This is a genomic window from Nocardia sp. CA-084685, from assembly GCF_050955785.1.
Classification (GTDB): Bacteria; Actinomycetota; Actinomycetes; order Mycobacteriales; family Mycobacteriaceae; genus Nocardia.
This window is the reverse complement of the sequence record NZ_CP192094.1, coordinates 5394264-5451934: the sequence shown is the minus strand read 5'-3', so window position 1 is coordinate 5451934 and position 57671 is coordinate 5394264. Positions and strand designations below refer to the sequence as shown.

General features: G+C 64.4%; 33 protein-coding genes and 2 pseudogenes (2 of these 35 cut by a window edge). 18 read left to right on the top strand and 17 right to left on the bottom strand.

Translation table 11 applies throughout. The features are described 5' to 3' along the window. The 4 genes and pseudogenes from ACQP2U_RS24415 to ACQP2U_RS24400 form a co-directional block, all read left to right on the top strand. Positions 1 to 29006 carry the 3' portion of a pyridoxal-phosphate dependent enzyme gene (locus ACQP2U_RS24415; RefSeq protein ID WP_433709615.1) on the top strand. It extends 18409 nt beyond the left edge of the window, so 29006 of the gene's 47415 nt are visible here — the last part of the coding sequence; its start codon lies off the left edge, out of view; its stop codon occupies positions 29004 to 29006. Between the two features lie 220 nt (positions 29007 to 29226). Beyond that, the gene (locus ACQP2U_RS24410) at positions 29227 to 29655 is read left to right on the top strand and encodes a hypothetical protein (protein ID WP_433709614.1); all 429 of its coding nucleotides are present in this window, start codon (positions 29227 to 29229) and stop codon (positions 29653 to 29655) included. A gap of 843 nt (positions 29656 to 30498) precedes the next feature. Beyond that, on the top strand, positions 30499 to 30735 hold the full coding sequence (locus ACQP2U_RS24405) for a hypothetical protein (protein WP_433709613.1): 237 nt from the start codon (positions 30499 to 30501) through the stop codon (positions 30733 to 30735). 891 nt (positions 30736 to 31626) lie between these two features. After that, a pseudogene (locus ACQP2U_RS24400) lies at positions 31627 to 32456 on the top strand (IS982 family transposase). Between the two features lie 38 nt (positions 32457 to 32494). On the opposite strand, the gene ACQP2U_RS24395 reads toward ACQP2U_RS24400, so the two are convergent. Together ACQP2U_RS24395 and ACQP2U_RS24390 are read right to left on the bottom strand one after the other, a co-directional pair. After that, positions 32495 to 32938 carry a hypothetical protein gene (locus ACQP2U_RS24395; protein WP_433709612.1) on the bottom strand — a complete coding sequence of 148 codons (444 nt, stop codon included), beginning with the start codon at positions 32936 to 32938 and terminating at the stop codon, positions 32495 to 32497. Beyond that, entirely contained in the window at positions 32938 to 33687 is a 750-nt protein-coding gene (locus ACQP2U_RS24390; RefSeq protein ID WP_433709611.1) for an SDR family oxidoreductase, read from the bottom strand. Before ACQP2U_RS24390 ends, ACQP2U_RS24395 begins: the two co-directional genes overlap by 1 nt. Positions 33688 to 33829: 142 nt before the next feature. Between ACQP2U_RS24390 and sigJ the strand changes: the two genes are divergently transcribed. From sigJ to ACQP2U_RS24365, 5 genes are all read left to right on the top strand, one after another. After that, positions 33830 to 34744, top strand: coding sequence for an RNA polymerase sigma factor SigJ (gene sigJ, locus ACQP2U_RS24385; protein WP_433709610.1), 915 nt, complete (start codon positions 33830 to 33832; stop codon positions 34742 to 34744). Positions 34745 to 35029: 285 nt separating this feature from the next. Then, on the top strand, positions 35030 to 35323 hold the full coding sequence (locus ACQP2U_RS24380; RefSeq protein WP_433709609.1) for an LLM class flavin-dependent oxidoreductase: 294 nt from the start codon (positions 35030 to 35032) through the stop codon (positions 35321 to 35323). Positions 35324 to 35512: 189 nt separating this feature from the next. Then, a complete protein-coding gene (locus ACQP2U_RS24375) occupies positions 35513 to 35941 on the top strand; it encodes an alpha/beta fold hydrolase (protein ID WP_433709608.1) in 429 nt (142 codons plus the stop codon). 4 nt (positions 35942 to 35945) lie between these two features. Beyond that, positions 35946 to 36212, top strand: coding sequence for a hypothetical protein (locus tag ACQP2U_RS24370; RefSeq protein WP_433709607.1), 267 nt, complete (start codon positions 35946 to 35948; stop codon positions 36210 to 36212). 9 nt (positions 36213 to 36221) lie between these two features. Then, a complete protein-coding gene (locus ACQP2U_RS24365) occupies positions 36222 to 36908 on the top strand; it encodes a winged helix-turn-helix transcriptional regulator (protein ID WP_433709606.1) in 687 nt (228 codons plus the stop codon). Positions 36909 to 37095: 187 nt separating this feature from the next. On the opposite strand, the gene ACQP2U_RS24360 is transcribed toward ACQP2U_RS24365, so the two are convergent. Continuing rightward, a complete protein-coding gene (locus ACQP2U_RS24360; protein WP_433709605.1) occupies positions 37096 to 37650 on the bottom strand; it encodes a maleylpyruvate isomerase family mycothiol-dependent enzyme in 555 nt (184 codons plus the stop codon). Positions 37651 to 37721: 71 nt separating this feature from the next. On the opposite strand from ACQP2U_RS24360, the gene ACQP2U_RS24355 reads away from it, so the two are divergent. Together ACQP2U_RS24355 and ACQP2U_RS24350 are read left to right on the top strand one after the other, a co-directional pair. Further along, positions 37722 to 38327: a TetR/AcrR family transcriptional regulator gene (locus tag ACQP2U_RS24355; RefSeq protein ID WP_433709604.1), complete on the top strand. Its 606-nt coding sequence runs from the start codon at positions 37722 to 37724 to the stop codon at positions 38325 to 38327. Between the two features lie 128 nt (positions 38328 to 38455). Next, a pseudogene (locus tag ACQP2U_RS24350) lies at positions 38456 to 38962 on the top strand (IS21 family transposase); the annotation flags it as partial. Between the two features lie 274 nt (positions 38963 to 39236). On the opposite strand, the gene ACQP2U_RS24345 reads toward ACQP2U_RS24350, so the two are convergent. Continuing rightward, positions 39237 to 39689 carry an ABA4-like family protein gene (locus ACQP2U_RS24345; RefSeq protein ID WP_433709603.1) on the bottom strand — a complete coding sequence of 151 codons (453 nt, stop codon included), beginning with the start codon at positions 39687 to 39689 and terminating at the stop codon, positions 39237 to 39239. Beyond that, on the bottom strand, positions 39686 to 40639 hold the full coding sequence (locus ACQP2U_RS24340; protein ID WP_433709602.1) for a hypothetical protein: 954 nt from the start codon (positions 40637 to 40639) through the stop codon (positions 39686 to 39688). Before ACQP2U_RS24340 ends, ACQP2U_RS24345 begins: the two co-directional genes overlap by 4 nt. Before the next feature lie 172 nt (positions 40640 to 40811). Here ACQP2U_RS24340 and ACQP2U_RS24335 point away from each other — a divergent pair, with 172 nt between their 5' ends. Then, complete coding sequence (locus ACQP2U_RS24335; RefSeq protein WP_433709601.1) at positions 40812 to 41450, top strand: MerR family transcriptional regulator; 639 nt, start codon at positions 40812 to 40814, stop codon at positions 41448 to 41450. Between the two features lie 487 nt (positions 41451 to 41937). Here ACQP2U_RS24335 and ACQP2U_RS24330 read toward each other — a convergent pair whose 3' ends face one another. The 7 genes from ACQP2U_RS24330 to ACQP2U_RS24300 form a co-directional block, all read right to left on the bottom strand. Then, on the bottom strand, positions 41938 to 42825 hold the full coding sequence (locus ACQP2U_RS24330; protein WP_433709600.1) for an NmrA family NAD(P)-binding protein: 888 nt from the start codon (positions 42823 to 42825) through the stop codon (positions 41938 to 41940). Positions 42826 to 42872: 47 nt separating this feature from the next. Beyond that, entirely contained in the window at positions 42873 to 43394 is a 522-nt protein-coding gene (locus tag ACQP2U_RS24325; RefSeq protein ID WP_433709599.1) for a tautomerase family protein, read from the bottom strand. Between the two features lie 745 nt (positions 43395 to 44139). Next, positions 44140 to 44775 (bottom strand): NAD(P)-dependent oxidoreductase, encoded by a 636-nt coding sequence (locus tag ACQP2U_RS24320; protein WP_433709598.1) that lies wholly within the window; start codon positions 44773 to 44775, stop codon positions 44140 to 44142. Positions 44776 to 44955: 180 nt separating this feature from the next. After that, entirely contained in the window at positions 44956 to 46356 is a 1401-nt protein-coding gene (locus ACQP2U_RS24315) for an MFS transporter (protein WP_433709597.1), read from the bottom strand. Positions 46357 to 46791: 435 nt separating this feature from the next. Then, positions 46792 to 47031 carry a hypothetical protein gene (locus tag ACQP2U_RS24310; protein WP_433709596.1) on the bottom strand — a complete coding sequence of 80 codons (240 nt, stop codon included), beginning with the start codon at positions 47029 to 47031 and terminating at the stop codon, positions 46792 to 46794. A gap of 75 nt (positions 47032 to 47106) precedes the next feature. Further along, the gene (locus ACQP2U_RS24305; protein WP_433709595.1) at positions 47107 to 47334 is read right to left on the bottom strand and encodes a transposase; all 228 of its coding nucleotides are present in this window, start codon (positions 47332 to 47334) and stop codon (positions 47107 to 47109) included. Between the two features lie 521 nt (positions 47335 to 47855). Then, on the bottom strand, positions 47856 to 48488 hold the full coding sequence (locus ACQP2U_RS24300; RefSeq protein ID WP_433709594.1) for a TetR/AcrR family transcriptional regulator: 633 nt from the start codon (positions 48486 to 48488) through the stop codon (positions 47856 to 47858). Positions 48489 to 48541: 53 nt separating this feature from the next. Between ACQP2U_RS24300 and ACQP2U_RS24295 the strand changes: the two genes are divergently transcribed. The 3 genes from ACQP2U_RS24295 to ACQP2U_RS24285 all read left to right on the top strand — a co-directional run bounded on the left by ACQP2U_RS24295 (position 48542) and on the right by ACQP2U_RS24285 (position 50982). After that, positions 48542 to 49729 carry an MFS transporter gene (locus ACQP2U_RS24295; protein WP_433709593.1) on the top strand — a complete coding sequence of 396 codons (1188 nt, stop codon included), beginning with the start codon at positions 48542 to 48544 and terminating at the stop codon, positions 49727 to 49729. Between the two features lie 92 nt (positions 49730 to 49821). Continuing rightward, positions 49822 to 50082, top strand: coding sequence for a hypothetical protein (locus ACQP2U_RS24290; protein ID WP_433709592.1), 261 nt, complete (start codon positions 49822 to 49824; stop codon positions 50080 to 50082). 18 nt (positions 50083 to 50100) lie between these two features. Next, complete coding sequence (locus ACQP2U_RS24285; protein ID WP_433709591.1) at positions 50101 to 50982, top strand: IS701 family transposase; 882 nt, start codon at positions 50101 to 50103, stop codon at positions 50980 to 50982. Positions 50983 to 51298: 316 nt separating this feature from the next. Here the strand turns inward: ACQP2U_RS24285 and ACQP2U_RS24280 are convergent, their stop codons facing one another. Beyond that, positions 51299 to 51811, bottom strand: coding sequence for a transposase (locus ACQP2U_RS24280; protein WP_433709590.1), 513 nt, complete (start codon positions 51809 to 51811; stop codon positions 51299 to 51301). A 134-nt stretch (positions 51812 to 51945) separates the two neighbouring features. Between ACQP2U_RS24280 and ACQP2U_RS24275 the strand changes: the two genes are divergently transcribed. Then, positions 51946 to 52548, top strand: a complete 603-nt coding sequence (locus tag ACQP2U_RS24275) for a class I SAM-dependent methyltransferase (RefSeq protein WP_433709589.1) — start codon at positions 51946 to 51948, stop codon at positions 52546 to 52548. Positions 52549 to 52833: 285 nt separating this feature from the next. Here the strand turns inward: ACQP2U_RS24275 and ACQP2U_RS24270 are convergent, their stop codons facing one another. Genes ACQP2U_RS24270 through ACQP2U_RS24255 form a run of 4 tightly spaced genes read right to left on the bottom strand, consistent with a single transcriptional unit; the run spans position 52834 to position 55789 of the window. Continuing rightward, the gene (locus ACQP2U_RS24270; RefSeq protein WP_433709588.1) at positions 52834 to 53487 is read right to left on the bottom strand and encodes a TetR/AcrR family transcriptional regulator; all 654 of its coding nucleotides are present in this window, start codon (positions 53485 to 53487) and stop codon (positions 52834 to 52836) included. A 3-nt stretch (positions 53488 to 53490) separates the two neighbouring features. Further along, positions 53491 to 54153, bottom strand: a complete 663-nt coding sequence (locus ACQP2U_RS24265; protein ID WP_433709587.1) for a maleylpyruvate isomerase family mycothiol-dependent enzyme — start codon at positions 54151 to 54153, stop codon at positions 53491 to 53493. Beyond that, positions 54150 to 55103, bottom strand: coding sequence for an LLM class flavin-dependent oxidoreductase (locus ACQP2U_RS24260; protein WP_433709586.1), 954 nt, complete (start codon positions 55101 to 55103; stop codon positions 54150 to 54152). Before ACQP2U_RS24260 ends, ACQP2U_RS24265 begins: the two co-directional genes overlap by 4 nt. Beyond that, positions 55100 to 55789 (bottom strand): alpha/beta fold hydrolase, encoded by a 690-nt coding sequence (locus tag ACQP2U_RS24255; RefSeq protein ID WP_433709585.1) that lies wholly within the window; start codon positions 55787 to 55789, stop codon positions 55100 to 55102. Before ACQP2U_RS24255 ends, ACQP2U_RS24260 begins: the two co-directional genes overlap by 4 nt. On the opposite strand from ACQP2U_RS24255, the gene ACQP2U_RS24250 reads away from it, so the two are divergent. After that, complete coding sequence (locus ACQP2U_RS24250) at positions 55703 to 57559, top strand: long-chain-fatty-acid--CoA ligase (RefSeq protein ID WP_433709584.1); 1857 nt, start codon at positions 55703 to 55705, stop codon at positions 57557 to 57559. The two genes, ACQP2U_RS24255 and ACQP2U_RS24250, sit on opposite strands and share 87 nt — an antisense overlap. Next, positions 57556 to 57671 carry the 5' end (the start) of an acyl-CoA thioesterase gene (locus tag ACQP2U_RS24245; protein WP_433709583.1) on the top strand. It continues 763 nt past the right edge of the window, so the window shows 116 of its 879 coding nt (coding positions 1-116); the start codon lies at positions 57556 to 57558; its stop codon lies beyond the right edge, outside the window. Before ACQP2U_RS24250 ends, ACQP2U_RS24245 begins: the two co-directional genes overlap by 4 nt.

Sequence of the window (57671 nt, the reverse complement as noted above, 5' to 3'; positions counted from 1 at the left end):
CAGTGCAGAAAGCGGAGCCAGGGCGGGCTGCTGAGACGACGCCGCAGTCGGCGTCTGCCCCAAATTTCGGCGCGGGTAGACATGGCCAGGCGGGTGCGGCCGCGACGCCTGCCGACTTGAGTCTGGACGCGGACGAGCTAGCTGAGCTGCATGTGCAGTTGGAACATCGGATCGCTCATGCCGCAGCAGACTTGCACACGCTGATCGGATCCGAAGAGCTTGCTCCATATGATGATGAGCCGCAGCGTGATAGGCCTGCCGACCCGAGCGAGGTATTTCGGGCCTTGGCCGAGGGCAGCTTTGTCGCTGCCGCCGGACTCGTCGCTGTGCATCCGCGTGCGGAGCAGATCCTGGAACGGCTGCGCGAGTTCGATTTGCTGAACCGTGCGGTCCGCTGGATCGACGAGTACCAACGGCCGCCGCTTCCGGATGCGGCGGCCGCGCCGCGGCACGAGCGGCTCGCGCAGCGATTGCATAGCGTTCGCCAGTGGTTGAACCCCGTGCCCGCGCAGCCGGGCACCGTGGCCGCATGGAATGACACCGTCGCCGCGCTCGGCGAGCCTGCCCGGTCGCAGAACCCTTGCCATTTCGCCGTGATGGTCCACGGTGGGCGGGAGTACCGATTCGCGGTCGTCGGCGACGGCCTGCAGCCGGGGTGGCGGCCGGGAGAGATAATCCGGGCGTTGACAGTAATTCTCAACGATTCGCTCGGCCGGGGCACTCCCGTGGAGGAGGCGGTGCGGCAGGTGGTCGATGCCGCGCGGAACAGTATCGCGGTAATTACTGGCCGTCGCGAGAATCCGTCGGTCACGTTTACGTTCGCGGTTGTCCACGGCGCGTCGGTGACAGTCGGTCGGATCGGCGACGGCGGTGCCGCGTGGCTGAACGACAGCGATGGCGGGCGATCGCAACTTCTTGCGCCGGCGCAGACCGGACTGCCGCAGGCGGTGCGGACGTATGAGCTGATGGGCGACGGCGCACTGTTGATCGCCGCCGACCGCACCTTCGGGGGCCGGTCGGCGACTGCTCTGGCGGCTACGGCCCTCACCGGGTCGCGAACGCTCCTGGAAGCCGTCCACGACCTTGCCGACTCGGCCCGACTCGGCAGCATCGTCCTGCTCCGCGTCGGCCGCGAGCAGTCCGCCCGGGCGCCGCAAGGTGACATTGCCGACCCTGGTGGATCGTCGGCCGATGAGGTCGAAAAGCGGACGATTGTCGCGGAAATCCACGATCGGCAAGACAGGAGCGTTCCAGTCGAGGAGTCGAACCTCGACAACGGTCCGACTCTGCTCGACCAGATGCAGCAAGGCGGCATAGGTGGCCAGGGCGGAACCGGCAACGGATTGAGCTTCAACAGGTTTAACCGGTGGGACCCCGAGGTTGGGTCGCAGACGCCCCGATCGGCAGATAGCTCGACTGACCAGGTCCCTGCGAAGTCGCGTGCGGAAGCAGCAATCGATGAAGTGGAGGCGGCGGTGTCGCGGCTGAAAGCGGGCGAGGCCGTCGACGTGCTGGATCTGCGTGGCCTCATCGCCCGCATGCGTGCCTTTACCGGTTCGACGACCGAGGGTGGTCAGCGGCTGCGGCATGTTGCGGAGCGCCTTGCTGCCCCCGAGGCACAAGCCCAGCAAGCCGCAGCCCGCGCCGCCGCGATCGCAGCCGTTGACGGTGCCGAAGGCGAACCCGCGCAATCGGTTCCGAGCGACGGGTCCGCCGACATGACCGACACGAACGCAGGAGCAGAGATGCCCGCCGGCGCTGTGTCCGCTGCGCGCGCCGCGGAGACCGTCCAGAGGAAAGCCGCACCTGGCGCGCCAGGAAGGACAGACAGCAATATCCCCGGTGACCACCGCGAGGCGATCGTCCGATTCTCCAAGCCCGGCAGCCAATACCAACCTCTTCCCGCCGCCGAGAGGTCGGATGCGACATCCGACGAACGGTCGTTCGATGAAATTCAGGAGGCGCGGGCAGAGCTGGAGGCATTGCTAACCGAGCCGTCGTCGTGGGGCGAGGACGGCAAGTCCAAGCGTATCGGTGCGTCGCCGGACCATGGCAAGCGGTCGGGCCGGCCGCAGGCGGTGGACGGGTTGCATGTATTGGATCCGAAATCTGGCCTCTTCGTCCCGCGCCAAGCCTTCCGAGCCGGCCAACGAGTGGCCCTCACACCCCTTGGACAGAGCACGCCCACCCCGGCCGAGCACGGACTGATCCTCCCCGGCGATCCCGCATTCGCGGAAACTGTCGTGCAGATGTCGAATTTGGCGGTATGGCGGGCGAATCCGAAGCACTCGCTTCTCGTGTCGTCGCAAGTTTTCAATCTGGCCGGAAGCGTGGCGGAGAAGGCCGCGGCGGCGGTGGTGGTCAAAGAGCTTACCGGGTCGATCACGGCGGCCGGTCTCGTGTCCGCTTCGGTGTGGGCTTCAGGGCTTGTCGCGCTTCCTGCCGGGCAAATGGCCGACACCCGTGATCGTCGCGTGATGATGCTCGCCGCACAATTGGTCGCCGGCGGCGCGGTCACGTCCGCCATTGCTTTGATTGCGTTCCACGCACCCCATTTGGGTCCGGCATTGGCTGCGCTGATGGGTTTGGAAGGCCTTGGTAGTGGGTTCTTTGCCGCAGGCTATCAACCGGCGGCAACGGCTTTCCTCGCCCCGTCGGAGCAGTCTGCCGGAAGTCGGTTCGGCGCAGTGACCACGCCGCTCGCGAGTACTCTTGGTTTCGCGGTCGGCCCGCTCTTGGCGGAGGTGGAACCGTGGCTTCCGTTCGCCGTCGACGCGGCTACGTATGGGGCGAGTATCGCGGCACTGTGGACACTGTGGAATTCCTTTCCGCCCCAGACCCGCAAACGACGAGGCAGCCTCGTCCGAGGTATTCATGACAGCGTGGGGGAACTGCGGCAAAACGGGCCGCTCCTCGAACTGTTGGTGGGTTCCTTCCTGGCCCGCATTGCTAGTGGGGCAGTGAATCTTCGCATGGTGGATGTGCTGTCCGGGAGCGGCTGGTCCGGCGGGCTCGATGTCGTAGTGCTGGGCGCAGCCGCTTGGGGTTCGCTTTCACTCTTGTTCTGGCCGAAAAAGCTCACCGACGCGATCGACAAGATAAAGGTCTCGCATCTCAATATGGGTGGGATCGCGAGTTACGCGGCGGCGTTGACTGCCAACGCGTCGTCGACCGATCCGTGGCTCATCGCGGCGAGCCAGTTCTGGCTCGGCGCGACCGCGGCCGTCCTGACTAGTCGGATGATCGCTGTGCAATGGCAGACGGTGCCCGATCAATCCAGAGGCGGGGTGGGTGGTGTGATTCTCGGGGCGACGAGCTTCGCTTCGGCACTGGGAGCTCTTGGCGGCGGTGAGGTGGCCGCCAAATTTGGCAGTCAGGCTGTCGGCGACGGTGCCGCGGCCCTCATGGCCGCGACTGGTGTCGCCTTCGCGGTGCACCTCGTCAGACGGGGGGCCAGCGTGCGGCGGGCCAACGTGCGTCGCCGTCGCGACGCTGTTGAGCTCGAGGGCACTCGGGTGGAGGTTGAGGGTCGGGCGCGCAAGAGACAGATACGCAGCCGCTTTGACGGTAACTGCGAGGTCGCACAGTTTGTTCTCGCACAGGTGGCCGATATGGTCGACGATGTCGCCGACGCGAAGTCGCAGAGGCTCGAGCCACAGATGTTGTTCCTCGACGCAAGCCTGAAATATGCGGCTGCGGCGTTTGATCGAGATTTGATCGATGAGTGTGGTCAGGCTCGCCCTGTCGACCGCGACCGGCTGCGCCGCTTGGTAGATGCCGCGCTGTGGGATTCGGAAGCGCGTGATCGGCTCACCGGGTTCTTGCACAAGGCGCGGCTGCGGGTGGCGGATACGAATTCCACGGTTGCGGTGATGGATTTCGATTCGCGTGACGACCTGTGTCGGGACCTGTCGTTGCTTTATCCGGAGACACAGTGGCTGCCGATTTCGTTGTCGCCCGGGCATTCCGATGACGAGGCGCCGGAGGCGGCGGTGCGGGCGGCGAGCGCGGTGGTGGAGACCGATCTCGGTCGCCGTGCCCTGCATGACCGTGCCGATCGCGCGGCGGCTAGGCGGGCCGCCGGGAAGGACTGGCGTAGCCGGGTGGATCGCGATAGCGAGCGATTCCTCGTCGACCTCTCTGGCTGGTTGGCGGGGCGTAAGGTGAGCCGCCAGCTCGCGAGCGTGCTGGAACCGCTGAGCGAGGTGGTCCGCGCGTCCCGTCGCGACTTCGAACCCGCGCCGAGGCCGCGCGCGGAGGAGATTGAGCGAGACCGCGCGGAACTGCCGGAGAATCGGGACCAGGCCAGCCGCACAGGCGCCGACGCCGCGCGTCTGCGGGTTGCGGCTGCCGCCGGGCTGGATCTACGTGACCGAGAGAGGAGTACCCGGTCCGGCTGGCTCTGGCCCATGGTGCGTGTCCTGGGGCTCGCTGATCAGGACGGGTTCTGGGACCTCGTGGACACGATGCTGTCGCGCCTCCGGGGCGCCGTTCTGGCGCGGCTCGCGGGCTACCGTGCCGACGCGATCGCGCGAATGCTGAACTGCAAACCGGATATTGCCGCGTCTTTGCTGCGATCGGCCAATCAGTGGCTCGCGGTGTCGCTCGTGATGCGTCAGTCGTCGGATCCGACATCGTGGCTGGACATCCGCAGGCGCGATCTTGTCGCCGCGTTGCGGCAACTTCCGGTCGACTGCCGGGACTTTGCGGTCCGGCATTGGATCGATGGGGTGCCTGTCGATGAGCTTGCGGCAGAATTCGGCGTCTCGATCGACACGGTCGAGTCCCGCCTGCTGCGGGCTGCCGAGCAGTTGTCGTGGATGCTGCGATGGCTGAAGTTCGAGCCGGTTGACCTTGGCCCCGACGAAGCCGCCACGGCGCGACTCAACGCGTTGCGTGTGGCGGCCTACCTGGACCAGGGGCGAGTGGTTGCCGAGCGGGCGCAGCTGAGAAAGCAACTCGAGGCGGCGGGCACGGATCCGTCGACCGTTGAAGCCGCGCTGCCGCGCAGGCTGCTCGGCGAGCGTCCCGAACTACGCGATGTCGTCGTGGAATTCCGTCAGTCCGCGCGCCGACTCCGGAAAGCGAGGGTCGAGATCGAACGGGTCGAAGCGTTGGTGGAGCAGCGTGCGGTGCTCCTGGCGCGGCGAGACGAGCAAGCGCTTAAGGGACTCAACGGTCCGCGCATGTCTGCGGACACTTCGCTGGAGCGCTTCGACCGGACAATCCAGCGGGAATTCGACAAACGATCCGGCTCCGACCGTGCCGATCCGGCGCGGTTGCGGAACATCTGTAACCCGCTGGTGATGCTGGGATTGAACGATTATTTCGGTTGGGATGTTATCGACCTGTCCTCGGAGAAGTCAGCGCGGATGTGGTGGCCCAACGGCGTTCCCAGCGACAGCGATCCGGCGCCGCGTGACTTGTTGATGTCGGTTAACGACGTGGAACACCTCAGCGGTGGGTGCGCCGAGAAGATGGATACCCACGACCAGCTTCGGGCCCGCCTGAAGGACTGCGGCGTGGGTGCGGCCGCAGTCGTCGCCGACATATTCTTCGCACCACGCGACGGTGTGGACGGCCACGGCTATCTACTGATCTACCTCGGCCACAACAATTTTGAGGTACGCGACCTTGCCTTCGGCCGGACTTACCGGCTGCCAGATGGACATCCAGCTGGTGTGTCGCACTCGTATGCTATCTTCCGCCACCCGAAAGGCAGCGTACGGGCGGGCGAACCGGTGAAACGCCTGATCCGCGACGACCGCGACGACGGCAAACAGGCTACGGTCGGCGGGAGCGAGCAACAGAAGCGCGATATTCGCGGTAATGTCGCGAATTCGCCGAGACGCGACGCCGAGGCAGCTGCCAGCGCGGAAGCATCGCCGGTGCCCGGCCAGCCGGTGGAAACCTCCGATAGTGTCCAGGTCCAGTCGGAGTTTGCGGGCGGTGCGGATGATCTGCTCACGACGACCGATTCCACTGCGGTTGAGCAAGGTTGGACTGTTGCGGCACGGGAAGAGTTGCACCGGAAGGTCGCCTCGAACCCTGTGCCCGGCGGGCCACCCGATGAGGGCCTCGTCGTCGACTTCTTCCGTGGCGAGTCCGACAGCCCGCGCGCCCCGCCGCCTGCGTTGGTTGGGGCGGTCTCGGTGGCGGGGCTACAGCGCAAGCCACATGATGAGGCAGTGGCGTGTGCTCAGGCTTCGACGGCGGAGGGGGAAGCTCGCGTCGTCGTGGTGGCCGCCGGTGCGTCGTTTACGCCTTGGGCCAAGCGTGCTGCTGATGCGGCTGTCACGTCCGCAGACGTTGTGGCGGAAGCTTTGAGGCAGGGCCACTCCGCCCTTGCCGCGCAGCGGATCGGGTTCCATGCTGCCGCCGATGCCGTTTCCGCTTTAGCGGGTCATGCTGCGGACAACGAGTTCTCGCCGACGACGGACTACGCGTCGGTGGTGGTGGAGCCGAACGGGCGGGTCACGGTGACCTGGGTCGGCCGAGGTGCGGTTTATTTCATGCCGGAGATCTCCAATAGCGACCCGTGCCTGCTCACCGCGCGCGACAGCGTCGGTTCGTACGTCACGCGCTATCTTGCTGCGGGGGAGCGGTATCGGCCGCATGAGTTCACCTTCAAGCCAAGAGTTGGCGGCTGGTTGATCGTCTGCACCAGTGGCTTCTCCGACTGCTTCCCGGATCCCGAGGTGATCCGCAAGTGGCGGTTTGCCATCGACCGCGACGCGGCTGACGTCGCCAGCAATGTGTTCGCCCTGGCCCGCGCCGCAGGTTCGCCCGTGGAACGATTGGGCGGACGGCCGAACATTACCGTTGGTCTGGCTTCGGTGCCGAGTCCGCCCATAGACCAGCCGTCAACACCAGGTCCGCCGGTGTCCGCGGAGTCGGTCGCCCCGCTGGTCGCCTTTTTGCGCCGGCTCGACCCCGATGCCGATTCCGACGAGTTGACCACCGCGCTGCTGACACTCGACATCGTGAAGGCTGTGCCTGCGTCGGATGAATCGGAGCAGGAGTCGGATGCCTTCCCGGATGCGGTGATGGAGCCGCTGATCCGCATCGACGGTCCCGTGCTGAGCCTGAACGTGCGTGCCGACGAGCGCATGCTCTCCGGCGAGGCGATGTTCGGTCCCTTCCTGGACGGTCCGGACATGCGGGAGGTGCACACCGTCCGCAAGACCTGGACGGCGGATCAGCACCAGAACGGGATAGCCGGCGACTTCGTCACCCGCATCCTCGACGCGCACGGATTCACCCTGATCGGCGAAACGGAACTCGGTGACGACGGCAGCACCGTCACCGTGGCATTCCACAAGCCGGCATGGACCGCATGGGCGAGCGAACCGATCGTCGTGCCCGACCCCAGGGAGCCGATCGGCGTCAACCCGGCAGCGGCCGCGAGGCGGGTCGTGCGAGCCCAAGTGTCCGAGTGGGGCCGAGAGCGCCGTGACGACGCACAGCTCATCACGAGCGAGCTGTTCGCGCTCGCGGACCTGGAGGTGCCCCCGCACGAGGCCGAGCACGTCGACCAGCCACACCGGGATCCGGTATTGGTGTCGGGTCGGATGGTGCCCGGTCCGCAGGGGCGGCCCGCACTGCGGTTGGAGGTGTCGGCGCTGGGCGACCGCGCACGCACGGCGCGCGCCGAGTGGATCGCGAGAATCTTCGGGAATCTGGCCAACCGCTGGGGTGCCGACGAAAAGGGCGGGTTGTGGTTGGAGCTGGATCGCGACCCGCCGGAGCAGTGGTCTGGGCCGCCGCACACCACGCAACCCGCAGTGCTGAGCAGGCAAGTACCTCGCCTCGCCGAGGTCCCGACGTGGAACGAGGTCCTCGAACGGCTCACCCGCGCCGACGATCCCGACCGACTCGACCTTCCCGCGATCGTGGTCGCGATGCAGGTGCAGCGGGCCATGAAATTGAAGCGCAGCACAGACCCTGCGCTCGTCCGCGTCGTCAGCCACATCAGGGCCCGGTTGCGGGTCGCGGAAGAACGCGCAGCGGCAATGCTCGCACCTTTGTTGACCGGCCCCTCCGGCGAGGGCGGCCTCCGGCTCGACAACGCGACCGTCAGCATCCTGCCGAATTACGCTTGGCCTGGTTATACCGAGATCCGACGCAGAGTGCAGGCTGCGCCCGAGTCTTGGGACGCCCCGATTCTCGTGGTCAAGCTATTTGCCAAGGTGTATGACGGTGATCAGCAGGTCGGAGAGGTCCGGGTCGACCTGCACCAGATGCTGCCGGGTCGGTGGATCGTCGACCACGAGATGATCAATCTCGAGACCGGGCGTGGGCGTGGGCTCGGATCGGCCTTCACCGGAACGATATTCGCCTGGGCGCGCAAGTCCGGCTTCGAGGCGCAGTACGTCTATACGGCATCCGACGACCACAACAGCGGCGGTGGAGCGTTCTGGGCGCCGATGTATGACTGGGATCCCACTCAGGTTGCCCCTAGTGTTCGCAATCTCCTCGCCAAAGTCGCCGAACCACTCAACGCTCCCGACCTGTCCGAGGACGAGCGTTCGGCACTGGAAACGCTGCGCACCAACCTGAAAGGTCCGGCGTCGAAGTACCCGAGTATTCCCCGGATCGCCGCCGGCGCCTTCGATCCCGCCACCGACGACGACGGTACTGGCCGCGAAAACCGAGCGCTCGGGCGGCGCGTCATGAACCGCCTGGAGTGGGGCGGCGTCTTCTACCCCTCGGCAGGCGACGGCGAGCATCCACACTTCGGTCCGGGAGCCGGGGCACTGGGAGCCTTCGGTAACGAGCACATCGCCAACTACCACCAGCCGGGTGATGGTGTGCACGGCCCCCTCGGGGCCGATGGGGTGCTACGTCTGACGGTGCAGGGAGTGAGACACGACGAGGCTCGAGTGCAGTTCGCGCAGCTGTGGCAGCGGCTGCACGGAGACAGAGACGTCCAGTCCATCGCTGTGACGTGGCTGCCCGGCTCCGCCCTCGCGCGCCGGTTCGGCGAACTACGCGCGCCGGTCGATGACGTCCTAGTGCCGAGCGGGCCGGTGGTGGCGCTGGCGGACATGCCAATGGGCAGGCTGCTCCTCGGCTTGGCACACCAAGTCCGCTTCGACGCACTCGACGTCGACGATACCGACGGTGGTGTGCACCTCGTCTTCCAGCGGCCGTTGCCGTGGCTGCAGACGGGCCTGGATGCCGTCGAGCGCGACCTTGCCGAGTACCTGGACGGTGCTCCCGCGCGGGTGCTGGCGCGATTGCAGGATCAATTGAGCGCGATGGTCCCGGTGCTGGCGACCCGACATGACACGCACACCCGCGACGGCGCCCCGCTCCCTGCCCTCGATGAGGCTGCCGTTGCGGCGTATTCGTACTGTGCGCGCCGAAGGAATCGGCTCGAAGAGCAGGTGAAGGCATATCACGACATCGAGATCGCGATTGCGGCGGCCCACGGATTGCGCGGCCGCTACGACCCCGAGGCGGACCCGTGGGGCGAGACGCAAGAGGCCATGGTGCGTAGCGCTATGGCCGAATTGTTCACGCACATCCCGACCGACACCGCGTTCACCACGGAAGTGACCCGGCCCCAGCCCAGTCGGTTGCGTGTTGTCGTGCGCTACGCAGGCGAATCGCTCACCGAAGCGATGATGGCCTTGGACCACAATGGGATTCAGGTCCAATCGCTACCACCGTCCGGTCACTTCCCCAACGTGGTCGAATGCGACTTCACCCGGGCCGGCGAGCCCGACAGCGCACCAGACGCGCCTAGGGAGCTCGAGCAGCCGGTTGACACCACAGAGCCGGCCGGCCACATCGGCGACGCAGCAGACGATTTCGAAGTGCTGTTGCGGGAGGCCCACCGGAGGTTGGACTTCGCGATGTCCGATCGGGCACCGGACGACCGCGCCGCAGCTCATCGGATGCTCGATCAGAATTGCGGGATCTACGCCTCGAGCGAGGGTCTCGCAGTGCAGGTCGACCGATACGAGGACGGATCCGTCACGATCGCCACAACGATTGAGGGGTCAAGGGACTACGAATACACGCACGCTTCCATAGAGCACCCCGAGCCGATCCCTGAGCTACTACTACGGGCCGACAGCAACCCGGATTCCCTTGCGGCGCAACAGGTGCAGCGTTCAAATGAGCAGCGGCTGCTAGAAGGGGATGTCCGGACCGCAACCGACGCAGAGACTCCCGAGGTCCAGATCGCGGCGCGGCGTATAGCGGCCGCGATCCTGGCCGAGGTTCCACTGGGCAAACGGGTGTCGTGGTCGGTGCACTACGGGTTGGAGCCGGGTCGGCTGACGCTCACCCTGGAATACGACGAGCCCGACATTCGGCAGCAACGGCTGGTCCGGGCACTGCGTCAGATGCGCGCGACACCCTCGCTTTACGGCGTCGACGGCGGTCGACTTGCACTCCAGGTCACGGTGCTCGTGGAGCCGGACATCCTCGGCACGCAGCCCGGCCGGCATCCGGCGTTCGGTGACGACGCACAGGCGGACCTCGAGACGCTGTCGACAGACTGGCAGCCTCAGGATCGGGCCTACGTGCAGCGCGCAGTGCCACGAATCCTCGACGCATTCCGTGGCGATGGCCTTGGCCCGGTTTCGGTGCTGCGGTACGAAGTGCGTTACGAAGGCAGCGGCACGATCATTGTGCGCGTGCCCTTGCAAGGGGACCCGCAACCTGGGGCCACAGATCGGCTATCTCGGGAGGACTGCCAGTGGGAGGTCATCGAAACCGAGACCGGCCACGGTGTCCTCGAATGTTTGTTCACACCCGTGTTTGCTGTCGAACCCGGTTCTTTGAGCGACGAGATCGCCTTCGCGACCGACGAGATCGCCCTCATCAGGCGGTATTTGAGTCGCCTGATGGAGAACGTCGGTGCCACGATCGGTGCGGCGTCGGTGAGCCGGTGGATCAACGTTCGGCGGAGGGAGATCACGCACCTGCGCACACGGCTCCAACCGAACTTGGTCGAACGCCTATTGATCGACAATTTTCTCCAACGTTTCAACCTGTATGACGCCATAGAAGTGGCCACCGCAACCACATGGACCGACGAGGAACGCTTCGGCGCCCAGCACGCAGCCCATTCGTTGATAAGCCAAATTCCGCTCGGGCGCACCGTAATTCCCACCGTGACATTGGCCGCCGACGGGCGCGCCTTGACGGTCGTGCTCGACTACACCGGCGGCGAGGTTCCGCTGGCTCGCATCTATGGAGTTGCGCAAGCAGCCGGTATTGAACTGTCCCACACCTCCACTGATGCCACACAAGGCCGGTTCGTCGCCAGCATCCGGCGCCCGCCCGGCCCCGGCGCAGACGCCACGCCTAAACCACCGTTTGATGGCCTGGGCACCGGCGAGACCGAGTCCTTCGATCTGCGTCGCTGGGTGGAACCGCCGCACGCATTCGACGATAAACTCGGCTACAACGACCCGAGAGCCAAGTTGTCCAAGCGGCATCCGACCGTTCCCCAACGATGGCCGTGGTCGGACGCGGTGCAGCGATGGGCCGAGGATTCGGACTCCCTCCGGCAGGTCGCCGAGAAGTTTTTGCGCGGCAGGCAGCAGCAGGCCGTCTTTGCGTTCCTGGACGGACGCCCCGTGTCGGCCTTGGCGAATTTGTTGGGAGCCGAGCCCAACGAGGTGCGCGGCATTCTCTTGTCGACCGATATTCGACTCAGTCATGTGATCGGCGCGTTGAACGAGGCGGCGTCCGGTGCGGCGTGGGGTGCTCTGGATCGCAATGACTTCGAGTTCGCGGTTCGGATGTTCTGGTCCGGCGATTCCCGGCGGCTCGAATGGGTTCCGGAGGCGTTGCAAATTGCTGCCCTCGAGCAGCCGCAGGCCGTTTTGGAAGCGATCAACCGGCTGCCTGTCGACGAGCGCGAATGTGTCCGGCTGCGGCTGGCAGGCTTGCGGTCATCCGACATCGCCAGAGTGTTGGACATTAGCCCGAGCGTCGTCGCCAACCGGTTGAGGTTCGCGGAGGTCGGGTTGAGTGCGGCATTGGTGGCGTTGCTGCCCGAACACCCGCGCGGCACAGCGCAATCCAACGGCTGGGATCCGGTGACGGCCGACGAGTTGAACGACATGCTCGAGCGGGCGTGGGCCGGACAGCCGCAATTGCTCCGATGGACCTCGGATACCGTGCGTGAGATCGCAGTCAGGCGGCCCGATCTCGTGCTCGAAGCGATCAATATGTTGACCTACGAGGAACTCCAAGCATTCCGGGACCGGACCGGAACTGGAAGACCGCTCGCCCAGTGGGTCTCCACCCGCATGGCGAACTACCTGAAAACCGCTAACATCTGGCTCACATGGGCGCTGCCCGCCCTGGAGGAATCACGGCCCGCGCAGGAGCAGGCAGGGGGATTGCTTGCGGCCCAGCTCGCCGCCGTTGACGCGGACGAGGATGTCGCGGCACCGGAGGATGCCGTCGATCTCGAATGGGCTTCGGACACAGTGCAAGCGGCGTGGCGCGACGAGGACACACGGCCGCGGCTTGTGGACTTGATAGCGGGACTCACGCCTGGCCAGCGCGAGGTTGTCGAAATGCGGATGGGAGGTATGAGCACGGCAGCTATCTCGCGGCAGCTCGGAATTGGCAAGAGCAGCGTGTCCGACCGCCTACGCCGGGCCGGCGAGCAATTGACAACAGAGCTGGCTAAGCCTGCGCTCTCGGCGGGCGAGGCGTGGGAGCCCATTCCGCGGGAGGCGTTCCATGAAGCCGTGGATCGGGGACTCAACGACGAACCCGAGCGGCTCAGCTGGGCATCGGATTCGGTGCGGGAGTTGGCCGCCACCGAACCGGAACTGTTGCTGCACATGGTCAATTGGCTGCCCAGTACCGAGCGCGAGGTCATCCGATTGCGTCTGCTGGCCGGGATGGGCTCGTCGGAGATCGGTGTCGTGCTGGGCAAGAACCCTAGATACGGGTACAAGGCGCTGGTCCGCGCCGATGCGCAGTTGCGCGACGTGATCGCCGATGCCGCAGTCGATCTCGAGGCGGCGGACCTGCCAGAGCTGCCCAACATCTACGATTCGGAGTTCGGCCATGCGGTCCGACGGCTGCTGGCTGGCCATCTCGGCGTCGCAATGCCGGAGCTACATCTAGCGGCAATGCCCGACACCGAGCGTGCGGCGCGCCGGCTGGTGGCCGCCGAGAACGGCTCGCTGTACGTTGGCACGATCGTTCGCAACGTGCGTTCTGTGCTCACTCCCGTGCTGCACTCGCTCCGCTGGCGCAGCGGCGTGAGCAGTGGCTTCCTGGCAGGCGACCTCGCCGTTCTCGACAACGCCGACGAGGGTGACGCATTGCATGAGGCAGCCCATGTACTCGCCTGCGCGGCTGGCGTGACTGCCGTGACTTGGGAGGACGAGGCCGTTCCGGAGCTACGAGCCGCGCACGCCGAATCCGGCACCAACGAGGACTTTCCTACCTGGATGGCTGGACAGTTCAGCGGCTCTAGCCTCGACAATTCGCATCAAGTCTGGTTGGAAGTACCGGTCGAGGGGCTGGTGGCAGTCGGCGTGAAGGGACCCCAGGCCACTGTCGGCGAGCGCATCGCGGCGCGGTTCGTTATGTGCAGGCTGGCCGCCGTCACCGCCGACGCATACCGTGCGATGTCGCACGATATCCGCGTCATCAGGCTTCGACAGCACCTCGACGCGGTCGGGAGATTGACCCAAGGGCCGGGCCAGGTTCAGTACCGCATGCTGCGCGGGTGGTCGGTCGACGGGCCTACCTGCGGGCCGTCAGTGTGGCAGGCGATCAACGAATTTGCCGCGCTATTCGGGAGTCCCCCGGTATTCGACGCGGGCGATATCGACGAACACGAGGAGGTCCCGCCCGAAGCGCTCGGCTACCTGGTTCGCGGGCGGCGCGAGGGACTTCCATTCGGCGGACCGCAAGGGCACCAGATGGTGTGGGACTGGGTGTCCGGCGCGGTCGATCCGGTGGTGGGCGGATCCGCGCACGGGCGTGCGGTGATGCTGTTCGACGAAAGCGACAGTGGCAAGGCCCACGGCCAATTGATCGTTAACTGGTACGGAGCCGTGCTGGTGATCGACGCGACCGGGACGCCCGCCGTGCGTCCATTGGTGCCATCGGAGTCCGGTGCGAACGTGAAGGCGAGCCAGGCGATCCGGTTCCACCTCGTACCTGACGACGCCGTCATCGGCAAATCCCCTCGTCCGCTTCAACTGCGCCCAGTCATTCCCATCGAGGAGGACGCTTCGGCCGCTCCAGTCCCCGGGATGTGGGCTCCGGCCGGGAAAATGCCGGAAATCCTCGGCCATGACGACCCAGGCGGTGACGGCCTCTCCAATGGCTCGGACGCCGTGACGTTCTTCCGGCACGGGGGTGCCGACGGCGATGACCACGGCCCTGACGAGGTCCCGGAACCAGGGATAACTGAACGGAGGCTTGCCATCGACGCGGTCCAGCGGCGGGTTCCCGCGGGGCGGGGGAGCGATGTCGATCGCGTTGTCGAGGAGGGATTGCAGGCGGTCCGCGACCGCAAGAAGACCGTGGCTGCGGAGAACCGCAACCGCAACGTCGTGAATGCCGGAGTCGACGGCCGACCTCAGGGACCGACAGGCGAGGCAGCATCGACAACCGAAAGTGCTTCGCCGAAGGCCGCTTCCGGCGCTGCGCGACCTGTCGGCGCCGGCTTACTGATCGAGCGAGAAGAATCCGAGAACGGTCTCACCAGTCTAATCGCCAGAAAACCCACCGCCCCAACGTCGGGACCACCTGGATCGAGCAGGCAAAGCCCGCTCGCGGCGAAGGGGCCGGACAAACATCGTGTCGTCGCCGCGCAGTGGACCCCCGATCAGCCGCAACCTGCGGCGAGCCAGGTGGCGGAGCAGGTGTGGACACGGCTGGCACCCGGTAGCGCATCGGCGGACTTCGTGGCCGCAGTCATCGAGGAGGTGTTGGACAACCTGCGCGGTCTCCACCGGACCGATGTGTCGGAACATGCACCGCCACAACAGATCCAGGAAGCTGTCGACGCGGTGCTGCGAGATTACGCCGCCGTCGCGAAATTTCGCTCTGCGATGATGGGCATCACTCGCAGGGCGGCCGCTCAATCACTGGAGCGAAGAACAGATTTGCGCGCAGTCCTGGCGATGGCCACGCTTCCGGCGATCCGGCATGGGTTGGCCGCTTTGCAGCCGAGCCAGCGACGTTTCGTGTTGGGGCTCACGCGGCCCGGAAATGTTGCGCTGCAACCGCTGTCGACGGCGGGCGTCCTCCGGAACGAGCCTGAACGCACCGTTGATACCTTCGTCGGCGCGATAAGCGCGGCAATGAACACGGTTGGCCATGGGTCGGTTGCTGGGCGGGCGCTGTGGTCATTGGCGGGTACCGGCGTCGATTCGTCCAGATGTCCCGAACGGGACCGTTTCCTCGACTGGCTGGCCAATCGAGGAAATGGGACACAGAGTGTTCGTGACTATCTCACGATTCACCGGCTGGATCCGGAGCAAATCGGGATCTGGTTGCGCGAGGTGGGAATTGATCTGTCCGTCATGGACGCTCCAGGCCAAGAGTTCCCCGTGCCGACCGTCGACCGGGCGAGTCCCCGGCTGGAGCAGCGTGCGGCGTGGCTGCAAAAGGTTGACGACTACCTTGGCCTGACCGGGGAGCAGTTGGACGACTTGATCGGCGCGCCGCACGGCACCTGGGCGGCGGGCCGACTGACCACCGCCCACATCCGCGCATTGCTGCGGCGGGTGCCTGCAGCGCGCCCCCACTATCGGGCCTGCGCGGCTCTGGGTTTCGAGTTGCTGAACCGGGGCGCGCCCACCTATCCGGAGGGCTACTACCGCGACGGCGCGTTCCACATCGGCGCATATTTGCAGTACCGCGCCGCGCGAGCCGGGTTGACCAACAGTCGGCTCGGTCAGCTGATCGAACGTGATGCCAATGCGGTGGCCGTGCATTTCGGCAGCCCGGTGGTGCAGGACGTCACGGTCGACAAGTACCTCGAGGTTTTGCCGGCCAACCCCGTGACCAGAGACGAGATCGCCGAATGTTCCGGACGGTGGGGTACTGATGCGATGGTCCTGCCCGCATTCGCGTCCGCCCGCTCCTTCCCCGAATACGTTCGGTACTGGGCACGGCTCAACGGCGAATCCTCGGACGAAGCGGCGCGCGTCTTCGGCCTCAGCGCAACCAGGGCGGCCCGCTACATCAAGGGATTCAAGCTTGCCCGAATCAGACCTATGGATACGGTGCGCCTACGCGCGAGCTACGAACGAATCCTCTACAGGCTGGGGCCTTTCGAAGCCGTGGCCGAAGCGTGGGGCCATGACCCGACCAATGCCGCCGGATCGCCTGCACCGCCTGAGCCGGAATCGTCGACGCCAACACCATTCGTCGCCACTCACTACCTGTGGTCTGCGGGGGCCGACGATGGAGCCGTAACGATATGGCCCGAGCAAGACCGTTTCCTTCGATGGTTGGAGACGCGCACGGAGCAGACACAGAGCATCGCCCGCTATGCCGAGATGCATCTGCTGAGCGACGCCCAAATCGAATTGTTCCTGGACACGGCCGGTCTGATGCGGGCTGACATCGAGCAGGCGGGCGATACTCCGATGTTTCCAGATCCCGTCGGGACAGCCGACGAGTGGTTCCGGGCGGTGCAGGCGTACGTCGGCCTATCCGACGAGCAGTGCGACGATCTGGCGGGCGTACAGCGGGGAACGTGGCGAGACTGCCAGGACAACCCGTGGAAATGGTCTGCGGACATGGCGCGGGCGATCCTGCGGCGGGTGCCGGAAGCGAGACAACGCGGCCCGGAGCTCTACCGTCGCGTGGGCCAGTGGTTCGAGGAGTTCTTCGACGGCGGCGTGCCCGCCTATCCCGAGGGCTACGCCAGCTTCTCCAGCTACGCGGACCATCGCCGCCGGCTGGCAGGCCTGACCTTTTCTGAACTCGCGGACCGCATGCAACGAGTCCACAGCCGCATCGAGAAGCATCTGTCGGAGGGTGCCAAGGCGTCGCCCGAGGACGTGAGCGCCTATCTCGACGCTGTGCCGCAACGCGGCGTGACGGCCGAGGTCGTCGCGGAGTGCTATCCAGATCATGTGCCTCGGCCGACCCGAGTTGTTCCGAGCCCGCATGCCGCCGCGTCGCCCATCGAATACCACGCCTACGTCGGCCGGATCAACCAGATCTCCTCGGACAGGCAAGTCTCGCGTGAGCTGGGTGTGTCGAAAAATTTCGGCGGCCGGAAGGACGCACGGATCGCCCACGCTGTCGTCCGCCGAATGCACGAACACTTCATTGGCAAGACCGGGAAGTGGACTCTCGACGACTGCGACGCGGCCTGGGATTACGACGTGGTCGTGGACTCGGACGGTCACTACGACCTGGCCCCGGACAGCTACCGCGACGGCGGCCCGTGGCTGAAGGCACATCGGCTGCGGACTGAGCTGAGCCAGCGAGTGTTCTGCCGGGTAAGTGGACTGTCCTGGGGATTGATCAAGCGCGTGGAAGCAGGCAGCCAGGCACCCACCATGCCCTGGCTCAGGGACTTCCGCCATGCCACGGGAATGGACGAAACGTCCTTCGAAGCGGGGATCGCGAAGTTCTGGCCGCAACCACACTTCCGCCCGGCCCCATTGCTCGAACGGAGCCGATTCCTGAGACGGATTCTGACCAAACCTGGCTCCACGGAGGACATTGCGCTACGGCAGGAGCTTCGCAACCATTCCGAGACCACTGAGCTGATTGGTAAGGCGGTGCACCACTGGTCGTGGCTGGCAGACCCGGACGCCCTGACCGCCCTCTTCTCCCAGGCCGTCGAGACCGCCATCGACACGCACTTCCCGGACGCATCCTTCGCCGACCACGCGTGGAGGTCGTGCCAAACGGCTGCGATCGGCCTCATCGGCGAGGGCGTCTATGGCGAGTCCGCTGCCGACTTGCACTACACCATCTCGTTGGTCGCCCGCTACCTCCAGTGGTGCTGGGACCGCGAGCGAAGGATTCCTGACACTGCCGAGGTGGCGGCGTCGGTGCGCCGAACCCCCTACAAGGTCGCCCGCGTCCGAGCCCTGATCGAGCCCGATTCCTATCATCGGTTGGCCGCGCAGCGGGCGGGCTTGCATGAGTGGGCGGCGCGGCAGTTACCGGAAGGCTCCGCGCCGGATGCCGCGGACGCTGTGGCCGAATCCGTTGTGACAGAGGCTGAGGGCGTCACCGATGCCGATGCGCTGCGTCGTCTTTCCGGGACCCGACACCCGGATATCACTGACCAGCAGTCACCTGCTGCCGACACCATCCGGTCGGAGACCGATGGAAACCACAGCGACTCCCCAGAGACGGGGCGGTCTGCCGTAACACCCGCAGTCGGCGGGTCGCAACGCCATTCGGCCGATTCACCCCGAGCGAGGATATGGTCGAGTCCATCGATCAGTCCGGAGAAAATAAAGTCCTCGCCGACGTCGTATCTGCCTGATTTATCCGAGAAGATCATGGGCTCGTTCGATGAATGGGATGACATCGACACGGGATTGGGGCCGATTGCGAGATTCGGCCGTCGACACCGCAACTACGAAGACGGAGTGCCCACGCCACCAGTCGTGGAACCCCGGGGCGGACACCTTTATATCCCGGGCGAGGACGGCGACTCGGCGGCGGCCAGGTCACCTGAGATGGAGCAGTCGGCCGGGCAGCTCAATTCCGAAGGACCAATCTCCCTAGGGCGGGTGCTTCTTGATAACTCGCCCTTCCGGTGGTGGTATTTCACCGATGTACTGAATGCTGCCGGCCCCGCCGTGGCAACAGCTGCCGCAGTGGCCTTGTTACCAGACCCGACAAGTGCGGCCGTAGCGGCAGCCGTGGGGGGGATCGCGCAGGTTGCTGGGCTCGATGCCGGATATCGGACCGACCGCTATCGGCGCCGGGCTATCAAGTATTCGGCGTTAGGCGGCTTGGTCGCCTCCAGCGCCTCCGCCTTTTTTGTCGCCTCCGATATACCCTGCCTGGGGCTGGCACTCCCAGTGGCGATGGGGGCTGAAGCGCTCGCAGCCTCATACTTTTTCAACAGCATTCAAGCAGTTTTCCACGATGTTCTCACGCCCGCGCAGCAGCCTGCTGCGAATCGGGCAACGGCAATGCCTATGGGGAGTTTGATCGGTCTTTTTGCCGGTTCCGCACTTGTGGCAGCGCCTTGGCTTCCCATGGAGTTGGATGTCCTCTTGTGGGGGACGAGCTTGGTGGCACAGTGGATTTTGCGAGATTCCCATTCTCCGCAGATACCCAGTGAATCGCAGGGCTTCTTCCATGATGTCCGCGAGGCCGTCCATGAACTAGTCCAGAATAGGCCTCTGTTGGAAGGGGTCGGCGTTTCCGGCCTGAGCAACATAGCCTTTTCCTATTCAACATTCCACGCAGCGTATTATGCAGCACACAACAGTACTCACCCTGGATGGGCCGGCCCATTGCTGGCTGCCTCGGCGGTGGGCGGAGTGGCAGGCATGTTCCTGCCGAAGTGGCTCAAACATTGGATCGACACCGTAGATATCCAGCATCTATATTCGACTACCCTTTTAGGTTCTGCCGGGTTGAGCACGCTCGGTTTGATGTCACACAATCTCATACTGATGGGAGCGCCACTCATCGCGTCCGGGGCATGGCTTGTCAATCTTGCCGGCCGGATTACCACCCACCAGCAAAGAACGGTCCCGCCGCGCATGTACGGCTTAGTGGCCGGCACAAAAGACGCTATTACCGGGGCCACCCTCGCAGGAGGTATCCTCGCGAGTGGTTTTGCAGTGCCGTCACACACTGGCGGCCAATCTGTACGTCTCATACTCCCGGGTGCTTTCGCGGCCGCCTTTGCCGCACAGAGCGGCCACGTTCGACACGAAAGAACCAGAGAGCAGCGCAACCTTGTGCAGTCCGAGGTTCGACGGCTCGATATCACGGATGACGCAGATGAGCGACGCCTGCGCGACACCCATGAGTTCGCTCGCAAATACGTCGCGCCTTATGTCCTGACTCGAGTCGGCGCAATTATCGACGGCCTCGTCGCCTCCGCAGCACAAGATCCCACACCCCGGCTACTGTTCGTCGACCCAGGCCTGAAACACGCTGCTACGGTGCACAATCCAGAAGTCATCCGGAGGCAAGGCAGAACTCGCGAGGTGAAACGGAATCGCCTGCGTGACCTATTAGCGGCAGCACAACGGGAGGACAGCACCGAAGGCGCGGCAGTTGCGGAGCTGACCCGAGTTCTGCATGAGGCGGGACTGCCGGTAGGCGATCCGGACTCCATTCCCGACTTGAGGATTGCGCTGATTGGAATCGAACCGTGCGACGAGCTTTGCCAGGCGCTGTCATCACTCTACCCAGGAGCCCTCTGGCAGGACGCTTCGTTGCTGTCCTTGGATCCCGGACAACACGGTCAAGAACACGCTGTAAGCATGGTGGGCGAGGTGTTGAGAACCCGTCTCGGTCTTCTCGCCCTGCATCGCTATCTGAAGCGTCCCACACTCATAGGAAGGAGGTGGCGTCGAAAGGCCGCTGCGAAGAAGTTTGTCAAGTCTATGGGAACCGGACCTCAGCAGCCGGAACCAGAGCCGTTCTCCGCCAAGTGGACCGCATCTTCGATCGAAGAGCCTGCAATCGACCAGGACGCCGCGGCGGAGTCAGAGACCCAGTCTGCCGTGCTGGCAGATAGGCGATTGACCTTGGATCACGTACGACAGTATATCGAGAAATGGCGTCCGATCCAAGAACGTCAAATCGCTAATTGGCAATTTGAGGTCGAGGTGATTGCCGATCGCCAAGCTAGGGGAATTACAAATTTCGCCGGGATTAAAAGTTCGGATGACATCCTCACGCTGTTCAGGAGATATGATCTTCACGACATGAGCCGCAAGATTAATGTCCTCCAAAAGTTACTGCAAGGCGACGATCTCCGGGCATTGACAAGAGAGGAACGCGAATTACTCGACAGTGCACTGGACGGCGTCGCTCGCGAAACAATTCGCGTGACCACTTGGGAGGATTACTGCAGAAACGACCCAGATGCGATAAGTATTCACGCACTCGAAAGAAAAACATCGTCGCGGTGGATGTCGACTCCACCGGGATTGCTGCGTGAGCGAATGGAGACATTCACGGCTGGGCAGATATGTTTGGTCGACCTCGGCGGACAACTGCTGGGCACCCTGTCAACAAATCGCGTCGACTGGGATGGCGATCCGCATAGCCTCGGCACTCGGAGTGAGATCGCGGGTGCGGAGGGCACATACCGCGATAAATATAGGCCTAGCGGAAACACTCTTTGCATTCTCGAGATGACTATCGCGCCGTACATCTCGCCGCAGCTTGTATGGGAACCGATGATCAATTCCTTGATCGAACTTGCCGGCCGCGAGAATATCGAGCACATCATTGGAGCGTTCAAGCCCTCAGGCTATGCCTTCAGAGTCAGAATGGCACACCACCGGAATGAGCCTTTACCGACTTTTGCGGAGTATGTGGATGAAACCGACGACGATCGAACCCTCGCACACCTCACCGAACGCTTCGATATGCAGGTGCTCAAGATCGAAAACCGCTCCATTCACGTCCCGCTCAGCGCTGTCGAATTCGAGAGTTTCAAGCGATCGGACTGGACTCTGCTCGATACCGGGGATGGCCCTGCGTGGTGGTGCGGCGAGGCGGGACTCATCTATGAGCTCACCGACGGAAATTATGAATATCGCGAGGACCGCGTTTGGGCCCTAATACCCCTACCGGGTACTCGCACCGAGAATGCGCACTCCGACCCCGACCCCGACGATAGCCTGGATCCGGACCCGGCTATTTCACACGTAGCGAATCATGCTGCATTGGAGGGCGAACTCAAGTCCCCCGGTCGAAGAGAGCCGCCGATCGCGGGATCGGTGGAGGGCACGCGCTCTCGGCTCATCGATCCGCGCAATATGAATCTCTACAGATGGGACCCGGACGAGCCGCACAGCGAATACGATCCGCTGCGCGGCCTGCCCAGCCCGGATGACAGGCGTACACGGGAACTCTTGGAAGCGAACGGTATCGACACGCCCGCGCGGCTACTGCTGGAAACCGCGCTGTATGTGGAGGACAAATTCCGGGACATCGCCATCGTGACCCGACACACTCGGCCCGAAACGATCTTCGGTCACAACGAGTGGGCAAGCTATTTGGAAGCTCGGGCCTTCCTCCAGCAGCATGGGGACAACCCGCTCAGCGTCACCGTCCTCGAGGAATTGAGTAGGCGCGTCCGTGCTTTCACCGATCCAGGCGGTGACGTGGTGTACCGGGCCCCCGTACGGATTTCATGTGCGCAATTAGCTTCACCGTTGACTCCTGCACAGATCGCGGTGGTCGCCGAGGATCCGCTGCTGTCCTATGTGCCTCCGTTCGAATGCGGCGAGTACGGTGTTGTGACCTATCCGGAGGTGGAGGGCCGGGAAGGCCGCCGACAGCTTCGTGTGCTGACGAGCGCGCTGACCTCTGCCGAGCTGGCGGCGATCGAGCAGGATCCGCTGAGTTCGTTTGTCCCCTCGTCGGTGCTCGAGGAGATGGAGCCGACCTTCGGGAAATATGAGCACGGCGTCATTCTGTACCCGGCTTTCCGGTCTGCCGCCGACCTGCGACAGCGGCTTCACGCCCTTTGCGATTGGTACAACTACGCCAGATCGATACCCGATTACGACCCAATCGCGGTGGCCGCCAGATTGCAGCGTGACTATGTCGTACTTCATCCTTTCGGTGAATACAGCGGACGGACCTCACGATTGCTGATGAACTGGTCGCTGATGCGGGACGGGCTTTCCCCGAGCGCGATCGACGAGTTCGATGATGACCTCACCACCCGCCCCCCCGAATGGGCTGCACGTGTCCGAGAGGGCGCCGCACGATACCGTGAATGGGAACAGCGCGCCTCGCTGTTGGGACCCGAGCCGGATCCTGTGACCCTGTTCGGCCTGGCCGATCTGCGCGCGGCACTCAGGCTTCTGGACTCGCCGCCTCCGGCTTTCGTAATTGGACAGTTGCATGACGGGCGCAGGTATCAGCTCTTGCTCGAGCAACTCCGCTGGTTGTCCACGCACGGCAATGCGGTAGCGGTTCTGCCGCCGGTCGACGGTCCCAAGGGGACCCTCCCCGCCGAATCGGTGGGGCGCAGGCGCGTGCTCTCCGCTCCATGGACGAGGTCGGATGAGTTGTCTGACGGTGCGGTCGCTCGGCCACACCCAAGCCGACTCTCCGCGCCCGCCACCGATGCTGAGATGATGACGCGGGTCGGCGAGATCCGCCACAAGATGCTTGCTGACCGGGCGTCTTTGCAATCCGCCCTCGATCGTGCATCACTTACCCCCAGGCAACGGGAAGTCGCGGTATTGCGGCTGTTGGCGGGTAGGCGGCGGTGCGACGTGGCGGAACAACTTGGAATTGCCCAACAGACTGTAGATGCACACTTGAGACGTGCCCACGAAGCGTTGGAACCGCTGCTGCCCGAGGGATTCTTGTCTGGCCGCGGCCACTATCTCGATGCGCTGTCGAGCGTCGTATGGGACATGTTGGTGGAGGATCAGGATGCGTTCGTGTGGGCACTGTGTCACCTGAATCCGATGGAGAGACACGATGTTCTGGACAGAATGGAAGGGCTGACGCCCAAGGAGATCGCGTCAGTGCAGGAGGCGGGCGAGCACGCAGTCCGAAGCTCGATCGACCGAGCGGACATGCGCCTGATCGAGTTGTTGCTGTGGCAGCAATTGCAGAAAGACCCAGAAGCGCTGTGGTCGGCGATCCTGAGATTGTCCCCAGCGGGACGGATGCTCATCGACCGGTGGCTGTCTGGGAAGACGCATGCTGAAATCGCGATCGAGGACAGCATCACGGCACATGCCGCCGCCCAATCGATGGCCCACACGCAGGAAAGGATTCTGCGCTCGCTTCCAAGCGTAGGCTCCTCCGGAATCACGCGAGCCGCCGCGGCCGACGACCCCTCGCGTTTCGGTGAGCGGCTGGCGGCTGGCGCGCGCGCGGGCTCGGCACAGTTGCCCGCAGTGTTGGAGTCCGCGTTGGGAGAGGCCGCGTCGGATTGCGTTGCTCTGGATGAGCAGGTGCGACAAAGCACGGTCTTGCTCTATGGCATCGACGATGAGACCCCGTATCTCGCGGAAGACGTGATCGAGCGGAATTGTCGCGGGCCGCTGGAGCGGTTCGAATCCGATGCGCCGGGTCTGCTCGAAGCGGTCACCGCTACGGTGGCGCGGCGCTATCCGCAGACGGAGCCGACGCCACGGGTGCGGGTGGCTCTCGCCCTGCGAGAGATCGTGAGGGAGCAGCGGGCGGCCGGTGCCGCGTTGGCGGCCGGTCAGCACTTCCTGTCCTGGGACGCGCTGCGGACCGCGAAGCTGGAACTGGACCGCGCCATTGCTCGACGAGATCTGTTGCGCCGCTTGAAAGAAGCTCTCGCTGATCCGACACGGGCCCCACCATCCTCGGCGATAGCAGTCCTCGAAGCTAATGCCGCTGCACGCGCGGCCGCGCTGACTGCGCTCGATGAAGCTGTCGCCTGGTCCGAGCACCTACCTGGACGCGAGGCCACCCTCGATGATTGGTTTGACGATGCGGTAGCCCAAATCATCGGGTTGTTGGCCCGTGATGCGGATCGGTTGGCCGGGGCCGATGGGGTACCGGCGGTACAACTGCGGCTGCGGATACAACAGCGCCAAGCCACTCTCACCGAGCTCATCGCAGCAGTCGTCGACCTGCGTGCCGCTAGCCAAGGGCTGGATGAGGCGCTGCGACTGATCGTGGGCGGTGATGCCGAAATAGTCACCCGCTCACCAGCGCACGGTGCGCATGTCCAGCCCTACCCGGACATCCCGCGGAAACTCGGTGGTCGGGACCTGGTTCCGCCCAGCATCATGCGCGGCGATGCGCGGGAATCCGACAGCCAGGGCGACGGGTCCACTGAGCACCCGGCTGAAGGTGTTGGGCCAAATGATCGTCTGCCGGAATTTGTCAGGATTGTCGGGGATCCCTCCAACCCGAAGGGCGACATCGCCGAGGTGCCCGACCAGCCTTTCGGCACCGACGCCGACCGGTTCTTCGACCTCGACACAGCTCGGGCCGATGTCCGTGAAAGGGAATCGAAGGGGGCGCCGGCACCCGGACCGTCTCCGACAGGATCCCCACCCCTCACCGACCGCACGGCCCCTCCGACAGCACGCCCTAGCGACAGCGCGAGCGCACCGAAAACGGTGTTGCCCGCCAGGAAAAACGCGCGCCGGAAACTCACCGTCACCGCCCGGCTGCCAAAGGGCGAGTCCGAGGTCGACGACACACCTCCACCACCCGAGCCCGTCCTACAGCTCACCATTGCCGACGACGGCCGAGCTGACGACGACCGAGCCGATCTGGAAGTGCACGGAATGGAACGCGGAGTGGGTAGCATCGGCATCCGGACGTACTTTCCCGCCGTCGCTGCGCTGCTGGCGCACCTTGGGAACACACGTTCTGGCGCAGTCGCACTGCTGGAGAGCGGCCCGCCGCATCGGCGAAGAGGCGCGAGCCTCCAACCGCCCTTCATGCTGGCCAGCGTGCACGGCACGGTCTTCATAGTGCAGGTAGGTACCTCCATCAAATACGTGCCCGTCAACACCGACGAGCCGTGCACAGTTGTGTTCTATCCCGCCGCCGACGAAGACACACACCACCAGCTCACCCACGGCGGCTTGGTCGTGGCAGAGGTGCCGGACAGCGATTTCCTGGACCACCACGCCGCGCCGCCACGCGAGGCACCGAGGACCGTCTCCGTGCAGGACCGGCGCCGGGCAGCCCGTCACCTCGTTCACCGGCTCCAGGTCATCGCCGACCGCGCGACACATCTGCTTGGTCTCGAGCTCGGCACGCCCATCCACGCGGTTGTGGCCCAGGCCAAGAATTCCACTGACCCCGACAACGCGCTGCACACTGCACTGCTCGCCGACCTGCAGCGCTGCCTCGTCGCGACCGACGCACTGCATCGCGTGGACATGGCCGGCCGAGGACTGCTGGAGGCGCGCCTACGCCGCGGCCACGCGGAAGCACGCCGAAGCACGGCGGACACATCCGAGGAGTCGCGAATGTGGGACCGGCTGCGCGACAAGGCGGCGGCCGTGGAAGCCGAACGCCTCGCCGACCTGGAGGACCTGTTGTCAGTCGGGGCGCTGTCTGGAACGACCATCACGACAACCTCCGTCACGCACGACCCATTGTTCGCCGTCCAGCAGACATTGGCGGATCTGCACGGCTTGGATGTGTTCCCGGTGCCCGGACGTCACCTGGAGGCGCCGGCCATGACCGAACGTGAGCTGCTTGCGGAAGCGGATGCATTCGTCCGTTCCCTGCTGAGCACGGCTCACGTGACGTACCTGCTGAGGGTGCAGCTGGGGCCGGGATCCTCGGTGATCGTGCTCGACGCCGACGAAGATCCCTATGTGCTGGTCAACAAGGGCAATGCAGTCCTGAAGATCGACCCATGGACCGGCGAACCACACCTCTTCGGCGATCGACCGCTACTCGCATCGGCGCGGGGCCTGTTCTGCGACCCGTCGGGGAGACCCATCGTCCCGCACGGCATCGACCGCATGGCCGGCAACATCGCCGACGACACCACTTCCCGACAGCAGCACCCAGATCCTCAAACCCGTCGGTTGAAGGACGCCTTGCTCCCCCCGGTTGCGCCGACTCTCCTCGACCGCGACAGGGCCATGGCTATCTGGGCCGAATCCGGCAGGCGAATGACCCAGCTGCACCACTCGGCCGACCTGGACCAGTTGGCCTACGTGGGCGAACTCCACCTAGTGACGGAAAACAGGCAGCTGCCCACGCACTCGATCAAGGTGCGGCCCGGTTACAACGTGATCACGACGATGTCGGATCTGCCGCCTGGAACCCGCCTGTACCTGGCGTCGTCCGGAAATCACGGGGTCGCCTATGCCGCGGCGGCACAACAACGTGATACCCCGATCACCATTTTCGTTCCCGCCGGTTGTCCTGCGTACAAGACCGACGTCCTACTCGGCTACGGCGCGCAAGTCCGATGGGTCGCGGCCGGGGGGGAGGTGGTCGCAGTCGCTGGGGGCGAGCACGGTGCGGAGGTCCAGTGGATCGGCGATCCCGGAGACCCCAGGGCCGCGAGTTGGAACGACGCCGACGACGCGTGCCGGCAAGCGGCAGACCTGGCGGGTGGGCTGTACATGGACGTCACGTCGGCCCAATCCGTGGCTGCGCAGGGCACGGTTATTCCGGAAATACTCGAGCAACTGTTCGACATCGACTACATCGTCGTTCCCGGGGGCGGTGGCATGGTGGCCTCCGCCGCCGAACTACTAGAACGGCACAACAAGTTGTGGGGGACGAACGTCAAGATGCTCGTGGCCGTAGCGGAGCAGGCACCCGGCATCGCGGAGTCGATCGTCGCCGGAGCACCTGTCTCCAGCAAGACCTCCAGCATCGCCAATGCCATCAACGTAAGCTCGCCCGACGGCCATCTGTGGCCGATTATCTCCAGGCACGTCGCCGGATTCATTCCAGTGCCGGACGAATGGATCTTTCGCACCCAGATGGCACTGGTGGACCATCTCGGCGAACCCATCGAGCCCGCAGGCGCCGCGGCGATGGCGGCACTGATCGGCTATGAGGGCGAGGTCTTCGACGTCCTTGGCAACATCATCGACTTGCGCCACAGTCGGGTTGCGGCGGTGATCACCGGCGGCCTGCCCGGCTCCGACCATCCACCGGACCACGATCCGGCGGATTCGGATCACCACACGGTCCGATCGCACAAATGGACATCACCCGTGCCCAATGTGTTGTGGGGCGACTTACTGCACATTTACCAACAGCAGCACGTGCTGTCACCAGAGAAGGGCACGGTGTGGCCTATGGTGATCAACCTGGCAGAACCAGTCTTAGGTATGGACCGAGCGACGGCTCAGGTTTCAGCCATGTTGCGGCACTGGCCATGGAAGCAGCGACTCGCAGCGACGGCGATGGCCCGCCGATTGGTGATCACGGCGTATGCGAACCAGGAGCCGGCGATGTTGACCATGAGTTTAGCGGAAACCGGCAATTCGGCGCATCTACGTATGTGCTACACGGCCAAAACTCTTCCCTCCGACCTGTCGCTCTCCAATTCCCGCCCGCCCAACGCTGAACTAAATAACTTCACTTGGGCAGTGACCCTTGGGTACGAATCCCCGCAATGGCATCGACACTGGGGTCGGGAAGAATTCACCACTGACGCCCCGCTCCCGGCCCACCTGCACGCCGCAGCCCTGCACGCGCTGTTCATAATGACGCGGGGCCGAACGGAAGATATCGGGAAACCAGTTTACGCGGGCATCGTCGCGATGGCGCGGCGCCTGCTCGCGACCGGCCCTATGACCAAGGCCGAATCCCGGCGGCGCAAAACTGAATTGGCCGAATGGCAAAATCTGACCCTCGACGAGCGAGCCGAACTCGTCACAGCCCTGCCGAAGTTGGCCGGGCTCCGCGGCGGTCCCGACATCTTAGCCAGGCACCTCGCGAACGACGCCATCAGATCGCTGGTTGTCGCGGCCCTCGACCAGGGGAAAGATCTGTCCGCGACGGATCGGCGGCGCTTAGCTGACCTCGCGACACTCCCCACCGCCATGCTGGAAGCATCCGCATCGGCGGCCTCCCAGCTGGGTGACGACGTCGCATCACTGAGCCAATGGTCGGTGCGACCGTATGCGTATCCTGACAGCGCGCAGCTGACGATCGCGATCGGGGACCCGAATTTCACCCGGCACGAACAACTCCCGCTCGCGGAACGGCGGCAACGACGGCGTCGCCTCGTCATCACGATAGTCGACGTCAGTGAGGAGTCGAGTTCGACTACCTGGGATATCGGCTCGGAACTGCACAGGGCACTCCTCGAGCATGCGGCGGACCAGAAACTCGACCCAGATTCGAAAGTCGCGTACTTGGTCATGTTCTGAGGTCCCGACAGAGTCGAGGATGAGGGTGGAGCGGCGATGCTGACCGACCAAATCCGCGCGCTCGGTAGGTCATGGTCCGCGCAGGTGAGCGATCCAGATACGCCGAGGCCGATCTTGGAGGTCCGGGGCGAAGGCAACGGCGCGAACATATTGCGGCGAGCGAGGCGGCTCGATTGACCCCACGGTGGGATCGAACTTCACCCCTATCTTCCGGGACCTAGTGGATCACAATCTGATCATCAGCACGCCGGACCTGACGGCCGAGCGGCGGCATGTTCAACGGCTGACCGCCGAGATGGAAAATTCACGAAACGCACTCGTCCGGAGGCGGGAGTGGAAGGTCATCGAAGGCCGGCTCGTCGAGAGGTGGGATTGGGAGGTCATGGAAGGCTGGCCGAAGCTTGAGCGCATCGCAATGCACGATCACGAATTGTGCGTCGCCGGAAGAGGGTATATCTCAGCGCTCGTCTCGTGGGCCGCGACAGCGCAGCGGCTGAAGTCCGAGCCCCCGACATACCGAAAGGCGGTCGCGGCTCAGCACAGCGACACGATCCGCCGACGGGCCGCGAACGTGGGCCGCGTCGTCGACGACCAGAGCCCTGTCAGGCGACGTCCAGATGTGGTCCCCACCGACTGGGACCAGTTCTAACAGCCCGAACACCGCGTGTTCATCTACACTGACGCGGCACTACGAGCGATGGCTCCCAAACGGCGACCGACCACGCTCGCCACCGCAGAACTGGTTCGGCGACTCAAACCGAGTCACGGTACGTCGGCTCTGGTCGTCGACGGCGAGCGGACTCAAGTATCAACGATGGCGTCAACGGTCATCATGGTCGAACGTAAGGCCGGCATCGTGCGGCCGGTGGCGCCCACGGAGGCCCCGGTGCGCGTCGTCGCGTTCTTCGATCGCCGTCGCCCGAATGTATTTGCACGACAGTCAACCGCGCAGCGCGCATCCACGAACCCCAGACTGGGCAGGACAAGATCCGTCACCTTAGGCTAGTCGGTCCAGCCGACCAGGCACCTCAGATGACCACGCACGGCGCCCAGCAATCGAACCCCAGCTGGCGGGAGACCAGGCCGACACCGATGTGCCCCGGGACGACCCATCCGGCACCGACGAAGACGACGACGACACTCCACCGGGCCACGAACAAACAGCACAGCAGAATCGCTCGTCGCAGTGGGTGGACGACAAGGTGGAGGCGTGGCCCGGAAACGCCGGATTGGACGGCGCCAGCGGGACGAGAACCGCGCGTCTGCCCGGACCCGACGGCACCGATACGAACTGCGGCGAGTCAAGAGGCATGCAGACCGGAGAGGGCGATACAGCACTTGCTAGCAACCTCGCCCTCGAACCGCCGACCTCGACCCCAGTCGACGCAGTGTGTGTCGAACGCGCCTTCCGCGCGGCCGCTGAACTCCACACCCTAACGGCACCCCCGTATTCGACGTCGAAGTACCTGGCGAAGCCGCAATCGCCGAAGCGATGAGGGGGCGGAGGAAGGGGCGCTTCCCGCGCGCCGCCATCTCCTGGTATGCGGGTGACCAACACGACTACTACCCCGACGGATACCACGGGCTCGCCGCCGCACTCACCCAACTCAGCATTACTGCCCCAGACGGCATCGCGGGCATCCTCGTCAACGCCAAACCCGCCGACGAAACCCTAGGCCTGTCGGCGTTCACGGAAATCCGCAGGTTGAGCCGGTTTTCGTTCAGGTAATTCCCGGTATGACAAGGCCACCTGTTCCACGCCCACCACGACGGCACAACCATGTGGCTGCGCGCCCTCGACGACAACATCCCCTGCCAACCTTTCAACGCGGACGATCCTCCCTTCGATACCGAAACCGTCCACGGCATCACACTCGCCCGCCACGGCACCGAGACGCTGGACTCCCGCCGCGCCGCATTCGAAACCCGCGAGGTCCCAGAACGCTTCATCCGACCCCCCGACAACTCCGGCGCCCTACCCAGACGTCGGAAGAGATTGTCGGAGAAGGCAGTTCACGGCGACGGATCAGGCGTCGTTCCTCGCCGGCGTGAGGGCATTCCATCGGGTCTGCTCCTTCCCCGCATGCCTGGCTTCGAAGCAACGCCGACATCAGGGGTGGCGCCAGAGGACGGACACCTGTATATCCCAGGCGCGGACGGCCACTGGTCGGTCCTCGGGCAGCTCGAACTGGCCGCGCAGGGTGATGCTGAACCGGATATCTCCATTCTGAAACTGTTGTGGCGGAATGCGAGGTTCAGGCTGTTGTATGGAATCGACCTGGGGAATGCTGGCTTCACGGCCACGGCATGGGCTGAAATAATATATTTGACAAACGCGACCATTGCATCCATCGCGTCAGCCGCGGTTTACGCCGCACAGATTCTCGCGATGCCTGTCGGGCAGTCGACCGACCGCGACTGGCATCGGGTTATGAAGTGGTCGCTATCGGGCGGGCTGGCCGCTTCCAGTGCTGCCGCCGTCCTCACCTTCTGCGACGTACCCTACTTGGGTCTCGCACTCCCGGTAACGACGGGCGCTGAAGCATTTTTCGCCGCAAGCTTTATCAACGCCGTAAAGGCAGCTTTCCGAGATTCTCTCCGACCCGCCGACGCGCCTATAATGCGGCGCCGTCCGGGGCGGCCGAAGAAGCTCACCGAGGCCGAGTTGGTGTGCCTGCCGTGGCGCAGGTGCTGCTGGGTGCCCGCAGCGAGCACCACTGGATTCGTATGTGCCTGGGACGGTTGGGCCATTTGTTCCCGTATCTGCCCAAGCAGCCCGGCTACCACAAGCGGGTCAAGGCCGCGGCGCCGCTGATTTGCAAGACCATGCTGTATCTGGCCACCTTGTGCCCGTCGTGGGCCGACCAGCTGCGGCTGGCCGACGCCACTCCGATCCCGTGCGGCACTTCCCGGGAAACCGTGAAACGCTCCGATCTGGCCGGATGGGCCGGTTACGGGTACTGCGCGGCGCATTCACGCTGGTATTGGGGGTTAAAGCTGTATCTGATCACCACCGTGGAGGGGATGCCGGTCGTGTGGTGCCTGGCCGACCCGAAGCTCGGCGAACGCGAGGTGCTCGCCGAGCTGCTCGGTCACGCCCGCGACTTGGACGCGGTGCGACTGCAGATGGTGATCCTGGCTGACAAGGGCTTGGCCGGAGGTGAGATCGAACGCTTCTGCGCCGACCAGATCGGGGTGCTGCTGGTGCACCCCGACCGCCACGACGCCCGAAAACGCCGCTACGGCAACCTCAAAGGCATGCGTCAATGGATCGAGGCGATCTTCGACACCTGCAAAGACCAGCTCGGCCTCGAAGGTCACGGCGGCCGCACCCCGGCTGGGGTCTACGTCCGCATCGCTCAGCGTCTGCTCGCTCTGGCCGCGGTTATCTGGCACAACTGGACAATCAACGCGCCAGTGAAACGGTCACTGATCGCCTACGACCACTGACCGAGCTGGTGGTCGCGCGCGGCCACCAGCTAAATCACTCAAAACGGATGACTGGAAGTAGATGGCGGCTGCTGCCCGGATCGGCGGAGCGAGAGCAGGAACAGCGCCAGCGAAATCACCACCGCGACAGCAAGAATCACGAGCAGCTGGTTCGCGTTCCCATTGGAGGTGTGAGCCGCCAGATGCGCGCCGTAGCGCAGGTGAATCACCAGATGCGCGACCGACCACACCACGTACGAGGCCAATCCGCTGCGCACGGCCAGCGGACTCGCGGCCACGGCCGATGTCGCGAGTGGAATGGCCAGCGCCAGATTCATTGCCCCGTAGTCGAGCATGAGGTGTGGGTTGTAGGGCATGCCGAGATTGACCCAGGAGAGGGAAAAGAACGATTCGGGGACGGCCAGGATCACGACTCCCAGGACGGCGGAGACGCCGGCGAAGAACAGGAGTCCCCCGCGCGCCACCCGGCCCCGCGCGCCCATCACCGCACCACCCGCTCGAGTAGAAACCCCTCGAATGTGACTGTGCCCTGGGGATTGTCGGGTACGAGATTCCACCCCTCCGCGTAGCCGCGCGCAATCCTGCCCGGCAGGCGTGGCGACAGAATCGGCCGCCACCGATGCACGACCGAGCGGTGGATCTCCGCCAGCTGGCGCATGCTGTGCATTCGCGGACCGCCCAGATCCGGTGCGCGGCCGAGGGGTTTGCGCACGGCCAGCTCCGCCATGTGGTCCGCGACCGTCCCGATATCGATGGGCTGGAATCGGAACCCGTCGGGAGCTACGGTGAACGGCAGCCACCGCTGCACATCAAATATGGTGGCCAGCAGATCGTGGAACTGGGTGGCACGCAGGGTCGTCCACGGCAGCCCGCTACCCGAGATCACCCCCTCCGCCGCGAGTTTGGCGCGGTAGTAGGGCACCGGGATTCGGTCCACACCGACAATCGAGATATTCACCAGATGTGGCGCGCCCCCGGTACGGCCGATCGTATCGACGAGCCGCCGGGCCGCCACCACATCATCGCGGCCGTAGGTGGTGGCGCAGTGCACGACCACCTCCACCCCCTCGACCGCCTCCTCGAGCCCGGCTCCCGTGCGCAGATCCCCGACCGCGCGCCCCGCACCGGGCGTGCGGCTCAGCACGCGAATCTCGCGCTCCCCGTCCTTCAATCGTTCGACCACGGCCCGGCCCAGTTTCCCGGTGCCACCGGTGACCAGCACTGTGCTCATCCTGACCTCGCTTCCTCGCGGGCGATATGCGTTCACTGGTTCGGAACCGAGCACCGCCCCGGAATGTGACAGGTCGGCGCGACTGTGACGCACCTCGCAGCGACCGGCGCGCGGAGGCCTGCCTCGAATAGTCTCGCAAGCAATGGATTCGCTGGAAACCGCCGACGCCCGACGCGCGTCCGTGTTTGAAGAGCATCGGCCGCGCCTGTTCGGTCTGGCGTATCGCCTGCTGGGCTCCGCCATGGACGCCCAGGACATGGTGCAGAGCGCCTATCTGAGCTGGCACGACGCCGACTGGGTGGAGACGCCCGGTCCGTGGCTGTACAAGGTGGTCACGAATCTGTGTCTCAACCAGCTCACCTCCGCGCGAGCGCGCCGCGATACCTATCCGGGCCCGTGGCTGCCCGAACCGGTGCTCACCGAGACCGGTGTGCTCGGTCCACTGGAAACAGTAGAGCAGCGCGAGTCGGTATCCATGGCGTTCCTGGTGCTGCTGGAACGGCTCACCCCGACCGAACGTGCCGTCTTCGTCCTGCGTGAGGCATTCGACTACTCGCATGCCGAGATCGCCGACATTCTCGGTATCGACGCCGCGCACTCACGCCAGCTGAATCACCGCGCCCACGCGCATCTGGCCGGGCAGCGAAAGCGCTTCGCCGCCGACGACTCCCGGCACCGCCGGATGGTCACCGAATTCCTGGCCGCCGCCACCTCGGGCAATGCGGCGAGACTGCACCGCCTGCTGGCCGACGATGTGGTGGCATGGACCGACGGCGGCGGCGCGACCGCGGCCCGCCGTCCGATCCTGGGCCGCGAGCGTGTGCTGCGCTATCTGCTCGGTATGAGCCGCCGACCCGAGGCCCCGCGTATCACAATCGACACCGCGATGGTCAATGGCGAGCCCGCCGTGCTCGCCTTCGACGGCGACCGGCTCGCCGCCGTCATCACCGTCGAGCTCGCGGACTCCCGAATCGTGGCCGTGCGCATGATCGTGGCCGAGGCGAAGCTGGCCTTCGCCGCCGCCTCCCTAGAACAGTCCGACACGCGATTGTCGTGACAGGCGTTGTGTCTATCGTCTATATGAGTGATTTTGCTTGTGGCCGCGCGGCGCGCGGCCACAAGCTCGGTCAGTGGTCGTGGGCGGTCAGGAGGGTATCGAGGTCTTCAGTCACAAGTCGATGTCGATACTTTCCGCCAGGCCTCCCCACAGGCAAACACCGCTATCCATAATGTGAATCACACACGCCTGCAACCAATCCAGCACTACACAGCTTCGAACCCAACTGTGGCCCGCCGCCAAGCAGGCCACAGGCCACAGTTGGGAATCACTCATCTAGGCCGCATGCAGGAGTCGATCGGCGTCACGCGGCGAGTGTGGTTCGGGCAATCGGTTTCCCACCAAGACGAGCACTTCGCATTTACCTACGTGCAGCTGGTATCTCGGCAGGTCCGTCCTGCAAGGCCGCCGATCTTGCTGGCGGGAAGCGGAGGACGCGCGCCGAGGCGCGTTGCGCGTCTCGCTGACGGCTGGCTGCCGTATCCGACCAAGGCCCAGACATATGCCGAGGAATGGGCGCTCATCAAGCAGATTGCACCACGCCAACTCGCCCGGCCCCGTACTCGACGCTCTGCGTGACGCCCGACCTGGACAAGCGCCGATCCAAGCCATGTTCGCCGGTACCGGCTCTCAATCGGCCGAGTGGCTGACCGGTACGCCGCAGCCGGTGCTCACGCCATTGTGATTGTCCGGCGACCGATGACCACGACACGGGCCTCGAGGAACGCGCCGACAAAGTTTTGCCCATACCTCGCAAGGAGGTTCTTAATGACCACATTCGTTCTTGTCCATGGCGCTTGGCATGGCGCATGGGCCTGGGAGCGGGTCGTTCCGCTGTTGCACGCGGCCGGAGCGCGCACCATCGTTCCCAACCTCGACACTGCCGAAGAACGTGGATTACACGAGCACGCCGCGATCGTCGTCGCTGCTCTGGATGCCGCACCCGAGGATGACGAACTCATTCTGGTCGGACACAGCTACGCAGGTCTGGTCGTCCGGGAGGCCGCAGATGCCCGTCCCGACACTGCCGGCCACCTCGTCTTGGTCGAGGGTTGGGCCGGACCCGACGGTGCCAGCGATGTTCAGCTTGGCGCCCGACGTCTTTGTCAAAACCATTCGGGAGGCGGCCGAAGCCGGCGGGGGTGGTCGATGGTTCCCTGCACCCCCGCCCGCCGCATTCGGGATTTCCGACACTGACGAGGTGGAATGGCTGGCCGCACGCTTGATTCCGCAGCCACTTCGTGCCTTCACCGAATCCACACGGTTGAGCGGGGCTGTCGACCAGATTCCTGGGACTGCCATCTACTGCAGGCCACAGATCTTTCCCTTCGAACATTTCGGCAAGGCCCTCGGGTACCAGACACGTGGGCTGGACGGCCCGCACGATGTGATGCTCACCCGACCCGAAGCGCTCGCGCAGATGCTGCTGGACACGACATCATTCAAAATTGGAAAGGAAGAAGTCTAGTATAAAGAAGTGGACCAGCGAACCTACAACCAGTACTGCGCGACTGCACGCACCCTCGACGTCGTCGGCGAGCGCTGGACGCTGCTCCTGATTCGTGAACTGCTGACCGGTCCCAAACGGTTCAGCGACTTGCAGGCCAGCCTGCGCGGCCTCGGCACCGGACTGCTCGCCGCCCGCCTCAAATACCTCGAGCAGGAAGGACTCGCTCGCAAGATCACGCTCCCGCCGCCCGCGCGCACGCCCGCCTACGCCCTCACCCATGCGGGTGAGGAACTCGGCCCGGCGATCCTTGCGCTGGCGCGGTGGGGTCTCAAATGGGCAATGAGCGAGCCGCGAACGAACGAAACCTTTCACCCGGGCTGGGCGGTGCTCGGCCTGCGGGCCTGCTTCGACCCAGACGCGGCTATCGGACTGCGCGCGACCTACGAATTCCGCATCGATGACGAGGTCTTCCACGCCCGCATCGACGACGGCACCATCGAGGCACTTCACGGACCTGTCCAGTACCCCGACGCCACCATCACGATCAGCAGGACGGCATTTCGTGGCCTGACCAGCCAGGACCTCACCCTTGCCGCAGCAATCGAATCCGGGGCAGCGTCGGTCTCCGGTGACGAGGAAGCGCTGCACAGGCTCAGCGGCTTGTTCCGTCTGCCGCCCCGACACACCCGCAAGGCTGGTCCTGAACCTGCTTGAGTTCGGTCAACATCACCATAGAAGACGATAGTGGTTGCACGGCAATCGATTTCGCACTCTTACCGCTCGCGGCGGTGACGATGCGACGTATCTGGCGCAGCCACTCGGTTGTGTCATTGGCCGTGGGGAACGAATGGGCCACTCCAGCATCAGCCCCCGTCGTGCCGATGGTGAACGATCTTGGTGATTATTCCGCCGGCCACCCGGGGGCCCGTCCGAGCAGCGCAGCGATGTTATCGATGGCAGGTAGCGCCTCATTCGTCGCCAACGCCGGGCGATAAACCCCGTCTGGGCCGTTCAGTGGGCTTCCCGGCGCCGTGATCCGCTGCGCGATCGGCAGTGCGGGAGTGGTGAATCGATCTGGCACCCAACAGGTTCGGCCGAGAGCGCGGGAGAGGTCCCAGCGATGCACCAGCATGTCGACGAAGTGAATCGACAACACTAGGTCCTTGGCTATCGGCCCTTGCTGCGGCAGCTCAACGACGTCCCCGGTCTGCTCCATCGCCGCCACCCACCGTGCGCCGGTAACAGCGAAACTGTCGCACGGATCGTCAGCGGGGGCGACCGGTGGCAGTAACGGCGCGACGACCGCCTCGTGCCGTTCGTTCATGTGCTGGATCAGGTCCGTGACCGTCCAGCCAGTGCACGGAGTCGGCCTTCGCAAGTCGGCTTCGTCGAGCATGGCGATGTCGTGGCCGAGCAGTGTCAGGGCCATTGCGTCGAGCTGTAACAGTTCAGGCATGAGCTCACACCCAAATAACGTCCGATCGTTCGCCAAAATCATAGCGAACGATCGGAAGTTATAGTAGGGGGATGCCACGAAGTTCACGCGCGGAGGCAGCCAGGACCCGGGAGCGCATCGTGCGGGCCGCCGTTGATGAGGCATCGCGCATCGGTTTGGAAGGTTTGACGATCGGTACGCTCGCCGATCTGCTCTCGATGAGCAAGGCGGGGGTGAGCGGGCCGTTCGGCTCTCGGGAGGATTTGCAGTATGCCGTGTTGGAGAAGGCGGGGCGGATATTCCGAGACACTGTCCTCGGGCCGATCGCCGATCTGCCGCCGGGTGTGGAGCGGCTGGCGCGGCTGATCGATGCATGGATCGATTATTTGACCGAATGTCCTTTTCCCGGTGGGTGTTTCACCACGGCGGCATCGGCCGAACTCGACGGCCGTCCGGGACCGTTGCGCGATCGCCTGCGCGCCGCAATCCTCGAGTGGCGCTCGTTTCTGATTGCGCAGATCGCGGCATCGCAAAAGGAAAGGGGCACCGCGCACCATCCTGCGGCGGAGATCGCCACTGCTCTCGTCGGCATTTCGATGGCTGTCAACCAGGAGATTCAGCTCCTCGGTGACCGATCCGCGGCAGAGCGAGGGCGCGCTGCGATGCGCACCGCCGCCGGGCTTGATGGCGCTCGCTGAACTTCCCCACTGACGCTCACCGAATTCCCCATGTCCCGTGTGGCTTCGCCGTGCAAGGGTGGGCCTCCTTCGAGGCTGGTGGTTATCGCTTCTGACCAGCGTTTTCGTTCGGAGCGGGCCTGCTTTCCATGTTGACATGTGAGGAAGATGTGGAATCAGTGCCCTGCGGGCGGGGCTGGACGATTTCGCAGATGGCCCGGCATACCGGTCGTAACCGCAAGGCGATTCGTGCGTATCTGGCCGGGGAACGCACTCCTGGCATGCGGAAACGGCATCTGCCGGATCCGTTCGGACCGGTCGTCGACTACGTGAGCGCCCGCCTGACCGAGGAGCCACACTTGTGGGCGCAGGCGTTGACGGATGAGCTGGAACCCATGGGGTTTGCGTTGTCGTATCCGTCGCTGACCCGCAACATCCGGCCGGCGGACTACGGCCGTATGCCAGGCGTGTCGGACCGCGACCGAGCGCCGCAACGCGGTGATACCGGACACGTTCGGCGGTGAAACCCAATGGGACTGGGTTGATTTGCCGATTCGATCTGCGTCCTGACGGTGGGGGAGCGAACGTGCACCTGCTGGTCGGGTGGCTGGCCCATTCGGGCCCGCTGGCGCGGCTATCTCGCGTCGGCCACCGACCACACCTGATCGAGGCTCGAACGTGTCGCGCGCCCTCGACAACAAGCCGGCGGAGCTTCAGTAGCGGCGTAGTTCGTGCGATAACTCCTTAGCTGCGCTGGCACGTTCGGCATGGTTCCGGGCGCGCAGTCCGGTGACCCACAGGGCGACCACCAGCATCGCCGCCAGCGTGTATGCAGCGCAGGTGTGCCAGTCGGTGAAATCGGGTGGCTGCGAGTGCGCCCGTCAGACGCAGCCCGAGCGGCATGGCCAGAAGAAAAGTCAGGGTGTTCTTTTACGCGTCCGCGAGCGTTGGTTGTTTCGGCACCGATCGCGGTGTGGGGAGCGATCGGATGAGCAGGTAGCCGAGTACTCCGAGCGGCGCGAACAGGATCGTGAACAGCAGCAGTACGCTGATCGGCGCTGGATGGATACTGCGTGCCCGGCTGTCGAAATAGATCCAGCGGCCCAAGAACAGATCGAATGCGACGAAGTGCGCCCAAGCCACGGCGGCGCCAGCACTGCTGCCGAGCATTGCCTGCAGCGCAGGTAGATTCGGGTTGATCAAGGTGGGCAAGAACGTGCTGATCCGTGGCAGCACCAGTACCGCGTAGATCAGCAGCGGCGGCGCGCAAATCAGCGGTGATGCGACAATCGTGGGCGTTCGATGCCAGCGCGGTGCCAGGACCATCAGGGCCCAGAACGGGGCGGTGGTCAGAAAGGTGAGATCGAACAGCTGACGGGTCACCGGGTTGCTCCGATCCGAGTGCGCCGCACTGGCACCGTCGGATCAGGCCAGGGTCGTTGGACAAGCACGATCGTCGACCCGATCGCACCGAGGGCGATGGCACCTATCGCTGTGAGAGTCGCACCGTCCGGATGAACTATCGACTGGCCGCGCAGCGCCTGCCAGGTCAGCACCGCCAGCAGCGCGGCGTAGGTCGCGGCGGCAACCACGATGAGCGCGGCCCGCAACGCCGCCGAGCGCAGCGCGGGTAGCCGCCGCGCAGCCAACTCCACAGCAATCACGACCAGCGGAAGCAGTTGCACCGCATGCATTCCGAAGAAATGCGGGATGCGCAGGTCGCCACGGGCGGTGCTCCAACCGAGGATCGGCAGTCCTGGTCCGCCGTCTGCAAGGCCGACGGTGTGCGCACCACGAATGGCGCTCTCGGTCGCCCGCTGGTCCTGGGTCGGCAGCACCATCAGCATCCCCAGCGCCGCACCGATCAGGGACAGGATAGCGCCGTAACGGATCGCGGCGTTGCGGGCCGGGTCGGGTGTCGGATTGCGAAACAACGCGAGGGAAACGATCAGCGTGGCCACCCAGACCGCGATGATCGAGAGTCCCATCGTCTCCCACAGTGCCGTGTCGAGCGGAGTCGTGAAATTGAAGTGGCTGTTGGTGCCACGCACGATCTGGGTCACAATGACGACCAGTTCGAGGCCGAGGCCGGCGGCCGCCACCGTGCCCGCCCACCAGGCGACCCGGTGCCAGCGCGTGAGCTGGGCGATCAGCCACGACCACGTCACGGCATAGATCAACACGGAGAGCGCGAATTTGGCGGCCTTGGCCCAGATCGGCATCCCGGTTAAGACTCGATCATCGACGATCATTCCCCCGAGCGAGACGAAAACGAGGATCGCCATCGCGATGGCGAGCAGCATCAGCGGGCGATGCCAGTGCAGAGCGGTCATGCCGTCCCCAGAAGGTGCGGGTGTACGAAGGGAGCGGCGTGCTCCCTACTCGACGCGTGGCCGAGCCAGATACTAATGCTATCGATAGTGAAACTATCAATAGTATTATTGATACCTGTACTTCCAGCTGTCAATATCTGCACCGCGACTCTTGCCGAGACCTAGGAGCCCCATGCGGATCGCCGAACTCAGCCGTACCAGCGGTGTTTCCCCTGCCACGATCAAGTACTACGTGCGTGAGGGGCTGCTGCACTCCGGCGTCCGCACCCACCACAACCAGGTGGACTACAGCGCCGACCACGTGAACCGGCTTCGGCTGATCCGGGCGCTGATCGACATCGGCGGACTGTCGATCGAGACCGCCCGAGAACTGCTGACCGTGCTCGATGCGGGCAATCTGCCCGCGCGGGAGGCTCTCGGCGCGGTGTTCTACGCCTTGGGTGGCCGCCGCTCGCCGGTGGGCGAGACCGAGCAAGATTCCGCCACCGCGGATGTCGAAGCACTGCTGGCCCGGCGTGGTTGGCAGATCGACGAGCAGAGCCCGGCACGGCGCACGTTGATCGATGTCTGCGCCGCGCTCCGACTGCTCGGTCATGCCGATGTCGTCGCCGCAATGGACGACTACGCCACGGCCACCGAGTCGATCGCCACCACCGACATCGGCCTGGTTCGCGGCGAACCCACCCTCGAACAGATGACCGAAACAGCCATTGTCGGAACCATCCTCGGCGACACGCTTTTGGCCGCGCTACGTCGTCTCGCCCAGGAACATCTGTCCCAACAACTGCTGCCAGAAGGAGCAGCCAGGTAGCGGCGGTCAATATCTTTAAGCGCGCCGACAGCGCCTTCACCGCGGACAATGATCGGCGAGACCGTGGTCCTCTAGCTGCAGGGCTGCGATGAACGCCATGCAGTCGATAAACCCCGCTCGGGCTGATCACGCCTAATAACCATCACGCGTCTCCGCATGAACAGTCGCCGACATCCGCAGTTTCCTAGCGATGGCGCCCGCCTCAGCTTGCACCCTCGCCGCGGCACAAGGGCGACGACATCGCCACCCTCATGCCCGAAAGATCCGAGATCGCCGAAACCGATTACCCAACCATCGACATCGGCATTCGGCACTGGGGTATCTCACGCCGGCCGAGTACGCAGCCCGCTGCGCCACCGACCATCCCGTGGCATCAACTGAATCTGGGCAAAACAACCCGGACTCACCCTGTCATCGGGGACCGGTCACTGCATATGAAGATCCTGTCACTCGATAGAACAGTTACTTCCCGAATAGTGTTTCGCTCTCATGGCATGAAGACCGCGCGGTGAGCAACAATAAAATCCTCGATGGTCGTCGGAGTTGTCTTCCCCACGCTGGGAACGACATCATTGGTGCCTGAAAATACTCCATTCTGGTAGTCGATCGAGACGCTCGTCAGATGCTGGACGAGATGCTCGGAATATCCTGCCCCGGTGAGGAACTGGGCGAAGCGGTCGCGATCGATGGGCTCGTAGGTGATGGTTCTGCCCAGGACCTTGGAGAACGACTCGGCGATTTCGTGATGGTTCATCTCGACAGGCCCGTGCAGTGGGTAGGTCTTACCAGCGTGTGGCTCGGGGTTCGCCATGACGGCGGCGATGACGTGCGCCTGGTCTTCGACAGCGATGGGCGCGTGCCGTCCCTCGCCAAAGGGGTAGCGGAACACGCCTTCCTGCGCGATCGGGCCGCTGGAGTAGATGAAGTTATCGGCGAAGAATGTTGGGCGTAGGTGGGTCACGCCGAACGGTGCTCGATCTAGCAGCCGTTCGCCGATCCAATGCTGTTGGGCGGCGTTGCTCGTGGCTTCTCGGCGCGCCGAGATTTGTGACATGTTCACAACTGCCCTGACCCCGGTCTCCGTGGCGGCCTGCGCGAAGACCGCAGTGGCTTCCAACAGCCCCGGGGCAATCGGGTACACGAAATATGCCGAGTGCACGCCTTCCAACGCCCGGCTGACGTCGTCCAGCCGGAACATGTCGCCCACGACGACCTCGGCCCCCGCGTCCGCGAGTACCCGTGCGCGATCATCGTCGACCCGCACGAACGCCCGCACTGCGTGCCCTCGGTCGAGCAGCAACTGGGTGGCCCGGCGCCCGGTCCACCCAGCCGCCCCGGTCACCATAAACTTTGGCTGATCTGTCTTGGATTGCATTTGTCACGTCCTTTAGGGCTAGTTACTTGTCTCGGGGCTCGGCCAGGTCACGGTCGGGTCTTGGGGGCAGCCGGCCGACTAGGCCCTACCGCGCCCCCGTCTGCCGTATTCGGGTCCCACCCCTCTTGGGAGGTATCGGCGCGCAGCAGGGCGCGGAATCCCTCCCAGTCAGGTACGCGGCCGTCTAGCGCCCACTGGTCGAGCGGGATGATGTGAACGTGCACCCATGGTCCGTGCGCGGGCAGGACGCCGGGGCCGAGGACCGACCGGACTGCCTCGGTGGTGCTGTTCATCACGGCGCGAGCTTCCTCGGGGAAGCTGAGTAGTTTCTGTGGCGTGATTACGTCGAGTTGGATCCGGGAGTCAGGGTTGGCTCCGGAGAGATTGGCCGGGGCGTACCAGTTCTCGGGCTCGAACTCATAGAACTGCACCCAGGACGTTTCCCTGTGGCGTTCGTTGTTGACCAAGCCTTCGACATCGGCGACGGCTTGGATCAGCTTTGCACCCAACTCGTCCTTCTGTGCGGCATTCAAACGTCCTTTGATCAGATGTACGCGGACGAAAACCATCTGTAGCGTCCTTCCTGTATTGCGCGTTGATTATTTGGTGGCGGAGTCGACTTCGTTCCGTGCGTGCAGCCACAGTCGGGCTCACCTTCGACATGGACGAACCGGACGCCGTCCACGAGACGGAACATTTGAAAGTGCACTCCATCTGAGTGGAGGGCATTGAGTTCGTGACACATCCGCCTGCGAGCCATTGGTTGTGGTCTGCGCAGTCGGCTCGGGTCCGGTATTGCACTACAGCTGCTCTGGTCAGGGCGATCGCCTCCTACATAGGTAGAGGCGAACAGACTCCGCAACTCATCGCAGCACGCGCACCGGATCTCCGCCGCCGCGCCATCCGGCAACTCGACGTCGCGACCGAACCGCGGCGGCAGTGCGGCATCTTGGAATCCGGCCAAACGAGTGTGTCCCGCCGAGCCGGTAGTCAGCACATGAATAGCGTGAACGTGTCACGCAGCGTGGTGATCGCCCCACAACGCGACCGCCGGTTGGCCATTCGCAGATGTGCCCGCGCCGGCGCCACGCCACACACCACTGCCGAAGACATTCCACGCTGGGCTACCTGACCTCGGCCCGATACGCAGAACCTGCATCCGCCGATAACCGGCTCCCAAACCAGGTCGATCGAATCACAGGGTCCCGTCAGTGATCATGGATGCTCTATCGCGAGCGTCATCAGTTGATGGACGCCTGCTAATACAGAGGCGGTCAAGCCCTCCAACTCGTCGGCCATCCGCGCTGGTTCGTGTTAGTAGGCGACGGTGAACACTGTCCTGTGTCGGGTCGGCTTCTCGATCTCGTCCACAAAGGCGATCGCGTAATCCTCCCCACTGATGTACGAGGTCCCCTCGGCGTCGACCAGCAGCACATCATCTCCAACTCGAAAGGTGCCGGTGCGCTCGCCGGGGTTGTCCGCGTTGTACATGGCGGGTGGAGACAGGCTGAACCAGTCCACATCCCGCCGGAGTGCATGCAACTGCGCTATCACAGCAGCATGAGCATTGCCGTCCGCCCGGAATTCCTCCGGGAAGAGTGGGGTATCGAGTACTCGCGGCCCGTCTTGCGAGACGCGCAGGTTTCCTGCACCCCCCACGATGCCGATGCGCACAGCATTCTCGGACGCGATCCGGCCCAGCGTCGGAATGTATTCTGCCAATCCGGTGCCATGGACTTGCAAGGCAATTACCAGCATGTCAGTGTCGAAGGTGACATCGCGCACGAAATTCTCGTCGAAAAGCGAACCCGGTCGGATATCCAGATCGCTGCCCGCCAGCGGGTCTGTGTTGCGTGCAATGGCAATGACCTGATGCCCGCGCCTCGACGCCTCGGTCGCAATGTTGCCACCGGAATAACCGGTGGCGCCGATTACCGCGATTGTCGTCATTTGTGCTCCTTCTGAGTTCTATAATGTGCTGCCGGCCCGGCCGTCGCCGGGCCCGCAGATAGGTAGGGGATTAACGACCGTGAAACTAATCGGTCGTCGGAATCTGTTGAGGCCACGTCTTCGACCAGGACATGAGCGTCGCAGTCACATCCAACCGCGACACTGCCTTCTCCTTCGTACCTAGGATGCGGGCTCGGCGACGGCAATCTGGTCTTCCACGACTGGCTGAGTGCGAGGCTTCGTGCGGAAGGCGCTAGCCAGAACTCCGAGCGCTGCCGCTGCCGCAATGACGCCATAACCGCCGTGGACGCCGTGCAGGAAACCCGAGTGCGAACCCAACAGCACGGTCGAGGCCGAGGCGATGACGATGGCGCCACCCAACTCCCGCGAGGTCTCCACCAAACCCGATGCCGCGCCGAAGTTGGTTTCTTCGACACCGGCCAGGGCGCCGATCTGGACGGACGGTGCGAAGAACCCAACGGCCATTCCTGCGGCGATCAATGCGGGCATGACTCGACTGGCGAAGGTCGCGTCGGCAGGCAGGTAGATCAACCAAGCGGACGCCCCGGCGACGAGTAACGACGCGAGCGCGAGAAGTAGTCTGGTACCGACCTTTTGCGCCAAGACCGCGCCTGTCAATCCGGCGAAGACGAAGGCAGTCAAGGTCGTCAACAGCCACGCCACACCTGTCTTCGTCGGTGAGTAACCCAACAGCTGCTGTAGCACCACCGAGGTCAGGAAGACAAAGGCCAGGAAGCTTCCGAATCCAGACGCGGCCGCGAGATTCGCCTGCACTACTGGAATATTCGTGCGGAGCGCACGGGGAATGAGCGCGCTACGCGCGCGCGATTCCGACAGTCCGAAGACCACCAACAAGATTGCTGCGAGAGCGGCGAACCCCACTGTCGTTCCCCGGGCCCAGCCGTGCTCGACCCCACGGTTGAGGGCATACAACCCCGCCAGTAGACCGCCGGTCACCGAGAGTGCGCTGACTGCATTGAATCCACCACCGGACTGGGCGATTCGGTTCTCGGGCAAGACGAGCATGGTCGCCGCCAACAACACAGCACCAATCGGTACATTGACGTAGAAGATCCATGACCAACCGGGGCCATCGGTGAGGAACCCGCCCGCCAACACCCCGACCGACGCCGCGGTACCCGCGAGGGCACCGTAGATCCCCAGGGCGTTCTCTCGCTCCTTGCCCTCTTTGAAGGCGTCAGCCACGATCCCCAGGGCCGACGGGGTGATCAATGCCGCGCCGATACCCTGCGCGATTCGGGCGCCGATCAACTGTCCACCGGTGCTCGACAGCCCCGCGGTCAACGAAGCAGCCACGAACAGCAGGAGTCCGGCTTGTAAGGCAAGCCTGCGACCGACAATGTCGCTGAGCCGACCTGCCAGCAGCAAGAATCCACCGAACGGTATGCCGTACCCGATTATCACCCACTGTAAGGCGTCTTCGCCGAGCTTCAGATCGATCGCCATCCTGGGCAACGAAACATTGACGATGGTGAAATCCACCACCGCCATAAACATCGAGGCACCAGCTAACGCAAGCACTGCATATGGATTACGCATTATCCATTTCCTCTACATTGGTCGACCCACTTGACGGCAACTCTGTCGTCTAGCAGTGGTATAAGCCGATAAGAACGGCGTGCATCGCCATCGTCGACCCACCAGTCGGTCGGCGATACCATCGTGGAAGGCCGCGAATGCCGGCGAGTATGCGAACGGGTCCACCATGCCGTCGAACACGACTACGTGTCTGAAACCCACTCCATCCTCCAAACGGAACACTTGAAAGTGCACTCCGCCCGGATCGAGGGCATTGAGTTCGTGACACATCCGCTCTGCGAGCCATTGATTGTGGTCTGCGCAGCCGGCCAGGGTCCGCTATTGCACGACAACTGCTTTGGCCGTGGCGATCACCTCCTATTTAGATAGAGGCGAACAGGCCCTGAAACTCATCGCAGCAGGCGCACCGGATTTCCCCGGTCCCGCGCCAGGAGGTCACCGAAACTGCGCAGCGTGGCCCACGCCGTAGACGCGCTGGCCTCGAACCCCGAGTCCGCACGAAACCCGGTGCCATGCCTCGGCGGGAGCGCGGCCGATGAGAGTGTCGACCCGACGACGCCCGTCGATATCGGTGACGGTCTGTTCGACCGGCACCTCGAGGACATAGGACATCCGACGAGCCTGCAGGAATGCCCGGAACTTCCCGTCACGGCCGTTGGCGGAGTCAGCGGCCACCCACCCGCGACCACCCCGGCCCTCAGAGCTCGCTCGATCATGGCTTCGGCCAGTCGCGGCTTGGTCAAGACACCTTCACTGCAACGCTTTTCGGGTATTCCAGCTTCGCTGCAGCGGTCTTGGTCGCTGATGATTCGGGTGGATACAGCTCCCGGTCGATCGATCAACGCATGCCCCGTGCGGCCGGAGTGCCCAAAAACACCCCCGCTGACTGTTCTCGACCCGCCCTGCGGTGCCGGAATACTGGCGTTGAACCCCGGCCGACTTCGTGCCCTTCTTGACGAACCCGGTCCCATCCGGCACCAGGACCCATCGGGCAGGCCAACGACTCCGCCACGTACGAGCGCACACGACCACCTAGCTCATCAGCACTCCAGCGTGACCGGTTCAGGAAATGCTGCAAACCGTCCGGCTCCACCACGTCGGCGGCGTCGGCCAGCTGCCAAAAATTCTTGCGCTCCACCCGTGCCAGCACCCCGTCCTACACGACCGGGCCCACCCTCGCCCGATAGAACTTCCCCGCGGTCAGCGCGAACATATCATCGAACGCCGCGTGCAACGGCGAAACACCCTCGGCCACAACATCATCCAGCGCCAGCAACAAACTAACCCAAAATAAATCTCTTGCAGCACAACGAAATACAACTGTCGTGCTAATACTCCAGCCGGACTTCGTGATCATGGTGTGAGCCGGGATCGTCGCTGGTAGCGGCAGCGGCGGGCACGGGTGTACCGCATTGCCCGAGGGCCGCGGCGGATAGCCGTGGCGGTTTGTAGTCGGTCGGTGCGAGGGCCTACCGGTACGGTCCTTGACGACTTCCGCTTCACCGTGACGCGGGCGCTGTCGTCTGAGCCGAGAGCGCTACTATCAGAAGGTGTTCGGCTGCGAGCCGAGCATCGGCTCCACTATCGGAGGATTCTTCGATCGTCGATACCACGCTCGCGCCTTCGATGAGCAGAAGCAGTTGGCGGGCGAGTGCCTCGGGGGATGTTATCCCCGCCTCGATCAGGCGTGTCTCCAGCATCTTTCGATAGCGCGCGAGGTGGCGTCGGGCGATGGCCGATATCGCCGGGTCCGCACGAGTGTCGGTCACCGTGTTCACGACGGTGCAGCCCCGGTATCCGGGCTGAGCGAACCATGCGATGAGCAGGTCGAATACCGAGAGCACCCGCTCCTGCCCCTCGTGTGCATCGGCGGTTTTGCGCAGCAGCCACGCATGGATGCGGTCACTGTGCTCTTTGAGCATCGACTCGACGAGCTCAGTTTTCGACGGGAAGTACCGGTAGATGCTCAACTTCGACGCGTGCGCGTGGGCCGCGATCTCGTTGACGCCGACCGCATGAACCCCCTTCTCGTAGAACAGGTCTGCCGCCGTTTCGAGAATCTTCGAGCGGGTGGCGTTCTGTGACGCGCTCAGGGTTGCGGTGTCGTCGCCCGGTCGGGTGTCGGGTTCCACGAATTCAGGATACCAACTTGTACTTCGACAGTACAGATCGGTACTGTCGAGTGATGTTCTCTACTCAGCGGACACCCTTCGTCCGGCTGTGGCTGGCGGTTCTCGGCGGATATCTGGCGCTCGGCGCGACGCTGCAGGAACTTCCCGGCTACGTATCCGACCGCTTCGGCGCGAGTCCGTTCGTGGTCGGGGTCGTTGTGGGGTCGGCATTCGCCGGCACCGCACTGACGAGGCCATTCGCCGGCCGGGCGGGTGACGCGGGCAGGGCGCGGGCGGTCGCCATCGCCGGGGCCGTCTCGGCTTCCTGTGCGGCATTGGGGCATCTGTGGGCGCCGAATCTCGTCTGGCTGCTCGCGGCCCGGGTGCTGATGGGTGTCGGGGAGGCGGCGCTGTTCTCAGGGGTGCTGCCGTGGGTGCTGTTGAATGTTCAGTCCTCGCGGTCCGGTCGTGTCGCAGGATGGTTCGGTCTGTCGATGTGGGGTGGGCTGTCGGTGGGGCCGCTGGTGGCGGTCAGCGCCGGGGAACTCGGCGGGGCGACCGCCGTGTGGGTGCTGGTCGTGCTGCTGCCCTCGATATCGGCGATTCTGCTCGCCGGTGCCCGGCGTGGCCGGCAGCACACCGGGCGCATCACCATCGGTGGGTGGCGCGATCTGGTTCCGGCCAGTGTCGGCGGGCCGGGGCTGATGCTCGGGATAGCGGCCTACGGATATGGCACCCTCACAGCATTTTTGGTGCTCTTCCTCGATAGTCCAGGGATCGGTGGTGCCGGTGCCGGGCTGGCGCTGTTCTCGTCCGCCTTCCTGGTGACGAGAGCGCTCGGAAGCCCCCTGGTCGATCGGTTCGGTGGTCATGTGGTCGCTCGCACGGTCTTGATCATCGAGGCCGCGGGGCTGCTGTTTCTGGCGTCTTCGACGACACGATCGGTTGCGCTGGTCGCGGTCGTGATCACTGGTGTCGGGTTGGGGCTCATCTATCCGGCATCGTCGCGAATTGTCTTGGGGGAGGTGGCCGCCCGGACCGCGGGCGCTGCCATGGGCGTGATGACGTCGTTCTGGGATATCGGAATTCTGGTCGCCGGTCCGATGAGTGGTCTGGCCGCCGCCCGATCCGGCTACCCCGCCGCATTCTTGTCCGCAGCTATGGTCGTGATGGTGGCCGTCGTATTCACGCTCCGCCTCCGGCCTCGGACCTCAGTGCGACACAACACTGTCGGCAAGTTGTCGCGGACCCACGGCAGCTGAGACGGTGACACATACTCCGGAGCGATTCAACACCCGATTTCGTATGCGCTGGCCGAGGGCGCGGCCCCGGCGTGATCATGTCAGGTTAGTGTGTGACACAACTGAATTGGTGGTGGCCGCACAGCGTAGTGATTGACCGCTGGCAACGAGAGTTCGACGAGCTGACCTCCCGGGTTGGGGGCCGCTTCGCTCAGGTGGAGACCCGCTGTGCCGCGGCGCGGATGTTGAGCGGGATGGTGTCGGAACTGCCGACCAAGAACTGCTGGACGCTCGCCGAACACGCCGGCGACCGGTCTCCGGACGCGATGCAGCACCTGCCCGCGTCGGCGATTATCGATAACGCTGGACTGTGAGATGACACGCGCGACTACGTGATCGAGCATTTCGGCGCCACCGACGCCACGCTCGTGGTCGACGGAACCGGCGACCACAAGAAGGGTGTGCACACCGTCGGGGTGCAACGCCAATACACCGGCACAGCCGGCAGAGTCGAAAACAGTCAGGTCGCGGTCTATCTCACATACGCCACGGCCCCCGGGCACGCATTCCTCGACCGCGCCCTCTACCTGCCGAAATCGTGGACCGCCGACCCGGCCCGCTGCCAGCAGGCCGGTGTCCCCGACGACGTGCGCTTCGCCACCAAACCCGCCCTGGCCAAACGTATGATCACCGATGCACTCGACGCCGGTGTCCCCGCACCTTGGGTGACCGGCGACGAGGTCTACGGCAGCGACCCGAAACTGCGTGCAGCACTCGAATCCCGCAGTACCGGCTACGTTTTCGCCGTCGCCTGCGACCACCGCGTGGCGACGTCCACCGGTCGTGTCCGCGCCGACGCCCTCGCCGCGACACCACCGAAGGTGGCGTGGCAGCCGCTGACGGTCGGTTACGGTGCCAAAAGGCCCCCGCGCCTACGACTGGGGCTGGATCGAGATCGGTCCCGACGACGACAAAGCCGTGCCCGGATGCCGCTGGCTGATGATCCGCCGCAACCAGCGCACCGGCGAGCTGGCCTTCTACCGCTGCTGGAACACCAAGCCGGTGCCGCTGGCCCGGCTGATGAAGGTCGCCGGCCGCCGCTGGTCGACGGAGGAGAATTTCCAAACCGCCAAAACGCTGACCGGGCTCGATCAGCATCAGGTCCGAAGTTGGCGGTCCTGGCACCGCTGGACCCTGCTGGTCCATGCTCGCCCATGCCTTCCTCACCGTCTTGGCCATCGCGCATCCCGCCGATGAGCCATCCACCGGCCTGATCGCCGTGACCCGCAACGAAATCCGCCACCTGTTCAGCACACTCGTACTCATCCCCGCCTGCACCGTCAGTCACCGACTGAGCTGGTCACTGTGGCGCCGCCGACATCAATACCGTGCCCGCCGCAGCCACTACCAGCGACGATCCCGGCTCACACCATGATCACGAAGTCCGGCTGGAGTATTAGCACGACAGTTGTATTTCGTTGTGTGTCAGGTGTTTTCGCTGGTAGCGGAGTTGTCTCGCGTTTGCTTGGTGGTGGCGGCGCCAGCGGGTGGCGGCTAGGGCGTGGGTGAGGGTGCGGGCGGGGTGCATGATCACCGCCAGGAGACGGCGGATGTCGGCGACTGTGATCGGGCCCAGCCCGCGTGGGCTTTTGGGTCGGTGGCGGCGGTGACGGCCAGGAAGGCGTGGGCGAGAATGGCCAGGGTGATGTGGCGGTACCAGCTGTCGTAGCGGCGGACCTGGTAGTGGTCCAGTCCGCATTGGTCCTTGGCGGCTTGGAAGCATTCCTCGATCGCCCATCTGGCTCCGGCCACGGCCACGATTTGCTCTCGCTCGACGGTGGCGGGGTGAAAGCACAGGTAGTAGGCGATATCGTCGGGGTCGTCGAGGGATCGTCGGGCCAGCAGTGTGCGCACGTAGCCGACGGGGACGTCGCCGAAGGACGGCAGGGTTGCCCATGCCCAGTCGTATTCGCGTTCGCCGCGCACGCCGGGCCCGGCCGAGATCTGATGCCACGCCTCGGCGGGCGCGCGGCCGACGAGGGTGTCGACCCGGCGGCGGCCGTCGAGGTCGGTGACAGTTTGACGGACCGGCACTTCGACCATCTAGGGCAGCCGCCGTGCTTCGAGGAAGGCCCGGAACTTCCCGTCCCGGCCGTAGGCGGAGTCCGCGGCGACCCACCCGGCTTCCACACCGGCGTCTAGGGCGCGGCCGAGCATCTTCTCCGCCAGCCGGGATCATGGGCCAGTTCGGCCGCCCCCGCGGCGCGGCGGGAAGTGTCGCGGGCTGGGTGATGGCACATCGCTCATCCAACCGTCGACGCAACCGATGGGTCGTCTCACTGCTCGACGTGCGCACCACGGACCGGGTCCTCGAGATCGGCTTCGGTCCCGGCTTCGCGGTCGCCGAACTGAGCCGCCGAATAGGCGACTCGGGGCACGTCCACGGCATAGACCATTCCGACGTGATGCTGCGGCAAGCACGCAGACGCAACGCCACGGCTATCGCCGCCGGCCGGGTCAACCTGGACAGAGCCTCGGTCGAACAGCTGCCACCCTCGATCCGCCCCGGGCTCGACGCCGTTCTCGCGGTCAACTCCCTCGGGCACTGGCCCGCGCCTGCCGAGCGACTCATCGAATTACGTCAGTTGCTCAAGCCCGGCGGATGTATCGCCATCGCTTCTCAGCCACGTAGCCCAGGCGCCTCGGCCGACACTTCCCACGCCAAAGCCCGCGAGATCGAGGCCCTCGTGGCGGTCGCCGGCTACGTGGGCATCAGGACCGAGACGCTCGGCCTCAACCCTCCCGTTGTCTGCGTCCTTGCTATCAACCCGACCGCATAGTGAATGTAGGGTCCGGCGCTCCATCAAGCGCCGGCTCGTTCAACTCCGCGCCGCAAGAGAAGCCGCCCGGAATAATGACCACTCGGACACGATCGAGTACCTGCGTCACAGCGAGCTAGGGCTTACTCTCAAGTGCCTGGTCCATCTAGGTGGCGGCTTCGACATGCCGTTTGCCTTCTGGCAGCATCCTGACAAGGGCGGGGAGATGCGGCTTTGTGAACTAGATGCTGCTACCACACAGCGCGCGTTCGCCGATAAATGTCGAGAATCGGTTGGAAGCTGCCGCTATTCGGGGTCAGCAGGCGAGGTGGCTGTGAAGCGCGTCTGATTGTGTGCCCTTGGTGCTAGCAACGTGCTCAGGAGGCGGTCGACCGCTTCTCCCATGAGTCGCCGGGTGACTTGAGGGACTTCGGCGCGGGCGATCGCCAGCCCGGCTTGGACGAGCGCGCCGTACAACAATTCCGCCAATGGCTCTACTGGCTGGTTGGCTAGGATCCCAGCCGCCACCGCATTGGAGAGCCCGATCGACAAGAGCCCTCGGGCGCACCGAGGGTCATCGGCGCGTCGCCAGCGGTCCCAGCCCAGGACCGAGGGGCCGTCCATGAGGAGGATGCGCTGGATACGGGGATCCATGCACGCGTCCAGAAAGGCCGCTGCCCCGGCCCGAATCCGCTCGTCCGGACCGTCGGCGGTCTCGGCAGCCGCGATCAGCCGCTGCGCGACTTCCTCCTCAGTAGCCTCGTAGGCGGCCAAGAAGAGTCCGTCCTTGTCGGCGAAGTGATGGTAGAGAGCACCGCGAGTGACCTGGGCTCGGGCCACCACCTCGGACGTGAAGGTGTCGGCAAAGCCCCGTTCCGCGAACAGATCAATGGCTGCCCGGACCAGCTCGCTCCGTGTTGCTATTCCCTGCTCGACCTTGCGGTTTGCGACAACTGACATGACTTATATCGTAATGGGTCGGTAGATATTGACCCTGCCGTCGAGTTCCAGGGTTGCAGGATCGGCGCGGCCGGTCGCGACCAACAGAAAATGCAGGGGGTCTGCGGCGATCTCGGGTCCCCCGGTGCCGAACCGCAACTCACCGAGATCATGCAGCATTATTCGAGCTGGCCCGTAGTCTCGCTGTTTCAGGCGATCCTCGATATGGGCGACGGCAGCGGCGAGGCCAGGGCCCCGGTCAGATGGCAGTCCGATCGCCGAACGTATGTCGTCGGTGTGGACGTACACGTCGTACCACAGCAGCAGTGTGGCCTGACTGAGCGTGTGACCGAGGTGGCCGCTGGGTCGCTGCCAGGCGGTGGGGGCCAGCACCTCCAGGTAGTCCGTGATCACCCGGGATGACTGGGCGAGTAAGTCGGCTATCTCCTCGGGGCGTAGCGCCCGCAGTCCGCGCGCCTGTTCGTCGGGGGTCCTTTTGCCTGCGTTGCCGGTCGCCGAATCCGCTGCGGTACCGGCGATGTGGGCAGCGACGTCACGCACGCTCCAACCGGTGCATCGGGTGGGCGCGTCCCAGTCCTGCGCAGAAAGTTGGCGTATTAGCGCGATGATGCTGTCGTATGCCAGTCGCAGGCCTACTGCCAATGCAGGTCCGGCCGGTGCCATCATGACGTTCTCTCCGGCAGAAGGGCGTGAGCGATACGCTCGAGCTGAGCCAGCGGGTCAGTGAGGGTTCCGATGCGGACAACAATGTGCTCCGCGCCCTCCCTCACATACAGATTCATTCGTTGGCGGCACCCCTCTTCTGGGCCGTAGGCAAAAGCTTGGACCTGCTCGACCATTTCCAGCGGCAATCCGTAATAGGCCTGCGCATAGGTCTCGAGTTCGGCCCTGGCCTCAGCTGGATCATCGTTGAGGTTCATGGTCAGATAGAGCGCGCTGGTCAATGCTGAGGGCTCGCGTCCCGCGTTTGCCGCCGCCGACAGAAGATCCGCGCGCGAAGAGCCATAGTCCTCGGGTCGGGGTGGGTAGGGAAGCCAGCCGTCGAAGACTCCGCCTGCCATCCGGAGGGCGCGTGGGCCTGCGCCCGCGAACCACACAGGGGGACCTCCGCGGCGGCCGGGTACTGGAAGCGTTTCCAGTCCGTCCAGGTTCCAGTACCGGCCCTCGAAGGACAGTGGCGTGCCGTCGGTGTGATTCCACAGCTTCTTCCATAGCGTGACTGTTTCCATCAGTCGCCCGGCTCGTTCGTGCATCGGCACGCCGACAGCACTGAACTCGGCAGCCGTGCGAGGACGGGGAAATCCAGAGCCCACACCAACGATCAGCCGACCTTCGCTGATGTGGTCGAGAGTGGCTATGGCGTGGGCGGCAAGAAGCGGATGGCGCAGCGGAGCCAGCAGCGTTGCGGTACCGACTGCGATCGTGGATGTGGTCGCAGCGATGGCCGACAGCAGCGACAGGGGTTCGAATCGCGGTGTCGCCAGCAGCGAGTCGCCGGTCCAGACCGAGTCGAACCCAAGCCGCTCTGCCTGTCGAGCGAAGGTAATCAGCCCACGCGCGTCCCAGTCGCCACGCAGCGCAGCTTCTCTCGTCGGCAGCAGCACACCGATCTTCACGGCGCCTCCATCAGTAGCGCTGCGAGTTGTGCCGGTGCCGTGACCATCGCGTCGTGCCCTGAGACGAGTTCAGTGACAGGCCAATCGAACTCGGCTGCCCAATCCGCGAACGGGACACCGTTGGATGGCGTGCACAACACGGCTCGACAGGGAATGTCATCGACCGCGCCCGTCAACTGCGTGGGTTCCTCGAACGTTTTCAAGGGTTGGCCGGTAAGCAGCGATTCCAGCCAGGCCACGTCCGCCGGCTCGGTGACACCACAGAGAGGGGCGGACGGTGCAGGGATCAGCCATCCGTCGCCCCTTGCGGCCGCAGCCTGGCGCATCGCATCACTGAACCATTGCGGTGCCCGCTCATGCAACGACTGCCCATCATTGCCCACCCAGGCGTCGAGCATGACCAACCGGGCGACCCGGTCAGGCAGTCGATCGGCCGCCTCCCGGACCACGAATCCGGCATAGCTGTGCCCGACCAGCACCACGTCGGTGAGTCCGGCAAGTACTGCGGCCACGTCGTCCACGTGGGTTGATAGGCCGATCTCTGGACGGCAGTCGGCCGCGTACTCGCCGAGACCACTCAATGTTGGGGTGTGAACAGTATGACCTGCGGCTTCGAGTCGCTGGGAGACCCGCTCCCAGCACCAGCCACCATGCCACGCACCGTGTGTCAGCACAAAATTTGTCATGCCGCGACTATACGTACAGGCGGCATGTATGTACAGTCGGGCTATCGAACTACTGGAGAACACATGACGGCAACCCAGCCGCCGCAGCAGACGGCAACGCACGAACAGATCTGGCCCAAACGGCTGCCACGGCGGCTCGCGATCCCCGATACCACGCTGTGGTTCAACCTCGAGGTGACAGAACGCCGCTACCCCAACAAGCCCGCGTACATCTTTTTCGGCCGGGCCATGACTTATCGGGAGTTGCGTTCGCAAGCCGAACGGCTCGCAGGCTGGTTGCAGAGCGTCGGCGTCGGCGCGGGCGACCGGGTAGCTGTGATGATGCAGAACAGCCCCCAGTTCGCCGTGGCCGTGTATGGCATTCTGCGTGCCAATGCCGTTGTGGTGCCTATCAATCCGATGAACAGGGGTAGTGAGCTGCAGCATTATCTCAGCGATGCCGAGCCCAAAGCGTTCATCTGCGCCGCCGACCTCGCCGAGACTGTGAACGCTGCCACTCACGCCGCGCCGCTCGGGCATCATCTTCACGCCGTGCTGGTGACGCGATACGCGGACGCCATGCCCTTGATTGGTGACCTCGACCCGGCGGAGTTGCCGACAGAACGGATCGAGGCTTGGCTGCGGTCCGAACCAGCGATACCGGACGGCTACGCCCGATGGAACGATGTACTCGAGCAGGATCTGGTCCCGGGACCATTCACCGCCGAACCGGACGATCTCGCGGTACTGCCCTACACCTCCGGCACCACCGGACACCCAAAAGGTTGTCTGCACACGCACCGCAGCCTTATGAGTAACGCGATCACCGGAGTAATCGGGCACACCACCGTCTCTTCGGTGGGGCTGGCCGTTGTCCCGTTTTTCCACATCACCGGCCTGATGTCGTCGGTTCTGACCGTGGTGTTCAACGGCGCTACCTCGGTGATCCTGCCTCGCTGGGATCGCGAGCTAGCAGGTCGGCTGATTTCGAGATATTCGGTCACCCATTGGACCTGCATTCCGACGATGATCGTCGACCTCATGGCCAGCCCGCACTACCGGACCTTCGATCTCTCCAGCCTTATCCAACTCAGCGGCGGTGGCGCGGCCATGCCGAAGGCGGTCGCGGAGCGCCTCGAGCGGGATTTCGATGTCACCTTCTGTGAAGGCTACGGACTGACGGAGACTGCAGGACCCACGCATTTCAACCCGAGCGACCGCGCCAAGAACCAATGCCTCGGCATCCCGATGTTCGACGTCGACTCGCGCGTTGTCGATCCGAACACCCACCGCGAAGTCCCGCTAGGCACAGTCGGAGAGATCGTGACCCGCGGCCCGATGGTTTTCCAGGGCTACTGGCGCGATCGGGACGCGACCGAAGCAGCCTTTGTCCACATCGGTGATGAAAAGTTCTTCCGCACCGGAGATCTCGGCTGGATCGACGAAGAGGGCTACTTCTTCATCGCCGATCGCCTCAAGCGCATGATCAACGCGAGCGGTTTCAAAGTATGGCCGGCGGAAGTCGAGGCGCTATTGTTCCAACATCCGGCCGTCCAGGAAGCGTGTGTCATTTCGGCCAAAGACGACTATCGCGGTGAAACCGTCAAAGCGATCATCGTACTGCGTCCGGAGGCGGCCCATTCCACCACCGGCACGGACATCATCGAGTGGGCGCGCAATCATATGGCGGCATACAAGACTCCACGGATCGTGGAGTTTGTTACCTCACTGCCCAAGTCCGCAGCTGGAAAGGTTATGTGGCGGACCCTGCAGGAGCAGGAACATACATGAACTATGCGGCAGCGAACCCTTTACCGGCTATGTCGAGGGTTGTAGAGCTCACCGAGCTGTCGGCGAACCTTTTTCGCGGGCAGTGCCACGCTGCTTTTCCGGGCACGGCATT

What these genes read in the sequence shown, in the direction of transcription:
- ACQP2U_RS24405 (WP_433709613.1), top strand. Translation starts at nt 30,499, where the DNA reads ATGAGGGGGCGGAGGAAGGGGCGCTTCCCGCGCGCCGCCATCTCCTGG.
- ACQP2U_RS24395 (WP_433709612.1), bottom strand. Translation starts at nt 32,938, where the DNA reads ATGGGCGCGCGGGGCCGGGTGGCGCGCGGGGGACTCCTGTTCTTCGCC.
- ACQP2U_RS24390 (WP_433709611.1), bottom strand. Translation starts at nt 33,687, where the DNA reads ATGAGCACAGTGCTGGTCACCGGTGGCACCGGGAAACTGGGCCGGGCC.
- sigJ (WP_433709610.1), top strand. Translation starts at nt 33,830, where the DNA reads ATGGATTCGCTGGAAACCGCCGACGCCCGACGCGCGTCCGTGTTTGAA.
- ACQP2U_RS24380 (WP_433709609.1), top strand. Translation starts at nt 35,030, where the DNA reads ATGCAGGAGTCGATCGGCGTCACGCGGCGAGTGTGGTTCGGGCAATCG.
- ACQP2U_RS24375 (WP_433709608.1), top strand. Translation starts at nt 35,513, where the DNA reads ATGACCACATTCGTTCTTGTCCATGGCGCTTGGCATGGCGCATGGGCC.
- ACQP2U_RS24360 (WP_433709605.1), bottom strand. Translation starts at nt 37,650, where the DNA reads ATGCCTGAACTGTTACAGCTCGACGCAATGGCCCTGACACTGCTCGGC.
- ACQP2U_RS24355 (WP_433709604.1), top strand. Translation starts at nt 37,722, where the DNA reads ATGCCACGAAGTTCACGCGCGGAGGCAGCCAGGACCCGGGAGCGCATC.
- ACQP2U_RS24340 (WP_433709602.1), bottom strand. Translation starts at nt 40,639, where the DNA reads ATGACCGCTCTGCACTGGCATCGCCCGCTGATGCTGCTCGCCATCGCG.
- ACQP2U_RS24335 (WP_433709601.1), top strand. Translation starts at nt 40,812, where the DNA reads ATGCGGATCGCCGAACTCAGCCGTACCAGCGGTGTTTCCCCTGCCACG.
- ACQP2U_RS24330 (WP_433709600.1), bottom strand. Translation starts at nt 42,825, where the DNA reads ATGCAATCCAAGACAGATCAGCCAAAGTTTATGGTGACCGGGGCGGCT.
- ACQP2U_RS24325 (WP_433709599.1), bottom strand. Translation starts at nt 43,394, where the DNA reads ATGGTTTTCGTCCGCGTACATCTGATCAAAGGACGTTTGAATGCCGCA.
- ACQP2U_RS24320 (WP_433709598.1), bottom strand. Translation starts at nt 44,775, where the DNA reads ATGACGACAATCGCGGTAATCGGCGCCACCGGTTATTCCGGTGGCAAC.
- ACQP2U_RS24315 (WP_433709597.1), bottom strand. Translation starts at nt 46,356, where the DNA reads ATGCGTAATCCATATGCAGTGCTTGCGTTAGCTGGTGCCTCGATGTTT.
- ACQP2U_RS24295 (WP_433709593.1), top strand. Translation starts at nt 48,542, where the DNA reads ATGTTCTCTACTCAGCGGACACCCTTCGTCCGGCTGTGGCTGGCGGTT.
- ACQP2U_RS24280 (WP_433709590.1), bottom strand. Translation starts at nt 51,811, where the DNA reads ATGGTCGAAGTGCCGGTCCGTCAAACTGTCACCGACCTCGACGGCCGC.
- ACQP2U_RS24275 (WP_433709589.1), top strand. Translation starts at nt 51,946, where the DNA reads ATGGGCCAGTTCGGCCGCCCCCGCGGCGCGGCGGGAAGTGTCGCGGGC.
- ACQP2U_RS24270 (WP_433709588.1), bottom strand. Translation starts at nt 53,487, where the DNA reads ATGTCAGTTGTCGCAAACCGCAAGGTCGAGCAGGGAATAGCAACACGG.
- ACQP2U_RS24265 (WP_433709587.1), bottom strand. Translation starts at nt 54,153, where the DNA reads ATGATGGCACCGGCCGGACCTGCATTGGCAGTAGGCCTGCGACTGGCA.
- ACQP2U_RS24250 (WP_433709584.1), top strand. Translation starts at nt 55,703, where the DNA reads ATGACCTGCGGCTTCGAGTCGCTGGGAGACCCGCTCCCAGCACCAGCC.
- ACQP2U_RS24255 (WP_433709585.1), bottom strand. Translation starts at nt 55,789, where the DNA reads ATGACAAATTTTGTGCTGACACACGGTGCGTGGCATGGTGGCTGGTGC.